Raw genomic sequence first — 56,709 nt, 5'->3', positions numbered from 1 at the left:
CGCCTCGATGCGGGCGTCGTCCGGGGACAGCGCGACGATGTCGGCGGCCTGCGACCGGGCGCGCTCCGCGTCGAGGCGGATCCCCACCCCGCCGCCCGCCGGTACGACGACGAACCCCTCCGTCGCCGCGAGGGCGGCCGCGTCGGCCGACGCGTCGAGGCGCTTCTGCGCGAGGTAGAGCGACGTGGCGTTCGCGCACACGAGGATGAGCGCCAGCGCGAGCGCGACGTAGCCGGCCACGAGCGGGAGCACGCTGCCGTCGTCGTCGCGGGCCCTCACGGCGCGGCCGCCCGCTCGACGCGGAACGCGGCCCGCGCCTCGATCGGAATCGCCGCGGCGTCCTGGAGCCCCCACACGTCCGGCACGAGCGGGAGCGCGACGTGCGTGGAGACAGTAACGACGACGATGGCGCCCGCCTCGGGGCACGCGGCGCGCGCGTTCTCGCACCGGACGCTCATGTCCACCGCCCGCGGATCCAACCCGTATGCGGCTGCCGCGTCGACGCGGACCGCCTCGGGCGCCGCGGCCGCCCCGCTCGCGACCGACCGGGCGACGAGGCGCGCCGTCGTCTCGGCGCCGAGGGCGGCGTTCTGCAGGGCCGACAGCGCGACGACGAGGTAGACGAGCGGCACGAGGAGGACGAGCCCCGCTACGAGAAACTCCAGGGACGCGCTCCCCCGCTCCGCGTCGTCATCCGAACACCTCCGCGGGAGCACGGGCGGTCACCTCCGTCCCGCGCGCGGGCCCGAGGAAGCCCACGACCGGCAGCGTCGCGCCGATGCGCACGGTGATCACGGCGACGCCGCTCGATGTGCCGCGTTCGAACGCGACGGAGTCGATGGCGTCGTGGCCTACGGCCCGCTCCACGAGCGCCCGCGCCCTGGCCTCCGCCTCGGCGGGGGTCGCGTCGGCGAGGGCGGCGTGGAAGGCGGCCTCCACCGCCGCGTCCTGCACGACGTTGCGGACGTACGCGGCGAGGCCGAGCTGCACCACGCCCAGCGTGAGCGTGGTGAGGAGGACGCTCACGAGGAGGAACTCGACCGTCGCGGATCCGCGCTCGTCCCGCATGCGTCTCACATGCCCGTGACGCGGGAGATGGCCTGCTCGAAGACGCCCGTGAGCGCCGGGCCAGCCAGGGCCCAGATCACGACGACGAGCCCCGCCGTCATGAGGGTGATGAGCACCCATCCGGGGACGTCTCCGCGCTCGTCGCCGCGCAGGGCGCCCCACGCGGTGCGGGCTCGCCGGGCCAGGTGCGCGGTGGTGTGGCGGATCGTGGTCATGATCGGAGTTCCTTTCGTGGGACGTCGGGCTCAAAACCCGACCTGCAGCATGGCGATCCCCGGAAAGATCGCGAATAGGACGGACAACGGGAGCAGGCCAAACACCAACGGAATCATCATGAGAATTTCCTTCCGGCCCGCCGATTCGATCAGCGCCCGCGCCGCGGCCTCGCGGGCGTCGGCGGCCTGGGCCTGGAGGACCTGGGCGAGCGGGGATCCGCGCTCGATGGCGGCCGCGATGTGCTCGACCGCCCGGGTGAGCGCGGGGGCGGCCACGCGTCGCGACATGCGGGTGAGCGCGTCCTGCAGTGCGGCGCCCGTTTCGACTTCGATGGACACGGCGCGAAGTTCCGCGGTGAGCTCGCCCGTCCCGACCTCCGCCACGCGGCGCACGCTGCCGTAGACCCCCTCGCCCGCCGAGAGACACAGGGCGAGAAACTCCAGCACGGTCGGAATCTCCTCCTCGATTCGCGTCACGCGCGCCCTGGCGCGCGCCGTGAGGATGGCGTCTGCGGCGTACGCCCCCGCGATGGCACCGACGAGCGGCATCACCGCGAGGGGCGCATTGCCGCGTCCGGCGACCGCGAGGAGCGCCGCGGCTCCCGCGGCCACCCCCGCGCCGAGGGCCGCCCAGGCCAGTTGCCGACCGCGGAAGGCGGGCACGTGGGAGGCGAGACCCGCCTGCGTCAGCCTGCGCGCAACGCTCTCGGATCCCCCGAGCGCGCGGTCCAGCGCTGAGGCGGCGGCGCGCCATGCTCCCGCCGCGGCCGCCGGGCCGGGCGCCTGGCGCAGGAGTTGGTCCGAAGTGCGCCCCGTGCGGTCGGTGACATCGCGCACGTACGGGGCGATCCGCCGAGTCACCGGGGCCGTGCGCCAGGACGGCAGGCCCGCCGCCATCACCCACAGGCCCGCGCCGAGGGCGCCGCCGAGCAGGAGCGCCAGCGCCACGTCGGTCGGATGGATCACGCGAACCACCGCCTCGGCTCCGGCAGACGGCCGATCCGGAGCATCGCGCGATACGCGACGATGGACACGACGACGCCGCCCAGGATGAGCGCGACGCCGGTGGGCGTCGCGAACGCCTCCGCCCCCTCGGGCCGCAGCGACAGCATGCCCAGGACCACCCAGGGCGCGACGACGCCGAGGACGGCGGCGCCCTTCGTCCACGATTGGCGGGACTCCACCTCGCCGCGCACCGCGACGTCCGCCCGCACCGACGCCGACAGCGCGCGGAGGACCGGCACGAGCTCCGTGCCGCCGACCTCGCGCGCCATTTTGAGCGTCTCGATCATCCGATCCGCCAGCGGATCGGCGAGCGCCTCCTTGAGGCGGTCCGCGGACGGCGCGAAGCGGCCGGAGGCGCGCATGTCCCGCTCGAATCGCGCGAACGGCGCGCGCAGCGGCGCCGGAGCGGATGCGCCGAGCGCCGATACCGCCTCGGGCAGGGTCAGGCCCGCGCGCACGGCGCTCACGAGGAGGTCGCACACGTCGGGCCACAGCGCCCGCCGCCGGCGAGCCAGCCGGCCCGCCCGGGCGCGCAGCCACGCCACGGGCGCCGCCGCCCCCGCCATCGCCGCAAGGCCCGCGAGCACCGGAGATCCCGTCAGGAGCCACGCGGTCGCGCCCGCCACGGCGGCCGTGCCGGCGCACGCGCCGACGAGCAGCCGGGGTGCGGCCCCGGGGTACCCGGATGCCGCGAGCAGCCGTCCGATCGCCCGCGGCGCGGGCACACGCCGCCCGGATCCGGCCTGCGCCGGCCACAGCCACGGTGAGGCCACGAGGACGAGTCCGACGCCGAGGAGGGCGCCCCAGGCGACGCTCACGCCGCGCGCTCCCCGCGCCGGCCCGCGCGCGTTCCGGCGCGGGCCGGTTCTCCCGCGGCGAGATCGGGGTGCGACGCACGATAGACCTGCCGAACGAGGGGGACCCCGTCCTCGACGGTCCCCGTCGTGGCGACGACCTCCTCCACCCACCGCGAGCCGTCGGCGCCCCGCGCGCAGTGCACGACGAGGTCGACGCCCGACGCGACGGCGGGAACGATGAAGCCGCGATCGATGTTGCGGCCCGCGAGGAGCGGGAGCGCCGCGAGCTTCGCGAGGGCGTCGGCGGCCGAGTTGGCGTGGATCGTCGCGGCCCCGGGAATGCCCGTGTTGAGCGCGAGCACGAGGTCGAGCGCCTCCGCGTCGCGCACCTCGCCGATCACGAGGCGATCGGGCCGCATGCGCAGCGCCTCCTTGACGAGGCGGCGCAGCGTGATCTCCCCCGTGCCCTCGAGGCTCGGCTGCCGCCCCTGGAGCGCGACGATATCCGGCGCGTCGATCGCGAGCTCGAAGGTCTCCTCGACGGTGACGAGGCGCTGCTGCGCTCCCGCCGCCGACGCGAGCGCGCCGAGGAGCGTCGTCTTGCCCGCGTGCGTGGCCCCCGAGACGAGCACGGACCTGCCCGCCCGCATGGCGTCCGCGAGCTCGCGCGCGACGGCCTCGGGCATCGAGCCGAGCTCCACCAGCCGATCGAGGCTCGCGGCGCCGGGGAGGAACTTGCGAATGTTGACCGCCCACGCGCCCCGCGCGATGCCGGCGAGGACGACGTGCAGGCGGGAGCCGTCGGGAAGCGACGCGTCGACGAACGGCTCGCTGATGTCGATGCGCCGCCCCGCCTGGTGGAGCATGCGCTCGACGACGTCGCGGACCTGATCTCTCGTCAGCACGAGCGAGGTGCGGCTCGCGACGCCCGCGCGCGCCACATAGACGGCGTCGGGCCGGTTGATCCAGATCTCCTCGATCTCGTCGTCGTCGAGCAGCGGCTGCAGGGGTCCGTACCCCGAGACGGCGGCGACGATCTCGCGCACCGCGGCCTCGCCGTCCTCGACCGCGCGACCGCCCGCGGCGAGGGCGCGATCGTTGTGGCGGCGCACCTCGGCCGCCGCGATTCGCGCGACGTCGGCAGGCAGCGCCTCCGCGCGCCCCAGCGCCGCGCGGTCCTCGCGCACGCGCTGCCGGACGCGGTCGGTGATCTCCTGCTGCGGTGTCGTCACGCCGCCAGCGTGACAGAGACGGCGGATGCGCCTCGAAAGTTATCCACACCTCACCGCAACGCGCCGTTGCCGGGGTGCCCCGAGAAGCCCCTCTAAACTAGAGGGCACGCGGGAGTGGTGAAATCGGTAGACACGCGGGATTTAGGTTCCCGTGCCTCACGGCGTGCGGGTTCAAGTCCCGCCTTCCGCACGGTTCCGACGCCGCGACACCGGCGCCTCGTCGGACATCTCCTCGAGCTCCTTGCCCTTCGTCTCGGCCACGCGCCACCAGACGAAGAAGAACGACAGCACGGCGAAGAACGTGTAGAACCCGTACGCGAAGGTCAGGCTGATCTCGCTGAACACGGGGAACGTCGTCGAGATGAAGAAGTTCGCGACCCACTGCGCGGCCGCCGCGACCGCGAGCGCCGAGGCGCGGATCCGGTTGGGGAACATCTCCCCCAGCAGGACCCACACCACGGGCCCCCAGGTCGCGCCGAAGCCGACGACGAACAGGTTGGCCGCGACGAGCGCGATGAACGCCCAGGGCTGGCCGAGCGAGACCTCGCCGCCGGAGGTCGTCGCGAACGAGAACGCGAGCGCCATCGTGCCGAGCGAGACGGCCATGAGTACGGACCCCGCGAGGAGCATAGCGCGCCGACCCACCTTGTCGACGAGGACGATCGCGACGATCGTCGTCACGATGTTCGTCACCGAGCTGATCACGCTCGTGAGCATGGCGCTCGACTCGTCGAAGCCCACCGACCGCCACAGCGTCGTCGAGTAGTAGAAGATCACGTTGATGCCGACGAACTGCTGGAACATGCTCAGCAGGATCCCCACCCACACGATCGGCTTAAGGCCGAACGTGCTGCCGACGAGGTCGCGCAGGCTCTCGCGCCGGTCGCTCGCGATGGAGCTGCGGATCTGATCGATGCGTCCGACGACGTCGACCTCGCCGGTGTAGGTCTCGAGGACCTCCGCCGCCTGCTCCTCGCGCTCGCGCAGGACCAGGTAGCGGGGCGATTCCGGCAGCCGGAGGGCCAGCACGCCGTACACGATCGCCGGGATGGACTCCGCCATGAACATCCACCGCCACGCGGGCAGGCCGAACCACAGGATCTCGGCGGCGCCGCCGCTCACCGCCGCGAGGACCGCGTTCGACAGCAGCGCCACGAAGATGCCGAGGACGATCGCGAGCTGCTGCAGCGATCCGAGCCGGCCGCGGATCCGCGCGGGCGCGACCTCCGCGATGTACGCCGGCGCGATGACCGAGGCCGCACCGACCCCGATGCCGCCGACGACGCGCCAGGCGATGAGGTCCACGACGCCGAAGGCGAGGCCGGATCCGATCGCCGAGATCAAGAACAGCACCGCCGAGACGAGCATGACGGGGATCCGGCCGAACCGGTTCGCGAGGGATCCCGCGAACCAGGCGCCGATGACCGAGCCCAGGAGCGCGGAGGAGACGGCGAAGCCCTTGAGCGCGGCGCCGAGGTCGAACGCGCCAGCGAGCGCGTCGACCGCCCCGTTGATCACCGAGGTGTCGAAACCGAACAGGAAGCCGCCGAGGGCTGCCGCCAGGGCGATCCCGAAGACGGGCCCGGTTCTCGGGCGAGGCACAGACTCGGCCATGATGTTCTCCTTCTCGTAGGGGCGGAGCGACCCTAACCCCGTGTCGACCGATATGGCACGACGCCTACAGCGCCGCGAGGATCGGAGCGAGCGCCTCCAGGGCCCGCGCGCGATGGGACACGCCGTTCTTCTCGGCGGCGCTGAGCTCCGCCGCCGTGCGGTCAGAACCTTCCGGCACGAACACGGGGTCGTATCCGAATCCCCCGTCGCCGCGCGGCGCGGTCGCGAGGTGCCCGGGCCAGATGCCCTCGACCGTGGTCTCCTCGCCCGTCGGACGGACCACGGCGATCACGGAGGTGTAGTGCGCGGCCCGATCGGCGGGATCCGTGAGGTCGGAGAGCTGGTCCAGCAGGAGAGCGAGGTTCGCGCCGTCGTTTTTCGCGTGCCCCGCCCAGTACGCCGAGAACACGCCGGGCGAGCCCCCGAGCACGTCGACGCAGACGCCCGAGTCGTCCGCGAGCGCCACGAGCCCGGTGTGCGCCGCCGCGGCGCGCGCCTTGATCAGCGCGTTCTGCGCGAAGGTCGTGCCGTCCTCGACCGGCTCGGGCCCGTCGTAGCCGACGACCTCGATGTCGGGGCGGACCCGCGCGACGATGCCCTGCAGCTCGGCGACCTTGTGCGCGTTGTGCGTCGCGAGCACGACGCGCGGTCCGCTCACGCCTGCCCCGCCAGGGCCTCGCGCTGGCGCACGGTGAGGTCGGCGCAGCCCTTCGCCCCGAGCTCGAGCAGACGGTCGAGCTCGGCCTTATCGAACGGCGCGCCCTCGGCGGTCCCCTGGACCTCCACGAACGACCCGGACCCGGTCATCACGATGTTCATGTCGGTCTCGGCGCGCGAGTCCTCCTCGTACGGCAGGTCGAGCATGGGCGCGCCCCCGATGATGCCGACGGAGATGGCCGCGACGCTGTCCGTCAGGGGCGTCGCCTTCTTGCCGATGAAGCCCCGCTCGCGGCCCCACTCGATCGCGTCGGACAGCGCCACGTACGCGCCCGTGATGGACGCGGTGCGGGTGCCGCCATCGGCCTGCAGTACGTCGCAGTCGACGACGAGGGTGTTCTCCCCCAGCGCCTTCGTGTCCACGACCGCGCGCAGCGCGCGGCCGATGAGCCGCGAGATCTCGTGCGTGCGGCCGCCGATCTTGCCCTTGACGCTCTCGCGCTGCGAGCGCTCGTTCGTGGCGCGCGGGAGCATCGCGTACTCGGCCGTGACCCAGCCGCGCCCCTGCCCCGCGAGCCAGCGCGGCACGCCGTTCGTAAAGCTCGCCGTGCACAGCACGCGCGTGCCGCCGAAGCTAATGAGGGCGGATCCCTCGGCCTGCGTGCTCCACCCGCGCTCAATCGTGACGGGCCGCAGCTCGTCGTTCTGCCGGCCGTCGTGGCGCATGGTCATCTCGTGTCCCTTTCGGTCGTGGGGTGAGCGGATCCGCTCACGCGCGCAGTTCGCGCAGGTCGATCTGGCCCGTGCGCAGGAGCCGCACGTCGCGCACCTCCGCGCCCAGGAGCCGGTTGGCGAGGGCGACGAACCCGCGGGAGTCCGCGCCCGTCGCCTCGTAGGTGTGCCGCGGCGAGGCGTCCACCGCCGCGAGGAGGTCGCGGCTCACGAGCTCGCGGAACACGTCCTTCGCGGTCTCGCTGTCGCTCGAGACGAGCGACACCCCGGGCCCCATGATGTAGCTGATCGCGCCCTTCAGGAAAGGGTAATGCGTGCAGCCGAGCACGACGGTGTCGACGCCCGCATCGACCAGCGGGGCGAGGTACTCCCCCGCGACGGCGAGCAGCTCGGGCGAATCGGTGATGCCGGCCTCAACGAAGTCCACGAACCGGGGGCAGGCCGCCGCGTGCACGTCGGTGCCGGGCGCGATCGCCAGCATGTCCTGGTAGGCGCCCGACGCGATCGTTCCCTCCGTGCCGATCACGCCGATGCGCCCGGAGCGGCTGGTCGCGATCGCCGTACGCACCGCGGGCCGGATCACCTCGACCACCGGCACGTCGTAGCGTTCGCGAGCGTCGTGCAGCAGCGCCGCGGACGCCGTGTTGCACGCAATCACGAGCATCTTGACGCCCTGATCCACGAGCGTGTCGAGCACCTCGAGGCCGTACTCGCGCACCTCGGCGATGGGGCGCGGCCCGTACGGCGAGTGCAGGGTGTCCCCCACATACAGAATCGACTCGCGCGGGAGCTGATCCCGCACCGCGCGTGCGACGGTGAGTCCGCCGACGCCCGAATCGAAGATACCGATCGGCGAGTTGTCCACCACCCCAGCCTACGCGGCCCGGCCCGCGCGCCGCGGATAGAGTGGCGTGCATGAGTGCCTCGACGGCCCTGCTGACGGACCGATACGAACTGACCATGCTCGACGCGGCCCTGCGCGACGGCAGCGCCGCCCGGCGCTGCGTCTTCGAGCTGTTCGCCCGGCGCCTGTCGGGGGGTCGGCGCTTCGGGGTCGTCGCGGGCACCGGACGCTTCCTGCAGCAGCTGCGGGAGTTCCGCTTTGGCGACGAGGAGCTGCGCTTTCTCCAGGACGAGCGCGTCGTCGCGGACGCCACGATCGCCTTCCTCGCGGACTATCGCTTCCGCGGATCCATCACGGGCTACCGCGAGGGCGAGTTGTTCTTCCCGGGGTCCCCGATCCTCACGGTCGAGGGCACCTTCGCCGACGCCGTGATCCTGGAGACGCTCGCGCTCAGCGTCCTCAACCACGACTCGGCGGTCGCGACGGCCGCCGCGCGGATGAGCATCGCCGCCGGCGACCGCCCGCTCGCCGAGATGGGGTCGCGCCGGGCGCACGAGCGCTCGGCGGTCGCCGCCGCGCGCGCAGCGTACATCGCCGGGTTCACCTCCACGAGCAACCTCGAGGCCGGACGGACCTGGGGCGTGCCCACAATGGGCACGGCCGCGCATGCGTGGACGCTGCTGCACGATTCGGAGGAGGACGCCTTCCGCGCGCAGGTCGCCTCCCTCGGCGCGGACACCACGCTCCTCGTCGACACCTACGACGTGGCGCGCGGCGTCGAGCGCGCCGTGAGCGTGGCGGGCCCGGCCCTGGGCGGGGTCCGGATCGACTCCGGCGACCTGCCGCTGGTCGCGGCCGACGTGCGGGCCCAGCTCGACGCCCTCGGCGCGCGCACGACGACGATCACCGTGACCAGCGACCTCGACGAGTACGCGATCGCGGCGCTCGCCGCGAGCCCCGTCGACGCGTACGGCGTGGGAACCTCGGTGGCGACGGGATCCGGCTACCCGACCGCGGGCCTCGTCTACAAGCTCGTCGCGCGCGAGGACGCCGCGGGCGGATGGGTGCCGGTCGCCAAGACCGCGGAGGGCAAGGGATCCCACGGGGGACGCAAGCACGCCTCCCGGCGGCTCCCGGACGGCGTCGCCACGCACGAGGTCGTGCGCGTCGCGGCGTCGTTCGAGACCGCGGCCGACGCGCTCCCCGACGCCGATTCTCGGGCCCTCGAGGTCCCGCTCGTGACCGCGGGCGACATCGACACTGCGCACGAGGGCGCCTCGGGCGTCGCGGCCGCGCGTGCCCACCACCGACGCGCGCGGGCCGAGCTGCCGATCCGCGCGCAGGCCCTGAGCAAGTCGGATCCGGCGATCCCGACCGTCTATCGGGACGCGTGAGTCACGACGTCAACGACGCGTAGATCTCCTTGCAGGTGGGGCACACCGGGAATTTCTCGGGGTCGCGGCCCGGCGTCCACTTCTTGCCGCAGAGCGCGCGCACGGGCTTGCCCGTGATGGCCGACTCCACGATCTTGTCCTTCTGGACGTAGTGCGAGAAGCGCTCGTGGTCGCCCGGCTCCTGCGTCTCCTCGCGAATCAGCTCCTCGAGCTCACGGTCGAGGAGGGCGGTTCCGCCCTGGTCGGGGCTGTCGAGTGGCGTGCTCATGGATATGAGTGTAGATGCCGGGCACCTGCGCGGGGCCGGAGCACGAGGTTCACGCGGCATGGAGCGCGAGCTCCATGAGACGGCGACCGCGGCGCGTGAAGCACAGGGAGCCGATCGCAATCCCCCCGGCGGCCACCGCGAGCCCCGTCACGACGCCGAGGACGAGCGCGCGGGGCGCGGATCCGCCGAAGCCGAACACGACCCGGCCGGCCTCGACGAGCGTCGGGGCGGAGACGAGAACGGTCACCGCGAGCGCGCCCGCCGGTGCGAGCACGGCGCGCGCGCCCTGACGTTGCGGCTGACGGAACGGGCTGTCGCCGGGGCGCGCGACGGGATACGGCCACGCCGCCGACGTCACGCTGGAGACACCGACCGCGGAGAGGAAGAGGGCCAGCGCGACCCCGACGAGCGCGCCGACATTGCGCCACTGGCCCGCGAGCGTCGCCGTGAGAGCGATCGTCGCGGCGAGCACGGGCAGCGCCAGGAGCGCAACCGGGACGAGGCGACCGACCCGGTCGGCCACCCCGCGCACGCCGGCGACGATGTGCATCCACAACGCCTCGGAGTCGTAGGCGAGATCGTTGTGCGCGATCCAGCCGAGGAAGCAGGCGACGATGGGGAGCGGCACGAGCGCGGCGGTCTCGGGCGGCATTCCCGCGACCATGAGCGGGATCACGGGCAGGGCGCCCGCGAGCGGCACGATGGCGAGGTTCGCGAGGTACCGCACGTCGGTTGCCCAATACAGGATCGAGCGCGCGCCGATCGCGCCCGTCGCGGTCGCCGGCAGCATGGCAAACCACCCGAGCCGACGATCGCGCCGCGACGGCGGGGTGTCGGCGCGGACGAACGCGCGGTGCACGACCAGGCCCCACACGGCGCCGCCGGCCGCCAGGGTGAGGACTGCGACGACGAGGGCGGCGACGGATCCGCCGGCGACCGCGGCCGCGGCCCCGATCGGAGTAAGCGCCACGAAGCCGGCGAAGGCCTCGAGCACCGAGGGCACCCCGGCGGCGTCGCGCAGCGCGATCGACGAGGCGACGAGGGGCACGCCGACGGCGATCGCGGCCAGGGCCACGAGCACGCGGACTTCCCGTGAGCGACCCGCCGCCCGCACCCGGTCGGCCGCGGCGAACCCGACGCGCGCGGCCACCACGCAGGTCGCCACGTGCAGGGCCGTTGCCCCGATCGCGAGGCCCGGCGGCGCGTCCCGCGCGATCGCGGCCGCGATGTCGAGCCCGAGCGCGGCCGCGACCGGCACGCTGACGAACCCCGCGAGCGCGGTCGACGCCGCGGTCGCGCCGGGCGACAGCGGAAGGTGCGCGAAGGCGCGCGCGTCAAGGGGATCCCTGCGGTCGGTCACGAACGGCCCGGCGAAGAACGCCAGCACCACCGCGGCGCCGGCGCCCACGGCGGCGACCCGCGCCAGGTCCGCGGGCGCCCCGCGCGCGCCGATGACGGCCGCGGCGACGATCGCCGCGTAAGCGACCGCGCCCGCCGCCGCGACGGCGATCCGCCTGCCCCGCGCCGGCCCGCGGAGAGGAGCGAGGATCGCGTGGGCCCTCAGGAAGACGACGTGTGCAACCACTCGAGCGCGCCCCCCTCGGCTCCCGCACCGCTCAGGTCCACGAAGCGCTGCTCGAGGGTCATCTCGCCCCGCACCTCGTCGACCGTCCCCTCCGCGAGCACCTGTCCGGTGACGAGCACCGCGACGCGCGAGCAGACGGTCTCGATGAGGCTCATGCTGTGCCCGGACAGGATGACAGTGCCGCCCCCGTCGACATAGGCGCGCAGGACGCCCATGAGTCGCGCGGCGGAGACGGGATCGACCGACTCGAAGGGCTCGTCGAGTACGAGCAGGCGGGGCGCGTGGATCATCGCGCACGCGAGGAGGATCTTCTTCGTCATCCCCGTGGAGTAGTCGGACACGGCCCGTCCCATCGCGGACCCCAGGTCGAACGACGCCGCCAGGTCATCCGCTCGCGCGCGCACCGTCGCGGCGTCCAGGCCGCGCAGGGCTCCTGTGTAGTGGAGCAGCTGTCGGCCCGTCAGCCGATCGAAGGTGCGCATGCGGTCCGGGAGCACGCCCATGACGCGCTTGGCCTCACGGGAGCGCCCCACCGCATCGACACCGAAGACCGACACCGCGCCCTTGTCCGGGCGGATCAGGCCGGCGATCATCGACAGCGTCGTCGTCTTGCCCGCGCCGTTGGGGCCGACGAGGCCGTAAAAGGAGCCGGACGGGACGGTGAGATCGATGCCGGCCACAGCCGGCTCGCCGCCGTAGGTCTTCACCAATCCGCGCAGCTCCAGCGCCGCGTCGGCGCGAGGGGCGTCCGGCGGGACGGGAGCGTCATTCGTGACGAGGGCGCTCTCCCCGTCGGGGGCCGTCGGCGCGGCGAGGCGCGCGCCCTCCTCCGCGGCCGCGAGCCGGCGCGCCGCGTCGCGCGCCGACTCTCCGGGACGCGGCGGCGCCGTCCGGTCGCCGCTCCCGCCGTTGTGCTTCTCCCCCGACGTGACCACCACGCCCCTAAACCTAACAAGGGGCGAGGGCGATCCTGCGGGCCCGCCCGCGTGCCGCGCGATCCGCGGCGGATCCTGATGATCCGCCCGAAGCTACGGAAGTTTTCGGGACCGGGCGGTAGCATCACCCTTGACCGGGGGTGAACTCCGCATGAACGCCGGGCACCACCGATGCGCTCGCGGATCCGCCTGAGGCGGCACGCCCCTAGATCAAAGGAGTCATGAGCATGAGCATCCAGACCGTCATCCTCGCCGCGGGCATGGGGACCCGTCTCGGCCGCGAGCTGCCAAAGTCGCTGACGCCGCTGTCCGACGGCCGCACGATCATGCAGCAGCAGCACGACAACATCCGCGCCGCGTTCGGCGCCGCCGCGCGCATCACGACCGTGGTGGGGTATCGCGCCGAGACCATCATCGACGCGTTTCCCGACGCCGGATATGTGCACAACGAGCGCTACGACCAGACCAACACCTCGAAGAGCCTGTTGCGCGCGCTGACGGCGACGGGGCGCGGCGGCGTGCTGTGGATGAACGGCGACGTCGTGTTCGACCCGCGGGTCCTCGGGCGCGCCATCGCGCACATCGAGGCCGAGCAGTCGTTCGTCACGGTCGACACGGCGCAGGTCAGCGATGAGGAGGTCAAGTACACCCTCGACGCCCACGGGTTCGTCGCGGAGCTGTCGAAGACCGTCGCGAACGGTGTCGGCGAGGCCGTCGGGATCAACTACATCTCGCGCCACGACAAGCGCGCTCTGATCCAGCACCTCCAGCGCGTCGACGACCAGGACTACTTCGAGCGCGGCCTCGAGCTCGCGATCGCGGAGAGCGGCGTCCGCGTCGCCGCGATGGACATCAGCGACCTCTACGCCGTCGAGGTCGACTTCGCCGAAGATCTGGAGCGGGCCAACCGCGTCCTCTCGTAACCGGCGAGGCCACAGGACCCCCGACACGCGTCGCGTGTCGGGGGTCCTGTTTACGCTCGGGCCATGAGCCCGAACCCCGTCTACGCCATTCCCTGGACCGTCGCCCGGGACGGACCGCACCCCGTTCTGCGCAACAGCTCCGACGAGCCGCTCGCCTACGTCCGCACCGTGCTCGCCAACCCCGCGGCGGGGCCGCCCGTCGGCGAGCCCTGGGGGCTCGTCCTGCCGGGCGATGAGATCGACCTGTGCCTGTGCGATCTCGACGCGGACAACGTCACCGTCAACGTGGCGTGGCAGCCCCTCGGCACGGACGCCGAGCTCGTGTGGCAGTTCGTGCCGTAGCGGCGTCAGTAGATCGCGCGCCGCCGCCGGCGCTCGGGAATCTCGGAGAAGCCGTACGGGTAGCGCCCGTTCTGGAGGTCGGCGGGGTCGAGTCCAGCCACGAGCTCCCCGACGTCCACCTCGAGCGCCACGGCGATTTGCAGCAGCGTCGAGATGGTCGGGTTTCCCTCGCCGCGCTCGATGCGTTGGAAGTTCGTCAGGTCCATGTCCGCGCACTCCGCGAGCGCACGCGCGCTCACCCCCGCGCGCGAGCGAAAGCTCGCGATCCGCCGCCCGATATCGCGGGAGACGGCGGAGTGTTTGGGGGCCATTCCCTCATCGTTCAGGAACCACCGCTCCCATATGCAGGCACAAAAGCTGTCGCTTTTACACCACGGCTCCCGCACTACGCCGACGAGCGCGCCGCCCAGTCCTCCCACCGCTCCATGAGGGTCTCGATCGCGGCGTGGAACCGCGCGGAGGGCGCGCCCGGCGTGGTGTCCCCGAAGTAGTGCCGGACCCACGACTCCAGGCGCGCGGACGCGTCCGGATCGCCGGCGAGCCGATCGACCGCGTCCACGATCCGCGCCGCCTGGGCGCCGTCCAGCCACTCGCAGTCCCCGAGGTAGCCGGCCGTGTCGACCTCCGCCTCGGCGGACACGGGGCGCGTGACGAGCATCGGCCGCCCCGTCGCGAGCCGGTCGTACACCATGGCGGAAATGTCCACGACCGCCACGTCGGCCGCCGCGAGCTGCCACCCCAGGTCCGGGCCGTCGTCGTACACGTGCCCGGCGGACGGGTCCTCGGCGTTCGCCGCCTCGATCGCGCGCACGATGCGCACGTTCGCCTCGCCGTACTCCTCGTCCACGACGCCGCTGCGCGGGTGCGGGCGGTACACGAGGCGGAAGCGCGGATCCGCCAGCAGCGCGGCGACCAGGGCCTCGCCGTGCGAGCGAATCGAGCCGTAGGCGGCCTGCGCGCGATCGCCCTCCCACGTAGGCGCGTAGAGCACGACGGTGCGGTCGTCCGCCTCGAGCGCGACGCCCTCCGCGAAGTGGTCGGCCTGCGGACGCCCGATCTCGATCGCCCGCCGATCCAGGTCGGCGTCCCAGAGCGCGCGTTCCAGGCGCCGGCGCGCAGCCTGCCCTGCGATCAGCGCGTAGTCGTACGCCTTGAACTGGTTCGTCGTCATGTACATCTTGTCCGACTCGCCGTGATTGATGAACGCGTGCCAGCGGCGCCCATAGCGGAACATCTGGAAGTTTCGGGTGTTCTGATTCACGTACAGCACGACGCGGATGTCCTGCTCGCGCAGGAAGGACTCGATCGACCGCACCTCGGGCACGAACGCCACCGGCAGGGCCCCGTCGGCGAGCAGGGCGCGCGCGCCGGTCGCCTGCCGCGAGAGCACGACGACGGGCCACGTCTCGGCGAGGCGCTGCAGCGGCCGGTACCACTGGCGCATCTGGTACATGTTGACGTCGCCGTCGGCGAAATACACCGCGACGCGGAACCTCCCCGCGGGCAGCGGACCTGCGGCGGCGAGGGTCCGGCGAACCTCGCGATGCGCCCGCCGGGCGTCGACGGCCTTTCGGACGAGAGCTACAGCCTTTTTCGCGTCGTTCAGCACTGCCACGGCCACAAGGGTAGCTGTGCGTTCTGCGCGACCCCCGTGGGATGATCGACGAATGCGTAACGATCCCCGCCCGGAGGGCACCCGGCAGCGTTCCCGCGACGCTCCGGAGGTCGCCCCGGGCTCGGGAGTGTCGTTCGTCATGCCCGTGCTCAACGAGCGCGCGTACCTCGCGCGCGCCGTCGCCTCGACCCTCGCGCAGGACGTCCCCGGCCCCCTGGAGCTCATCCTCGCCCTCGGGCCGTCCACGGACGGGACGACGGAGCTCGCGGGCGAGCTGGCGGAGCGCGACGCGCGGATCCGCCTCGTCGACAACCCCGCCGCCGACATCCCGGTCGGGCTCAACCGCGCGATCCGGGCGAGCGTGCACCCGACGATCGTGCGGGTCGACGCGCACTCCGAGCTCTCGCCCGGGTACACCCGGCGCGCGCTCGAGACGCTCGCACGCACGCGCGCGGGAAACGTGGGGGGCACGATGCGCGCGGAGGGGGACACCCCGTTCCAGCGGGCCGCGGCGCAGGCCTACAACTCCCCCATCGGACTGGGCGGCGGCGCCTATCACGCCGGCGGCGAGGAGCGCGAGGCAGAGTCGGCCTACCTCGGGGTCATGCGCCGCAGAGTGCTCGACGAGGTGGGGCTGTTTGACGAGACGATCCGTCGCGGCGAGGACTGGGAGCTGAACCTGCGGATCCGCGGCGCGGGATACCGCGTCATGTTCGACCCGGAGCTGTCCGTGACCTACCGGCCCCGCGAGAGCTGGGGCCGCCTGACGCGCCAATTCCTCGCCACGGGGCGGTGGCGCGGCGAGCTCGTACGCCGGTATGGGACCCGCAACTCCGTGCGGTTCTTCGCGCCGCCCGCCCTCGTCGTCGCGGTCGCGGGCTCCGGCGCGGTCGGCGCGCTCCAGGCCGCGCGCACGCTCCGCGGCGTCCCCGCCGTGCTGGCGGCCCTCGCACACGTGCCCGTCGCCGCCTACGCGGCCCTTGTCCTGGGCTTCGCGCTCGCGCGCGGGGCGGGCGGGATCCGGGAACGCGCCTGGCTCGTCGCGGTCCTCCCGACGATGCACCTCGCCTGGGGCGCGGGGTTCCTCGCCGGCGTCGCGCGCGGCGCGCGCGACACGGTCGACACGTCGCGCCTATCGGGCCGGAACACCCCGCTCCCCTGACGCGCTACCGCTCGAGCAGGCGCTGGTCCAGGATCCGCGCGACGACCCGCTCCGCGGAGCGCCCGTCGTCGCGGGCGTTGAAGCGCCGCCGCCACGCGCGGTAGCGGTCGGAAAATTCCGCCGGATCCGCCCGCAGCGCCTCGACGAGCGCGTCCTGCGACGCGACCAGAGGCCCGGGCGCGCGCTCGGCCAGGTCGAAGTAGAAGCCGCGCAGGTCCCCGCGGAAGTGCTCGAGGTCCGGAACGAGGAAGTACATCGGGCGGCCCGTGACGCTGAAGTCGAACATGACGGAGGAGTAGTCGGTGACGAGCGCGTCGGCCGCGAGCATGACCCGCGAGGCGTCGGCGAAGCCCGTCACGTCGATGACGCGGGGGCCCGACGCGCTCTCTCCCGGCAGGAGCGTACGGCTGTGCCCGCGGACGAGGACGACGGATCCGGTCTGCTCCGCGAGCAGCGCGGGGTCGACGAAGTCGACCATGCGCTCGCGATCGTCGCGCCAGGTCGGCGCGTAGAGCAGCACGCGCTCGTCGGCGCCGATGCCCAGGGCGCGGCGCGTGGCGCCGCCGTCGCCCGCGACGAGGCCGTCGTTGCGCGGGTAGCCCTCGACCCACACGGGCCGCCGGAAGAACGCATAGGCGCGCGTGAGGGTGCGCGCCGCGTAGGGGTTCTGCGCGAGCAGGACGTCCCACCGGCGCGACTCCTTGAGGACCGCGCCCCACCGGCGCGGCTGCCACCCCGGGCGATGCAGCGCGAGCCGCTTGAGCGGCGTCCCGTGCCACGTCTGCAGGACGCGTTGCCCCGCGCGACGGGCGTAGGTGCGGCGCAGCCAATCGTTGACGACGAGGAGCCGCGCGACGCTGCGAGCGCGCCACCAGGCCGCCGTCCCCTCGACGACGGCGATCGCTCCGTCGGGCACCTCGACCGACAGGTCCACGACGCTCCAATACCGCACGACGCCCGGCGCCACGCGGGCGAGCTCGCGGTCGATCGCGAGCGGGTTGTCGCCGGCCACGCGGCCGTAGAAGCTTTCGAAGAACGCGGCGTTCTCGAGCGGGGAGGTGTGCGCGGCGTATCTCCGCTCGAGCGCCGCGCGGGCCTCGGCGGACTCGAGTGACGGGTCGCGGGGCGGCCCCACCGTGACCGCATCGCCCGTGACCGCGACGCGCAGGTGATCGGTCAGGAGCATCGGCACGGATCCCGTGACGCGCACCCCGGGGATCCGGATCCGATACTCCCCGGACGGCAACGGCAGGAGCGCGCCGCCCCAGCGCGCGGCGCGCAACGGGAAGCGCGCCTTCCAGGTGCGGCCCCGGCCGGTCAGGCGCGCGCTGACGCTCGCGCGCGGCCCGTCGAGGATGGCGCTCTCCGGGCGTTCCCCCTCGCCGGACACGACGAGCACGGTGCCGTCCTGATCTATCTCCTCGATGGTCGCCAGCCTCACGCCCGCCCCTCCCCGACCCTCGCGAGGATCTCCGTCATAACCCGCCGGGCGTTGTTTCCGTCGCGGAACGCGTGGACCCGGGCGCTGAGGTCGCGCGCGCGATCCTGGGCGCGGGCGTACGCGTCCGCGTCTCCGAGGATCTCGTCGAGCCGGGCAACCAGCTGGGGCCACGTTCGTGGTGCGTCGGCGCCCGCCACGTCGGCGTACGCCCCGTAGAAGCCGCGCCGGGCGGCGTAGTCCTCGAGGTCCGGCGCGAGGAAGAGCGCCGGGACGTCGACGAGCGCGGCGTCGTACACGAGCGAGGAGTAGTCCGTCACGAGCGCGTCGATCGCCGGGAGCGCCGGGGTGATGTCCGCCAACACGTCGGCGCCCAGCGCGACGACGCGGTCCGTGGGCATCGGCGGGTCGTAGGTGCCCGCGCCCAGACGGTGCGACCGCACGAGAAGCGTCGCGTCGTGCCGCGCGAGCGCCGCCAGGATCGCGTCCCAGTCGGCGCGCGACGGGACGGCCGGATCCGGATCCCCGTCGCGCCACGTCGGCGCGTACAGCACAAACCGCCGCGGGCCGCTCGCCGCCGGCGCGGCGCGCGCGATGACCCGGCGCGCGCGCTCTTCCCGCTCGCCCGCCGTTCCGCGGGAGAGGACGTCGACGCGGGGTTCCCCCGTGACCGCGATGCGCGCGTAGGAGATGCCGAACGCCGACTCGAGCCGGCCGCGCACGAGGTGGCTCGCTGCGGGGAGGAGGCCAATGCGCTGCGCTGCGCCGCGATACATGCGGGCGAGAATCGCGCGCACGGCACCGGAGTGCGGGAGGAACGCGCTGCGGACGACCTCGGGCGCGTCGAGGCCGATGCGCTTGAGCGGGATCCCGTGCCAGAGCTGCGCGACGAACCCGCCGGAGACCGCGAAGGGGTTGACGTCGCCGAACCCGTGCGTGACGACGAGCACCCGCGCGCGCGCCGTCATCCAGAATCCGCGCCACGACATCTTCGCCGCGTGCGCCATGCCCCGCGCCTCCGCCTCGCGCTCCTCGGCCGCCGTCGTCGTCAGCCAGACCGCGTCGATGCCGCGCTCCCGGGCGACCTCCCACACCGCCAGCGCGCCGTCGCCGATTCCGGCCCCGCAGCCGAAGGCCCAGCGCGAGCCGCGCGGGATGACCGCCGTCGCGAGGCGGCCGAGCCCGTACAGCGGGAGCCGCGCGAGCTTCTGAGCGTTGCCCGCGCCGAAGGAAAAGGACGCCACCCTTGGAGCCTACTGGCCCCGGGCGGCGTCCCTCCTCACCGGACGCGTGTCACTCGAGCGCGCCGAGGGTGACCTCGGCCTCCTGCTCCTCGCCGTCGCGCACGTAGGTCACGGTGGCGGTGCTGCCAGCCGCGGCCGCCCGCACCTGCGCCGTCAGGTCCACCGCGTCGTTCACGCGCACGCCGTTGAATCGGGTGATCACGTCGCCCTCCGCGAGGCCCGCCGCCTCGGCCGCGCCCCCGGAGACGACCTCCGCGACGTAAGCGCCCGTCGTGGTCGTGCCCTCGACCGCCGTGGATGCCGACACGCTCGCGCCGAGCAGGCCGTGGGTGGCGGATCCGGTCTCGATGATCTCGTTCGCGACGCGCTCGGCGATGTTCGAGGGGATCGCGAAGCCGAGGCCGATCGAGCCGCCCTCCTCCGAGCTGGACGAGCTCGCAGTGGCGATCGCGACGTTGATGCCGATCAGGTTGCCCTCACTGTCAACGAGCGCGCCACCCGAGTTCCCGGGGTTGATCGCGGCGTCGGTCTGGAGCACGGCGATCTTGATCGACTCCGTCGCGCTCTGCTGCTGCTCCTCCTGGCCCGGCAGGTCGAAGAACCAGGGGCTCTCGCTGCCCTCGTCGCTGTTCTCGCCCTGCGAATCCGTGGAGTCGCCCTCGGGAGCGGCCGACGAGGCGATCTCGATCGAGCGGTTCAGGTTGCTGATGATGCCTGTCGTCACGGTGTTCGACAGGCCCATGGGCGCGCCGATCGCGACGGTCGTGTCGCCGACATTCAGCTCGGACGAATCGGCGAACTCGATGGGGTCGAGGTCGCTCGCGCCCTCGAGCTTGATGACCGCGAGATCGTACGTCGGATCGGTCCCCACGACGGTCGCGTCGTAGATCGTGCCGTCGGATCCCGTCACCTGCACCTGCGCGTCGCTCGTCGCGCCGCCGAGGGTGACGACGTGCGTGTTGGTGAGCACGTACCCGTCCTCGCTGAGGATCACCCCGGATCCGCTCCCGCTCGCGCTGCCGTCGCTGGCCGCGGCCTGGATCGTCACGACGCTCGGGAGCGCCGCGGCCGCGACCGCGGCGGTCTCGTTCACGTCGTCCGGGTTGTTGATCGTCACGCTCTGCGCCTCGGTCGACGCCGTCGAGGAGGCGCCCTGGCCGCCGCCGAACAACGAGTTGCCGAGCCACGCCCCGCCGATTCCGGCGCCACCGCCGATCAGGGCGGCGGCGAGGAACAGGGCCGTGACCTTCGTGCCCGCGCCCGACTTCGCCTTCTTCGGCGGCGTCGCGGCGGGCGGCGCCCACTCGTAGGCTTGCGTCGTCGCGGGGCTGCCGCCGTGTCCGGTCGCCTGCTCGCGGGGGGCCTCGGACGGCTGACCGCCGAAGGCCGCGTGCTGCGGTGCGGGCGACGGCTGACGAGCGGCCTCGGCCGCCGAGCGCTCGGGAAGCGGGGGAAGAGAGGGACCGCTGTCGTTGCTCATGGCTGCTCCTTTTGACTGGTTCCCCCAGCGTGCGCGGTGAACCTTTGACCGACCTATGTCCAGCGTAGGTCGTCTCTCAGAAAGCGGCCGCGCCTACGCTGGGGGCATGATGATTCCTGCCGGCGCGTGGCGCCGAACCGCCGTCGGCGCCGGGCTGCTCGGCCCGAACGGCGAGGTCTCCCCGACGATCTTCGCGGAGATGACGGCGCTCGCGGTCGCCGAGGACGCCATCAACCTCGGGCAGGGGTTCCCCGACGAGGACGGGCCGCGCGAGGTGCTCGACGAGGCGCGCCGCGCGATCGCGGACGGCGAGAATCAATACCCGCCGGGCCGGGGCATCGCGCCGCTCCGCGAGGCGATCGCCGCCCACCGCGCGCGCTTCTATGGGCTGTCGGCGGATCCGGATACCGAGATCATCGTGACCGCGGGCGCGACCGAGGCGCTCGCGGCGACGCTCCTCGCCCTGTGCGACGGCCCGGACGACGAGGTCGTCGTGTTCGACCCGTGCTACGACGCGTACGCCGCGGCCGTCGCGCTCGCCGGGGCCCGACTCCGGCGCGTTCCGATGCGGTGGCCAGATTTCGCACCCGACCTCGACGCGCTCGCCCGCGCCGTGACGGACCGCACCCGCATCATCCTCCTCACGGATCCGCACAACCCGACGGGGACGGTGCTCACGGAGGACGCCCGGCGCGAGATCGTGCGCCTCGCGGAGCGGCACAACGCGGTCATCGTGACGGACGAGGTATACGAGCACCTCTCGTTCGGGGCCCGGTTCCGCCCCATCGCCCAGATTCCGGGGGCCGCCGAGCGCACGGTCTCCATCTCGTCCGCCGGCAAAACCTTCCGGACGACGGGGTGGAAGGTGGGATGGCTCATCGCCCCCGCCCCGCTGGCGACGGCCATCCTCACCGTCAAGCAGTTCCTGACATACGCGGGCGGGACGCCGTTCCAGGCCGCCATCGCCCGCGGTCTCGCCCTGCCGGATCGCTACTTCGCCGAGCTGGCGGGGTCCATGGCGGCGGCGCAGACCGCGCTCGGCGACGCGCTCCGCGACGCGGGGTTCGAGGTCTCGGCGCCCGTGGCGACCTATTTCACCGTGGGGGATGCGGCGGGAGTGGGGGGCGCGGACGCCGCCGCGTTCTGCCGCGAGCTCCCCGCCTCCATCGGCGTCGCCGCCGTTCCCCTCGCCGCGTTCGTCGCGGACGAGCACCGCGCCGCCTACGCCTCGCTGGTGCGTTTCGCGGCGTGCAAGCGGCCCGAGGTCATCGCGGAGGCCGCCCGCCGCCTTCAGCTGCTGGGGGCGGCCACGACCCGGTAGCGCCGGAGCGCGAGCGCGGGGTTCGCGGCGCGCACGGCGGCGATCGCCTCGCGATCCGCCCACCCCATCGCGAGGCCGGGCCCGGGCCCCAGAGCGGCGATCGTGACGCCGGACGGATCCGCCAGCCGCGACGCCCCCACGCCGACCGGAGCGGGGTGGTCTGCCGCCGCGACGAACATCGTGTTCTCGATCGCGCGCGCCGCGACGAGCGTCTCCCAGTGGAACTCCTTCAGCGGCCCCCGCACCCACTCGGCGGGCACGACCGCCACGTCCACGCCCGCGTCCGCGAGGATCCGGGCCGACTCGGGGAACCGCAGGTCGTAGCAGGTCATGAGCCCGAAACGGAGGCCGCCCACGACAAAGGTCTCCGGCGCCCCGAGCGCGCCCGGCTCGATGTGGTCGCTCTCGCGCTCGCCGAAGGCGTCGTAGAGGTGCTGCTTCCGGTACGTGGCGCGGACACCGGATCCGTCGACGGCGATCACGGCGTTGCGCACCCGATCCCCGGGGGCCTCCTCCACAAGCCCCGCGACGATCGTCACGCCCGTCTCGGCGGCGATCCCCGCGAGCCGCGCCGCGAACGGACCGTCGAGCGGCTCGGCGTGCGCCGGGAGGGTGCCATCGAACGGCGTGACGAAGTAGCTGGAGTACTCGGGCGCGACGAGGACGCCCGCCCCGCGGGCTGCCGCCTCCTCCGCATACGCCGCGATGGCGGCGGCGTTTTCCTGGGGATCCGGCCCGGGGGCGAACTGCGCGAGCGCGATGCCGACGGCGGGGGTGGTCATGCGCCCATCCTCGCACGCACAGCCGGCGCTCAGACACGCCCGGACCGCGATCGGAGGCGATCGATTTGCCCTTCGTTCAGGGGCTGGTAAAGTAATGGATGTGCCGCGGGGTGGAGCAGTTCGGTAGCTCGCTGGGCTCATAACCCAGAGGTCGTAGGTTCAAATCCTGCCCCCGCAACCAAGTCAGAAGGCCCGGATCCTGATTCAGGATCCGGGCCTTTTGTGTTCCGCGCGCGAGCGGCGCCGTGCTCCATCCGGCCGCACGACAAGGGCCCTCCGCGCGCCGGTGATCGGCGCGCGGAGGGCCCTGTGGGTACGGCGGCCTACTCCGACAGCTCGAGCAGGCGCTCGATCGCGTCGGTCAGCTGCTCGTCGGCCTGCGCGTAGGCAACCATGTCGTCGTCCGCGAGCGCCTGTTGCTTGGCCGAGAGCGCCTCCTGCGCGTCGGCCAGCGCCTGGTCGTACGTGTCGGTCGACGGCGGGGCGGGTTGATCCGTGGATCCCTCGTCCGTGGATCCCTCGTCCGTGGAGCCCTCGTCCGTGGAGCCCTCGTCGGTGGTCCCCTCGTCGGTCGTCTCCTCCCCCGTCTCGGGGTCGACGGGAGTGATGTCCTCGTCGCCCGTCTCGGCGCCGGAGTCACCGCCGAAGAGCGCGTCCAGCGCCTCCGCGAGGGTGTCCTCGAACGCGAGCTCGTCGCCGAACGCCACCAGCACCTTGCGCAGCAGCGGGTAGGAGGTGTCGCGCGAGGACTGCACGTACACGGGCTGCATGTACAGCAACCCGTCGCCGACGGGGAGCGTCAGCAGGTTGCCCAGGCTGACGTTGGAGTCACCGATCTGCAGCACGTTCAGCTGCTGGGCGATCTCCTGGTTCGAGTCAAAGTTGTTCTGCACCTGGCCCGGCGCGGGAACGGTGCTGGCCGACGAGATCTCGAGCATCCGGAGCGTGCCGTAGTCGTCACGCACCGTGCCGTCCTCGTCGCCCGCGTTCGAATCGACCGAGAGGTACCCCATGAGCACCTGGCGCTCGCCACCCTCCGGGATGAAGGTGGTGAACATCGAGAACGTCGGGTCGTCCTGGCCCGGCATCTGCATCGTCAGGTAGTACGGCGGCTGGAGCTCGTCGTTGTTCGTCGGGTCCGCCGGCGTCTCCCACGCGTTGTCGCGCTGATAGAACGCGTTCGCCGTGTCGACGTGGTAGGTCCCGAGCATCGAGCGCTGCACCTTGAACAGGTCGGTCGGGTAGCGCACGTGGCTCATCAGGTCGCCCGACATCTCGCTGATGGGCTCAATCGTCGCCGGGTAGATGTTCTGCCACGTCTCGAGCACCGGGTCCTCGTCGTCCCACGCGTAGAGCGTCACGGATCCGTCGTACGCGTCGACCGTCGCCTTCACCGAGTTGCGAATGTAGTTCACGTCGTCGATGAGGAGGTTCGGCTGCGGGTTCGACGAGTCGCTGATCGCCTGCGACAGGCTCGTCTGCGTCGAGTAGGGGTAGGTCGCGCTCGTCGTGTACCCGTCGATGATCCACACGATGCGACCGTCCACGACGCTCGGATACGGGTCGCTGTCGAGCGTCAGGTACGGCGCGACCTTCTGCACGCGCTCGGCCGGGTCGCGGTCGTAGAGGATCTGCGAGTCGGCGTTGATCTGGTCCGAGAAGAGGATCTGCTCCGACTGGAACTTCAGCGCGTAGAGCAGGCGGTGGAAGTAGCTCCCGACGCTCGGGCCGCCGTCGCCCTCGAAGGTCGTGCGCGTCTGGTTCTCCTCGCCGGATCCCGTCGCGTAGTCGAGCTCCACCGGCTCAGTGCCCTCGGGCGCGCCGACGATCGAATACGTGGGCGACTGCTCGCCGAAGTAGATGCGCGGCTCGTAGTCCTCCTCCGTGAGGAAGCCCGAGGAGGGAATGTCGCCCTCGATGAAGACGGGCTCGCCCTCGCCGGTGCGCTCGTTGCCCTTGGCCGCGACCATGCCGTAGCCGTGCGTGTAGGTCATCGTCGTGTTGACCCAGCTCTGGGCGTCGGATCCGAGGCCCGACAGGTCGAGCTCGCGTAGCGAGACGACGGTGTCCTGCATCTCGCCGTCGATCTCGTAGCGGTCGACGTCGAGGGTCTCCTGGAAGCCGTAGTACGGCCGGTACTGCTGCAGCTGCTGGATCGTCGGGCTGATAATCGCCGGATCCATCAGGCGCAGCGACGCGGTCGTCGCGGCGTCGTCGCGCAGCTGTCCCTGCTCGACTGTGGTCTGCGCCGTGTAGTCGGTCGTCTCGATGCCATCGAGGTCGTACGCGGCGCGGGTCGCGTCGACGTTGCGCTGGTAGTACTCGAGCTGCAGCGCGCGCTCGTTCGGTGTGACCTGGAAGGTCTGCACGCCCCAGGGCAGGCCGACCGTGACCACGAGCGAGGTCACGATGAGCAGCCCCGTCGCCACGAGCGGGTAGCGCCACCGGCCCAGCCAGGCCGTGATGAGGAACAGCACGGCCACGAGCGCCGCGACGACCGCGAGGATCGTCTGGCCCGGGATCAGCGCGTTCGCCGCGACGTAGTCGGGGCCGGTAATGCGGCCCTGCGGCGTGACGAGCGATGCGAAGCGGTCGAGCCAGATACTCACCGCCTGCAGAAGCAGGTACAGGCCGGCCGTCACAGCGAGCTGGATCCGCGCGGGGCGCGAGATACTGAGCTCGCCCTGGCCGACGCGGACGGATCCGTAGAGGTAGCACACGAGCGCGGTCAGCAGCAGCGAAATGATCACGACGCCCGAGGCGAAGCCGACGAGCCCCTGCCAGAACGGCAGGTCGAACATGTAGAACGACGTGTCGAGCCCGAACTGGGCGTCGGTCTCGCCCGACGCCACGCCGTTGAGCCACATCCAGGTGGTCTCCCACTGCGCGGACGTGGCGAAGCCGGCGAAGAAGCCGAACAGGACGGGGATGCCCCACATGCCGAGGCGCCGGAGCGGCTCCACGACCTCCTGGTAGCGATCCAGCTGCGAGCTCAGGCGCGCGTAGACCGGCCGCATGCGGTAGGCGAGGTTGAGCGCCACCCACAGCGGCACCGCCATGCCCACGAACCCGACCACGAACATCACCACCCGGGCGATCCACTGGGTCGTCAGGACCGAGCTGAAGCCCAGCTGACGGAACCACAGCAGGTCCGTGTAGAGGTTCGCCATCCCGAACAGCACCGCGAGCAGCACGGCAATCGTGACGACCGTCGCGATGACGATGCGCCTAGTCGGGGAGGACGATGTGGCCGAGTTCTGCGTCGAGTTCGTGGTCACGCTTCCATCCTACGTGGGAGCGGGGCCCGCGGATCCGCGCCGGCTACTCCGCCGCGCAGCCCGGCAGGTCCTCCGGCGCCCCGGCGGCGATCGCCTCGACGGCCGCGAGGGCGTCGTCGAGCGTTCCGACGCTCACGACCTGTAGCCCTCCCGGCACGTGGCCGACGACCTCGTCGCAGTTCTCCTCGGGCGCGAGGAAGTACTCCGCGCCGGCGTCGCGCGCGCCGTAGAGCTTCTGCCGGATTCCGCCGATCGGGCCGACCTCGCCGGTCGCGGTGATGGTGCCGGTGCCCGCAATCGGCTGGCCGCCCGTGAGCTCCTCGGGAGTGAGGACGTCGATGATGCCCAGCGCGAACATCGTGCCGGCGCTCGGGCCGCCCACGTTGTCGAGCTGGATCGTGACGTCGACGGGCAGGTCGTAGGTCGTGCTGAGGCTCACGCCGATGATCCACGCGCCGTCGCGCTCGACGGGCGTGATCGGCTCGATCGCCCGCGCGCCGTCGCGCTCGATCGTCAGCTCGACCGGATCCCCCTCGCCCGCGCCGATGATCTCCTGCAACTCGGACACGTCGGCGAGCTCCTGGCCCTCCGCGGCGACGATCCGGTCGTCGACCGCGAGGATCCCCTCGGCGGGCGCGTCCTCCGCGAAAGCCGCGACCCGGATGTCGGCGGGGACGTCGTAGCCGAGCTGGATGAGCGCCGCCGCGGCCGCCTGGCCCTGCGAGTCCGTCATGAGGGCGGCGTTCTGCTCGTCGCGTTCCTCGGTCGTCACGCCCTCGGGATAGACCGAGTCGAGCGGGAGGATCGCGCGCGACGGGTTGCCCCACGCGAGCGCGAGCTCGACCCAGGACAGGCGGTGCTCGCGGTTGCCGACGACCTGCACCGTGGTCAGGTCGAGCGCGCCCTCGGTGGGGTAGGTCTCCGCGCCGTCGACCTCGATGAGCGGCACGGCCTCGCCGTCGCCCATGTCGACCTCGCCGATCGTGTTGTACACGGGACCCGGCTGCTGGACGACGTAGTCGGTCGGCAGGAAGCTCATGACGACAAGCGCGACCAGCGCCGCCGCGAGCCACGCTACGCCGCGCGCGAGGCGCGACGAGCCTCGGCGAGGCGAACGGGATTCGGGGGAATCGGCGTCGGTGGCGGTGTCCACCCGGTCCTCGGTCACGGAGCTCCTCTCGCGCGCCGCCCGGCCGCCCGCCGCACTCGTTCGCGGGGGGCGTAAGACGCCGGCGGCGAGAAGCCGCCTGTCGGGGGACACGTCCGATTAGCGTAGGACGTGATCGCACATGGCGCGCTGAGAGCGCGACGGAAAGGCGGCTGACGTGAGCGACGAGAACACCCCCGACGACGACTTCCAGGAGATGCTGCGGCGCCTCCTCGGCGGCGCCGACGGTGCCTCCCCCTTCGGCGCCTCCGGCATCGACCCCGAGCAGCTGAAACGCATGGGCGTCGACCCGGCGATGCTGCAGCAGATGATGGGCGCGTTACAGGGCGCCATGAGCGGCGCCTCGGAGGGCATCGACTGGGGAGCCACGCGCGTGGGCGCGCTTCACCTCGCGAATCAGTCGAGCCGCGGCATCGCCTCGACGCAGCGCGCCGATCTCGGCCAGGCGTTCCAGCTCGCCGACCTGTGGCTGACCGAGGCGACCGCGCTGGACGCCACGGGCGAGACGCCGCGCGTCTTCACCCGGGCCGAGTGGGTCGAGCAGACCCTCGCGGTGTGGCAGGAGCTCGCCGAGCCGGTCGCGACGAGCATCGCAGACGCGCTGACCGGCGCGCTGAGCGCGCAGGCGCCCGAGGAGATGCAGGGCATGATCCAGGGTGCCCAGCGCATGCTGCGCGCCGTCGGCGGATCCCTCTTCGCGACCCAGCTCGGGCAGGTCGTCGGCCGCCTGTCGCTCGAGGTCGTGTCCGGCGGCGACGTCGGCATCCCCGTCCTTCCCTCGGGCATGGCGGCGATCCTGCCGCAGAACTTCGCCGACCTCGGCGACGGCCTCGAGATCCCCGACGACCAGCTCGCCCTGTACTTCGCGGCGCGCGAGCTCGCCCACGCGCGGCTGTTCAAGCACGCGCGCTGGCTGCGCCTCGGCGTCATGAGCCAGGTGACGGATTTTGCGCGCGGGATCCACGTGGACACGGACGCGCTCGAGGACCTCGCGACCCGCTTCGACCCGTCGCACCCCGAGGAGCTGCAGGGTGCCCTGCAGTCCGGCGCGCTCCTCCCCCAGCAAACCGACGCCCAGCGCGCCGCCCTCGCGCGGTTGGAGCACATGCTCGCTCTCGTCGAGGGATGGGTCGACGTCGTCGCCGCGGACGCCACGTCGCGCGTCCCCAGCCTCGACCGCATCGCGGAGGTGACGCGGCGGCGACGCGCCGCGGGCGGTCCCGCCGAGGACGCGCTGGCCGCTCTCGTGGGCCTCGAGCTGCGACCGCGTCGCCTGCGCGAGGCCGCGGCCATGTGGCGCGCCGTCGGAGACGCGGTCGGCACGTCCGCGCGCGACGCGCTGTGGGACTACCCCGACCTCGTCCCCACCCCCGAAGACATCGACGACCCGACCGCGCTCATCGCGCGCCTTGAGGCCTCCCTCCGCGGCGACAGCGCGCCGCGCGACGAGATGGACGACGCGCTCGACAGGCTCCTCGCCGAGGCGGCCGGCTCGGACGACGGCGACGATCAGGACGAGACGGGCGAGGGCCCGCGGCCCGTATAGGGCGACTCCCCTCGCGACCATTTTCCGCGCCGGGCTCGACGAGACCGCGCTCGCGCCGGCGCGGTGCGCTGTGGATAACGCGCACGCGTCCGCCCGAGCGGGCAGAATCTCGGCATGGCGATGCTGCAGATCGACCCGGCCTTCGCGCTCCTCTGGCGCGACGAGCGCACCGTGCAGCTCGGCGCCCGGCCGGCCGTCGCCGTGCTCGTCGATCCGCCGTCCTGGCAGCTCGAGATGCTCGACGCGCTCGCCCGGGGCGTGCCGGGCGAGCGCGTGGCGGGGGTCGCGGCCGCCCTGGGCGGCGACGCGGCAGGCATCGCCGACTTCATGACGACCGTCGGCCCCGCCCTCCGCGAGGTGCGCCCGGATCCGGCCGTGCATGTTCTCGCGGCGGACTCCGTGTCGCACGATGCCGTTCTCGGCGTGTGCGGGGCCCTCGCCGACGGCGGCTACGCGCCCGTCCGCGCGACGATCGGCGCGGCGACCGCGCGGCCCGACCGCATCGCGCTGATCGTGTGCGCGGAGATCGTTCCGCCGCACCTGGCGCACGAGCTGATGGCCCACGACATCGCGCACCTGCCGGTCGCCCTCGCGCCCCGCCGCGCCGAAATCGGTCCGCTCGTCCGGCCGGGGGTCACGGCCTGCCTCTCGTGCCTGTGGGAGCACGCCCAGGGCCGCGACGCCGCGTGGCCGCGGATTGCGGCCCAGCTGCTCTCGCGCGCGCCGGGCGCGCCGCTCACGCGCACGCTCGGGGCCGTCGCGGGCTCGCACGCCGTCGCCCTGCTCCGCGACGACGCGGCCGCGCCGCCGAGATCCCGCTCCGTCAGCGTGACGGCCGAGCGCCGGACGTGGCGCTCGCACGCTCCTCACCCAGCGTGTCTCTGCCAATCTCCGCGACAAACCGCGACGGAGCCCGCCCCCCTCGCCCGCCCGCGGCCCAGGACAACGACAGCGAGCGCTCCGCCCGCGTGATGCCCACGTAGGCGAGGCGCCGCTCCTCGTCCACTGCCTCCAGGCCCTGCGCGTACGAGATCGGCATGAGCCCCTCGGCGAACCCAACGATGAAGACGTGGGGCCATTCGAGCCCCTTCGCGGCGTGCATCGTCGACAGGGTCACGGTCGCCAGCTGCGGCTCGTGCTGGTCCTTCGCGCGCGCCAGGAGATTGTCGGCGAAGGCGCGCAGGCTCGCACCGTCGCCGGCCTCTCGCGCGAGCGCGAGAATCGCCTCGCGCGCCTCCCACGCGTCACGGAGGGCCCCGCCCGCCTCGGGAGGCTCGTCGGTGTGCCCGAGGCCGCGCAGGACATCGCGCACGGTCTCCGCGAACGTGCCCGAGCTCGGCGCGACGGCCGCCGCTCGGATGGCCATGATGGCCTGACGCACCTCCGGCATGTCGAAGAACCGCCGCCCGCCGAGCACCGTCGTCGCCACCCCGGCGTGCGCTAGCGCCTGCTGCACGGCCGCCGACTGCCCGTGGGACCGGTACAGCACGGCGATCTCGCTCGCGGGAACGCCGCCCGCGACAAGGGACCGCACGCGGCCGGCGACGCCTGCGGCCTCCTCGTCGTCGCTGCCGTACGCCGCGACGCGCGGGAGGACGGGTTCCGCGGGCGCGTTCGGCCCTGGCGTCAGACGCAACGCACCCGGCCTGCCGCGCATCAGCGCGTTCGCGACGTCCAGGATCGGGGCGGCGGACCGATAGTTCGTCTCGAGCCGCACGACGGTGGCGTCGGGGAAGCGGGTGCCGAACTCGAGCAGGAAGCGAGCCTCCGCCCCCGCAAACGAGTAGATGGTCTGGCTGGCGTCGCCGACGACACAGATGTCCCGGCGTGTCCCCAGCCAGAGCTCCAGCAGCCGGTTCTGCAGCGGGGACACGTCCTGAAACTCGTCGACCGTGAAGTGCCGGTACTGTTCCCGGATCGCGAGCGCGACCCGTGGCTCCGACTCGATCATGCCCGCGCACGCGAGGAGCACGTCCTCGAAATCGAGCTGTCGCCGTTCGTCCTTGAGCTTCTCGTAGCCGGCCATCAGGTCGATCAGCGCGTCGCCCCGGACGGGGCCCACCGAACGCCCCAGCAGGCGGTACTCCTCGAGGGTCCGCATCGTTACCTTGCGCCACTCGATCTGCGCGGCGATATCGCGCAGCGTGTTCGTGTCGGGGCGGATCCGCAGCGCGTCGGCGGCGTGCGCGAGCAGGCGCACCTTATTGTCGACGATTGTCGGGGCGGTATCCCCCGCCACCGTCGGCCAGAAATAGTTCAGCTGCGCGAGCGCGGCCGCGTGGAAGGTCTTCGCCTGGACGCCCACGACGCCCATGGCGCGCAGGCGCCCGCGCAGCTCCCCCGCGGCCTTCGACGTGAACGTCAGCGCGAGGACCCGCTGGGGGGTGAAGACCCCCTCCTCCACCCCGTGCGCGATGCGATGTGTGATGACGCGCGTCTTGCCGGTCCCCGCGCCGGCCAGGACGGCAACCGGCCCGCGCACGATCTCCGCCGCCTCGCGCTGGCGTGGGTCGAGCCCCTCAAGCGCCGTCACGACGCGGACGCGGAACGATCGTGCCAGGCGCGAATCAGCCGGTGCGCGACGGAGACGCCGCCCGGCAGAGACACGTCGCCCTCGCCGCGCAGCCCTCGCGCGACCTCGTCGCGCGAGAACCACCGCAGCGCGACGATCTCCTCGCCGTCCTCGCGGGCTTCGCCCGCGTCGACCACGGTGGCGTGAAAGCCCAGCATGAGCGATCGCGGATACGGCCACGCCTGCGAGGCGACGTAGCGCACGTCGCGCACGCGGATCCCCGCCTCCTCTGCGAGCTCGCGGTGCACCGCCTGCTCCGCGGTCTCGCCCGCCTCCACGAACCCCGCGAAGCAGGAGTACATGCGACCGCCCCACGCGGCGTTCGCCCCGAGCAGCAGCGCCTCGTCGTCCGCGCGGGACACCGCGACGATGACGGCCGGATCCGTGCGCGGGAAATGCTCCCGGCCGCAGCCCGAGCAGCGCCGGGACCAGCCCGCTGTCTCGAATCGCGTGAGCGCGCCGCACGCGGGGCAAAACGGCGCCGCGACGTGCCATCGCGCGAGCGCGACGGCGGAGACGGCGAGGTCGGTCGCCCCCGGCGCGAGCCGGGCGCCCACGTCGCGGAACGCCCCCCACCTCGTGCCCGAGGGGGCATCCGCTCCGGCGGGCGCGGCCGCGAGGAGAACAGCGTTGCCGCCCTCCGCGCGCCCGAGGAACGCCCACGTGGCGCCCGCGGGCGCGCTGTCGACCGACACGAGCTCGAGCGCGTCGCGGTCTGTCGCGAGCGCGAGCGCGTCCCCCGAGACGACGACGACCCGCGCGTCGCCGCCCGCGCGCAGCCGCGCGAGCACGCCCTCGTCGGTGCGCTCCGCCGCAGAGGCATCGACGCGAACGTCCGGCATCTGAACCGTCATCGACTCCCTCTCTCTGGGGCGTGGCGTGGCGCCCGAGGCGGCCGCCGCAACCTAGTCTGGGCGGCATGGCACGCTCCCCCCTCACTCTAGCCGCGATGGCCACGACCGCCCTGCCGGACGTGGACATCAGGGGGGCTCGGGCGCTCACCGCCGGCGGATCCGGTCGCTTCGACTCGGCGGTCCTCACCCTCGCGTCCGGGTCGGAGCTCGCGGTGCGCGTCCCGACCGATGCCGCGGCCGCGCACGACGCGGAAGCCCAGCTGATCGCGCTCCGCGCCCTGACGCCAGGCGTTCGGGACCTGCTCCCGTTCGCGGCCGCGGAAATCGTCGGCACGGCGCCGCTCGAGGACGCGGGACGCGTCGTCGTGACGAGCTATCTCGACGGGTACCAGGTGGAAGCCGCGCAGGTCCCGGCGGGCCGCGGCGTCGCGGTCGAGATGGGCACCGCCCTGGCCGCGCTGCACGCACTACCGCCGTCCGTCGTGCGCGCGGCCGGGCTCCCCGAGCGCAGTCCTCGCGAGGCGCGAGACGCGCTGGAGCGCCTGCTCGACGTCGTGGGGCGCTCGGGCCGCGTGCCGGTGCGCCTCATGGTGCGCTGGCGCGAGGCCGTGGAGGACGACCGCGTGTGGGGGTACGAGAGCGCCGTCACCCTCGGTGGCGCCCACGCGACGTCCTTCGTCTTCCGCGACGACGCGCACGGCGTCCCGCGCGTCGCGGGTCTTCTCGACTGGCAGGGGCTGCAGATGGGCGACCCCGCCCTCGATCTGCACTGGACGGAGTCCGCGCCCCACGCAGCGCACGACGTGTTCGCGGCGTACCGGGCGTCCTCCGTGCGGTCCCCCGATCGCGCTCTCCGGACCCGCGCCCGGCTCCACGCCGAGCTCGAGTTCGCACGCTGGCTTGCGCACGGCATCGAGAGCCACGACGCCGCCGTCATCGACGATGCCGCCGGCCTCCTGGACGCGCTCTCGGGCGGCATCGGAGACGACCCGCTCCTCGCCGGACTGGAGGGCGCCGGCGGCGCCGACGTGAGCGAGGCGATCGCGCTCCTCGACCGCGTGCCGCGCGGCCCGCGCGACGCGGCGGACACGTCGATTCACACCGACGCATTCGATCCGGAGGAGCTGTCGCTCCACGCCGACGAGCGCTGGGACGCGGCGCCCGCGCGCGGCGCCGGATCCGACGACACGCAGCCGCTCGAGGCGGGCGCGTCGGACGAGACCCAACCGCTCGCCTCGCCCGACGACGGGTCTACCGCTCGGTAGCCTCACCCCGCGCGCTCCGCCACCGCGCGACGAGCTCCTCCTCGCCCAGCGGCTCGTCGTCGCGCAGCACCAACTCGTCGGCCACGTAAAACAGGGCCACGTCGATGTCCGCGAGCGGCACGCCGTGCCGGCGGTGGTACGCAAGCCGATAGAGCCCGAGCTGGAGCATGCGGTCCTCGCGCTCGGCGACCGTCGCGGGCGCGCGCCCCGTCTTCCAGTCGACGATCTCGATACGCCCGCCGCGATCGTCTCGCCGGTAGACCGCGTCGAGCTTGCAGATGATGACCCGCGGCCCGGTGCCCTCGAGGTCGAGCGTGAAGTCGACCTCCGTTTCCACCTCGAGCGGTTGGAGGTCCGCCCACTCGCTGCGCTCGAAGCTCGCGCGCAGGCGCGCGAGGGATCGCTCGTCCTCTGGCGACGCCGCGCGCGCGGCTCCCGGCCCACCCGCCTCGTCCTCGTCGATCTCCCACAGGGCGTCGTCCACGCCGCGCGGTGCGCCCGACACGCGCGAGCGCTCCTCGACCCACTGGTGGAACAGCGTGCCGAGCCGGGTCTGGCGGTAGGGCCGCTCGGGCATCGGCCGCAGCAGCTCGTCCAGCGTTCCCCGGAAGTCGGTCGCGAAGTCCTTGAACTTCGACGCGGCCACGCGCAGCGGCACCTCGCCCCGCGCGCCGCGGGCGGCCTCGGCCCGCTCCTCGAGCAGCGCCGCGAGCTCCGGCGACGGCGGCGCCGCGGGCGCCGCGGCGGCCTCGGCGGCGGCTCTGCGCACCCCCTCGGCGCGCGCCCCGAGGGGGTCGAGCGGCCAGGCGACGTCCTCCCCGGCGCCCTCGTACGGATTGGGCTCCTCGGGGTCGGCCGGCGGGATCTCGCCCCGCCCGAGCTCCTCCAGGATCTCGACGAGGAACCGGCTCGCCTCCCGCGGACGGGTGCCGCCCGACCAGCGAGACGCCGTCAGCAGGAGCGCGTTGCGCGCCCGCGTCACGGCGACGTAGGCCAGGCGACGCTCCTCGTCGCCCAGGTGCTCGCGGTTCGCCGCCTTGAAGTCCTCGAACGCCGCCTTTAGCTCCTTCTGCGCCGCGCGCTTGCCTGCGGCGTCCGCCGGGACGGACGGGGCGATCCACGCGAAGCGCGGGAGCGCGGCGGCGTCGCCCCGGAACGGGGTGGGGAGCTCCCCGAAGCGGAATCCCCCCAGCACCGACTGCGGGGTGCTGGGCGTCTCCCCCTCAACCAGGCGCACGACGGCCACGGCGTCCCATTCGAGACCCTTCGACCCGTGAATGGTCAGGAGCTGGACGACGCCAGGCTCGGGCGGTTCCGTGCGCGGGGCCAGATCGCCGCCCTTCTCGGCGTGCTCCAACCAGGCCAGCACGCTGCCGATCGTCCCCCGCTCGTCGACCGCGAGGAAGGCGCGCACCTCGTCCGCGAACGCGCGCAGCTGCGTGTCGGCGCCGCGGGCCGGGCCGCGCGATTCGTTCGCGGCGAGCTCGATATCGAGCAGGAGCTCCTGCTCGATCATCCGCAGGAGGTCGGGCAACGGCTGGCCGGCCGCGCGCCGCAGCCGGTCGAACATCGCCGCGGCCTCGCGCAGGCGCTCCCGGCCCTCGGGGGTGAAGCCGGCCAGCAAGCGATAGTCGTCGCGCAGCGTGCGAACCGCGTCGAGCGCGTCCACGATCGAGACCTGCTCGTCGAGGCCCGCGGATCCGCGCACCCGCTCGCGGAGTTCGGGGGGCAGCGGCGCGAGCCCCTGGTCGCGCCGCGCGAGCTCGCGCCCGAGGTCGTAGAGGGCGGCCATGTCGGCGAGCCCGACCGCGAACCGCGGCCCGACGAGAATCCGAATCAGCGCGGATCCCTGCGACGGGTCGTGCAGCACGCGGAGGGCGGCGACGACATCGGCGACCTCGGGGAGCCCCAGGAGGCCGCCCAGGCCCAGGATTCGGTGCGGCACGCCCGCCGCGCCGAGGGCGTGCGCGAAGGTCTGCATGTGGCGCTTGGTCCGGAACAGCACCGCCCCGGTGGGGGGCGTCGGCGCGGCAGCGCGCCGCTCTCGGAACCACTCGGCGACGGCGCGCGCCTCCTCGTCGACGGTCTTTTCCGCGCGGACATCGACCGCGTCGGCGTCCGCGCCCGGGCGCGGCGCAAGCTCGCCGACGGAGTCCTCCGCGAGGGGGCGCACGAGGCGATTCGCGGCGGCGAGCACGGTCGGCCCGTTGCGCCAGCTCGTCAGGAGCGCAAACCGCTGCGCGCGTCCATTCGCCGCGAAGTCCCGCGCGAACCCGTGGATGTTATCGGCGCTCGCCCCGCGCCATCCGTAGATCGCCTGGTTGGGGTCGCCGACCGCCATCACGGCGCTGTCGCGGAACAGGCTCGACAGCAGTCGCGTCTGCAGAACGGAGGTGTCCTGGTATTCGTCGAGCAGCACGACCCGGTGCTCGGCGCGTAGGCGGGCCACGACGTCGGGGGCCGCGTCGACGACGTCGAGGGCTCCCGAGACCTGATCGGAAAAGTCGAGAACGCCGCGGCGGCGCTTCTCCTCCGCGTACTCCCCGGCGAGGTCGAGCAGGACGGGCAACGTCGACAGCGCGGCGTGCGCGCGCTCCCAGTCCCGCGGGTTCGCGATCGCGGGATCCACGAACGGGGCCAGCTCCGCCGCCTGCCGCCGGGCGTGTCGCCGGACGGCCTCGGGCTCGGCACGGTTGTCGAGCAGCGCACCGGCGAGGTGCTGGATCGCGTCGGCGACTGACGGCAGCGCCGCGTCGACGTCGACGAGCGCGGCGTTCTGCGACCGGACCGCAACCTGACGGGCCAGCACCCACGCCGCCGACGCGCTCAGCATCCCCGCGTCGGGATCGCGCCCGATGCGCGCCGCGTTCTCGCGAACGATCGCGTCCGCGAAGGCGTTGTACGTGGACACGCGCGGTCGATCGAGCAGGGCGTCCAGCCCGCCGGGGCCTCCGTCCGGCGCCGTGCCGAACTCGCGCGCCAGGCGATCGAGGACCTCGCGGCGCACGGCGGGGCGCTGCGGCTCGGATGCGGCCTCGATTCTCGCGAACTCGGGGTGGGCCACCACCCGGTCCAGGTCGTCGAGAAGCCCGCGGTGCGCATACTCGTCGAGCTGATCGAGGCGGCGGGCGATCCTGTCCGCGAGCTCGCCGGCCGCCTTGCGCGTGAAGGTCAGCCCGAGGATCTCGTCGGCGCGCACGTGGCCGTTGGCGACGAGCCAGATCACGCGCGCCGACATGGTCTCGGTCTTGCCGCTCCCGGCGCCCGCAACGACGAGCGCGGGCGCGAGGTCGGCCTCGATGACCGCGCGCTGTTCCGCCGTCGGCCGGTGCAGGCCCAGGGCCAGGGCGAGCACCTCGGCCGACAGCCGGCGCGTGCCGTTCATGCGCTGACCGCCGGGATGGTGTGGATCCTGCACACGGGTTCGAGTCTCTCCTTCTGACAGTGGTCGCCGACGGCGGCCCGGAAGCTCGCCGCCGACATGCCCCGCGCGGTCTCGACGACGCGGCGGAGGAATGCGGCGCGCGCCTCGCCCGCCAGGGCGTGCTGGTGTGCCACGCGGTAGGGGCTGTCCTTCAGCGTTCGCGAGACGACGACGAGGCGCGCCCCGGCCAGGTCCTCGGGAGAGGCGCCGGGGATCAGCCCGGCCTCGACCGCGAGCTGATAGGCCGCGAGCTGCGCATCGTCCGCGACGCTCGCGTCCGACACGCGGGCCTCGCTCTTCCCGCTCTTGAGATCGGCCACGACCACCCGGCCCGCGCCCGCGCCGCCGCGGGCGCGCATCGCCTCGAACCCGCGGGCGCGCGCCGGGGCGTGTTCCCCCGCCGCGGCCGGATACTCCTCGACGCGGTCGATGACCCCGGACACCAGGGCGTGACCCGACGCCCTGGCCTCGTCTCCCGTCACGAGGTCGCCGCTCGCCAGAGCGACGCCGTACCGGAACTCGGCCTCCGCGGCGAGGGCACGTCCGCCCTCCGCTCCGGTGCGCTGGAGGTAGGCGTCGAGGCTGGCGAGGTAGGAGTCCATGCGGCGGCGCTCCGCCGCCGCGATCCACGGGGTCTCGAAGTCGAGCTCGCCCCACCTCTCCTCAACCACAGCGGTCAGCGCCTCGATGCCGCCGTCGGGCACGCGCTCGAGCGCGGCGTGCAGGATCGTCCCGAGGCCCGCGCTCGGCGACGTGACGGTGTCGCCGCCGAGCGCACGGACCGCCCACTCGAGCCCGCAGGTGTCGAAGGCATCGATCTGCGAGGGCGAGACCGGAACGGCCGCCGCCTCCGGGTCTCGGATTCCGCGCGCGGTGGTCGGCGTGCGCACCCCGTACCACCCCTCAGGATCGGCCCCGGCGACGCCGGCCCGAGCGAGGGCCGCGAGCTGCCCCGCCGCGTCCGCCCGATGAGACGCGTCGTCGGACGTCGTCAGCGTGCGACGGTGGCGCGCGACGAGGCCGCGCAGCGTGTGCGGGAACTCATCGCCGTCGCGCGCGGGCGTTGGATCCGGGAGGCCGGCGCAGAGCGGGCTGGGCGCGGCGTCCTCGTCGGAGACCGCCGTCACGATGAGGCGAGAGCGCGCGCGAGAAACGGCGCGCACGAACAACCGCATCTCGTCGTGCAGCGCCTCGCGGCGGCGTTCCCGCATGTCGTCGGCCTCCGGGAGCTCGGTGCCCGCGCGAAGCGCCGCAATACCGTCCACCAGCCGCCAGGATCCGAGCATCCCCCCGCGCGGACGGAGATTGGGCCACACGCCGTCCTGCAGCCCAGCGATCACCACGGTGTCGAACTCGGTCGACAGCGCGTTCGCGGGCGTGAGTAGCTCGACCGTCGCGCCCCGATCGGGCGCCAGGAGCGTGTCCTCGGGAACGTCGCTCTCCAGGACCTCCCGCACGAACCGCGCGGGGCGATCGTGCGGGTTGCGCTCGATCGACCGCTTGGCCGCGGCGAACAGGGCGACCAGCGCGTCCAGCCCCCGCGCCACGTCCGACGCCGTCGGCCCGGAGCCCGTCGCCTGGGCGCGCCACGACTCGCTCACGCGGCGGCCGTCGAGCCCCCGCGCGCGGTCCCACACGAGCCAGAGCAGGTCGTGAACGGTCGCACCGCGCGCGGACTGCGCCGCCACCTCCCCCAGCGTCGCCGCGAGGCGCTCGGCCGATCGGCCCTCGGCCGTGTCTACGGCCCCGAAGGCCGCCGGCCGGGCGAAGCCTTCGCGGAGCAGCTCGCGCGCGGATCGCGTGCCGCCCTGCGCGAGCTCCTGGTGCCGCAACGCGGCGCGAAGGCGTCGGAGCGCGACCCCCGAGAATCCGCCGAACGGCGACCGGAGCGCGTCGACCAGGGCCTCGTCGCCGCGTACCTCCGGCGCCGCCATTCCGAGCTGGACGATCTCGAGGATCTGCCGCACCGCGGGCTCCTCCCCGAGGGGCCTCGGGGACCCGCCGGCGCGCGTCGGCACGTCCCGCGCCGCGAGCTCGGCGTCGAGCTGGACGATCTGGCGCGTGTCGTGGGCGATGACGGCGATGCGGTCCCACGGCACGCCCTCGATCAGGTGCAGCTCGCGCAGGCGCCGGGCGATCCGGTCGGCCTCCTCGGCGCGCGATCGCGCGACGAGGACCGAGACCCGGCCGCTGTCCTCGGGCTCTGGTCCGGGAGCGACGCGATGGTCGACCGTCCCGCCGGCGCCGATCGACTGCGTCAGCCGCCGGACGTGCCACGCCAGCTCGGGGGCCTGGCGGTGGGCGTTCCGGAGCACCCGCACGTCGCCAAGATCCCGCACCAGTCCGGCGAACAGATCGGGGGTTACGCCGCGAAAGGCGCCGGACGCGATGTCCGGATCGCCCGCCGCGACGACCGCCACGCCGCGCGCGCGGAGCGCGGCGACGAGCGCCACGCCGCCCCGCGTGAGTTCTTGGGCGTCGTCGACGAGCACCGCGCGTAGCCGCGCGAGCCAGGGCAGCGGATCCGGCCCGTTGAGGACGCGCACGGCCTCGGCGAGCAGCTCGGCCGCGTCGCGCGCGTTCGTGCGCAGGGACGCGAGCGCGTCGGCGTAATCCGAGAAGAGCGCGGCCACCGGCTCCCACGCGCCGCTGGCCGCCTGCGCGAGCTCGTCGCGGGTCGCATCGAGCTCGACCGCCTGGTCGAGCATCGCCCGAAGCTCCGATCGAAACTCGCGCGAGCGGCGCACCGTGACGCCGAGGTGCTCGGGCCAGGAGATCCGCGCGTCCTCGATGTCGCCCTCGATGAGGCTCGCGAGAATGCGGTCCTGCTCGGCGCCGGTGAGGAGCTCGGGCTCCGGCTCGCCGGCCGCGACGCACGCGGACCGCACGATCTGGAAGGCGAACGAGCCGACGGAGCGCGCCAGCGGACCCGGCGTCGCGCCACGCACGGCGAGCCCCAGCCGATCCCGTAGGCGCGTGGCCGAGGCGCGCGTCGGGGTGAGCACGAGCACCTGGTCCGGCCCGACCGTCGCCGGGTCGGCGCGCAGCAGCCGGGCGACGCGTGCGACGAGCACGGCGGTCTTCCCGCTCCCCGGGGCTCCCACGACCGCGGCGCTCGCCCCGACCGGCAGGTCGATAACCGAGCGCTGCTGGCGATCCCATGCGACGTGATCCATGGCCTCCACGCTAGAACGCCCCACCGACATCGCCTCCATCCAGACGTTCGCCCACAGCGTGCGCGGGCGCCGCGGCGCCGGGCCTGCCCTAGAGTGGTCAGGCGCCCCGATCGGGGCGGGCAGGGCGACGAAAGGCACGACCCGTGGATATTCGCATCGGCATGATGAACACCGGCCGCGAGCTCTCGTTCTCGTCGAACGAGACCGCGTCGGACATCGAGAAGAAGGTCGCGGACGCGATTTCCTCCGGATCCGCCGTGTCGTTCTCGGACGTCAAGGGACGCACCTATGTGGTCCCGTCCTCCGCGCTCGCGTTCGTCGAGGTCGGCGTCGAGGAGACCCGGCGCGTCGGCTTCGTCGCCTGACGAGGCGCCGCCCTACGCGGCGAGGCCGAGGTCGCCCATCCGCCGCGAGTGCGCCTGGAGCAAGGCCGTGAACACGGGTTCGACGCGCTGCTCGTCTTCCACGTCGAGCCGCGTCGGCCGAAGCGCGCCGCGCGCCACCAGGAGCGTGTCCCCCACGAGGCGCCGCGCCCACATAGACAGCAGCCCGCGCATCTCGGAATCGGACTCGATCGTCGCGCCGAGCAGGCGCGTGAGCTGGTCGCGATCCGGGTCCGCGCGGAGGATGCGCGCCGCGCGGCGACCGGTTTCGCCGTAGCTCGACGCGAGCGCGAGATAGAAGTCGTCCAGCATGCCCGCCGTGATATGGACGGTCAGCATGGTCTCCCGCGGGCGCGCGCCGAGCGTCTTCCCGCGGAACGCGTCGAGCGGCGCCTGGAAGGGGCGCATGGTCTCGGCCGGATCGAGCCCCCGCTCGCGGACGAGGTCGACGAGCGCGCGGTGCTTGCTCAGCGCGGCTCCCGCCGCCCGCGAGAGCGCGTCCTTCTCGTCGAGGTCGGGCGTGCGCCGAATCAGGCGCGTGAGCGTCTCGAAATAGCCCAGCTGCAGGTACGCGGCCTGGCCGAGAAACACCTCGACGTCGGGCGCGAGCTCGGCGAAGTCCACGCGCACGGCGTCGCCGGCCTCGCCCCGTGCGCGCAGGCGCAGGCGCCGGACCGGGCGCGGGCGTCGCCAGAAGAACCAGTTGACCACGCGAAGGATCCTATCCTCCGGCACCGCGAGGATCCGCCCGCGAACGACCTCGCGGTAGGCTGGTCCGGACCCGGCAACGGCCCGGGGCACCGCGCCTGTGGCAGTGACGAACGGGGCGTGGACCATCACGGCGGCGGTCGCCGCGCGCGGCAGGCGCGCCGCACCGCCGAGACAGGCGACAACCGCACATGACATCGTTCTCAGACCTCGGGGTCGATCAGGACATCGTCGACGTCCTCGCGGACAAGGGAATCCAGGACGCGTTCCCCATCCAGGAGCAGACGATTCCGATCTCCCTCCCCGGCCAGGACGTCATCGGCCAGGCGAAGACGGGTACGGGCAAGACCTTCGGGTTCGGCATCCCGGTCGTCCAGCGCCTCGGCGCGGATCCGGCACCGGGCGTCAAGGCCCTCATCGTCGTCCCGACGCGCGAGCTCGCGACGCAGGTCTTCGAGGACATGGACCTGCTCACGCGGGGCAGGCCGACGAGTGTCGTGGCGATCTACGGCGGCAAGGCCTACGAGGGACAGATCGAGCAGCTGCGCGCGGGCGCCCAGATCGTCGTGGGCACGCCCGGCCGCCTGATCGACCTCGCGAACCAGCGCCTCCTCGACCTCTCGAACGCCACCGAGGTCGTGCTCGACGAGGCCGACAAGATGCTGGACCTCGGGTTCCTCGCGGACATCGAGAAGATCTTCCAGAAGGTCGCGCCGCAGCGCCACACGCAGCTGTTCAGCGCGACGATGCCCGGCCCGATCGTCGCGCTGGCGCGCCGGTTCATGTCGAGCCCCATTCACATTCGCGCCTCAGACCCCGACGAGGGCCTCACCCAGGCCAACATCCGCCACGTCATCTACCGCGCGCACCAGCTCGACAAGGACGAGGTCATCGGGCGGATCCTGCAGGCCGAGGGCCGCGGCAAGACCGTGATTTTCACGCGCACGAAGCGCGCGGCGCAGCGCCTCGTCGACGAGCTCGGCGACCGGGGCTTCAGCGTGGGCGGGGTGCACGGCGACATGGGACAGGAGCAGCGCGAGCGTTCGATGGCCGCGTTCAAGGCGGGCAAGCGGGATGTCCTCGTGGCGACCGACGTCGCCGCGCGCGGCATCGACGTCAACGACGTCACCCACGTGATCAACCACACGATCCCCGACGACGAGAAGACGTACCTCCACCGTGCGGGGCGCACCGGTCGCGCGGGCCGCGAGGGCACGGCCGTGACGTTCGTGGACTGGGACGACCTGCACAAGTGGGCGCTCATCAACCGCGCGCTGGACTTCGGTCAGCCCGAGCCGGTCGAGACGTACTCCACGAGCCCGCACCTGTACACCGATCTGAACATCCCGGAGGGGACGAAGGGCCGGATCGTCGACGCCCCGGAGAAGAAGTCCGACGAGCGTCCGCGCGGCGAGTCGCGATCGCGGCGCCGCCCGCGGTCGCCCGAGGCGGGCGACGGCGAGCGCGCGCAGAAGGGCCCGGGCGAGGGCACGCACGACGGCGAGGGCAAGGAGCACCACGACGGCAAGCCCGCCGCGGCGCGCCGCCGTCGGCGGCGCCGGCGCTCCTCGGGCCAGACCCAGCAGGGCGCGTAGCGCCGCCGGACGCCGCCGGGGGCCGGGCATGCGCCGGCCCCCGGCGGCGTTCGCGTGAGACGAGGCGGAATGCGGATATTCCCAGGCGCCGTGCGTAGTGTCGCGAGCGTGCTGCGCTGGCTGGGAATCCTCATCACGGTTCTTTTTGCGTGCGCCGTCGCCGTCGTGACGTGGCCGCACTTCTTCGAGCTGGAAAGAACCCTCCCGTTCGCGCAGCTGGCGGCGCTCCGCGGCGGGACCGTCGCCGTGCTCGCCGCCCTCTCGGTCCTCTTCCTCCTGCTTGCCGCCGCGCGGCGGCTGCGGGGGTTCGCCCTCTCGATGGCCTTCGCCTGCGTCGTCGGCGCGATCTGCGGCGGCGTGACACTCGGCCTGCGCGGCTACGGATCCGCGTCGCTGCCGGACAAGACCGAGGCGAGCATCCGGGTGATGACGTGGAACACGGCCGGCAACGCGGCCGGGGCGGACACCATCGCGCAGACCGCGGCCGCGATCGAGGCCGACATCGTCGTCCTCCCCGAGACCGCGGAGGGCGTGGGCGAGGAGGTCGCCGTCCTCATGCGCGACCTCGGACAGCCTATGTGGGTGCACAACGAGACCTACAACGAGGAGGTCGAGCTGGGGCCCCAGGCGTGGCAAACGACCATCCTCATCTCCCCGGAGCTCGGCGACTACTCGGTCATCGACGCCTCCGACGACGGGACGACGATGCTCCCGACCGCCGTCGCCATGCCCGTGTCCGGGGACGGGCCCATCATCGTCGCGGCGCACGCAGTCGCCCCGCAGCCGCAGTACATGAGCGCGTGGCGCAGCGACCTGCGATGGCTGGCCGACCAGTGCGTCGACGGCAACGTCATCCTCGCCGGCGACTTCAACGCCACGCTCGACAACATGGCCGGCCTCGGCGAGTCGGGCCACGACATGGGCTGGTGCACCGACTCCGCCGCCGCGACGGGCAACGGCGCCGTCGGCACCTGGCCCGCGAGCGTGCCCTCGATCCTCGGCGCGCCGATCGACCACGTCATGGCGTCCGACGCGTGGGAGACGACGGGATCCGTCGTGCTCACGACCCTCGACGACGCGGGTAGCGACCACCGGCCGCTCGTCGTGCAGCTCGAACCCGCGAGCTGACCGGGCGCGGGCGCTCCGGCCGGTGAGAGACTGGACAGATGACGTCCACGGATCAGAAGACCGAAGACGGCGCGGATACCAACACCAACCGCCGTCAGCCCTACCCCCAGGGATTCCTCGACACGATCGGAACCGGCTGGGCCGCGCGCGACGAGACGCTGCCCCCCGAGCGGCCCCAGGCGCCCTTCGCGCTCGCGCGGCGCGCCGCCCTCAGCGCGCAGTTCGCCGGAAAGCGCCTCGTGATCCCCGCCGGAGGGTTCGCCCAGCGCAGCAACGACACCGACTTCCCGTTCCGCGCGCACTCCGCGTTCGCCCACCTCACGGGGTGGGGATCCGACGCCGTCGCGGACTCCGTGCTCCTGTTCGAGCCGGCCGGATCCGGCCACGACGTGACGCTGTTCCTGCGGGACCGCGCGACGCGCGAGACCGAGGAGTTCTATCGCGACGCGACGATCGGCGAGTTCTGGGTCGGCCCGCGTCCCTCGCTGGCCGCCGTCGCCGCCGATCTCGGCATCGCGACCGCGCCGCTCGATACCCTCGAGCGCACGCCCGACGATCTCGTCGTCGGCGAGCACGACGGGCTCACGAGCGCGGTCTCGGAGCTGCGCCTCGTCAAGGACGCGTACGAGATCGAGCAGCTGCAGCTCGCGGTGGACACGACGGCCCGCGGCTTTGACGACATCGTGCGCGAGCTGCCGCGCATCGTCGAGCACCCGCGCGGCGAGCGGGTCGTCGAGGGGGTGTTCCACCTGCGCGCCCGCAGCGACGGCAACTGGGAGGGGTACGACACGATCGCCGCCTCCGGCCCCCACGCGTGCTACCTGCACTGGACCCGCAACGACGGCGCCGTCCTGCCGGGCGACCTCATCCTCGTTGACGCCGGCGTCGAGGTCGACAGCCTCTACACCGCCGACATCACGCGCACCCTGCCCGTCAGCGGCACGTTCACGCCGATCCAGCGCCGAATCTATGAGGCCGTCCGCGAGGCCGCCGACGCCGCGTTCGCCGCCGCCCGCCCGGGGATGCGCTTCCGCGAGCTGCACGACACGGCCATGGACGTCATCGCGCGCCGCACGGCCGAATGGGGGCTGCTGCCCGTGAGCGCCCAGGAGGCGCTCGACGCCGACCGCGGCGGCCACCAGCGCCGGTACATGGTGCACGGCACGAGCCACCACCTCGGCCTCGACGTGCACGACTGCGCGCAGGCGCGCCGCGAGATGTACTACGAGGGCGTCGTCGAGCCGGGCATGGTGTTCACGATCGAGCCGGGGCTGTACTTCCAGATCGACGACGAGACCGTACCGGCCGAGTACCGCGGCATCGGCGTGCGGATCGAGGACGACATCCTTATGACCGAGGACGGCCCCGTGAACCTCTCGGCCGGCATCCCGCGCACGGCCGACGAGATCGAGGCCTGGCTGGCTCAGTCCCGCGGCTGATCCGGCGCGCCCCGGTCTGCGCCGTCGCCGCCCGCGTCGCTCGCCGCCTGCGCCTCCGGCGCGGGCGGCGTCTCGCGTGTGGCCGGCGGGATCGCCTCGTCGGCGGCGGGCGCATGGGCCTGATCGGTCTGCTGATCGCTCAGGCGGATCCCGTAGCGCGGCGGCTCCGTGGAGCCCGGCTGCGCGACGACCGTCCGGGGGCGTTTCGTCGTGCCGAGGAGGCGCCGGGACTCGGCCACCTGCGGCGCGGACACGGCCACCTCGTAGTGGTCCGCGGCGACCGTCATGACGCTCGCGAAGTCGCGCCGGCGCCGCACGATCGAATAGCTCAGGAGCCGAAAGAGCATCCCGAGCCCCACGCCGATGAGAATGACGCCGCCCATGGTCGCGAGCGGCACGTCCGGCACCCAGATCACGGTAAACGCCGCGAACAGCAGGCCGAGCATGACGCCGTTGAGCGCGCCCTGCCACGCCGACTGCGCCCAGCCGAGGCGCCCCGTGACCTTCTCGACCGAGCGCAGTGCCGTGCCGACAATCGCGATGTCCCGCGCCGGCACGCTGTTCTCGATGAGCATCGACACGGCCTTCTGCGCACCCTCGTACGTGGTGAAGGTGGCGACTGTCTCGCCGACCTCGGGCGTGCGGCCGCGCGCGTTCATCATGGTCATGAGGCGATTGTCCCACGGCGTGCGCGGCCCACGACGCGATCGCGCTCTGGGCGAACGGCGCGGGGCGCGCGACGGGACCGGAGCGGATCCGCGGCTCACGCCGTTACGCTGGCCTGGTGAGCACGCAGAGGGTTTTCGTCGGGCGCCTGGCCGGGTGCCCCGTCTTCGACCCGGCGGGCGACCGCCTGGGCAAGGTCCGCGACGTCGTGGTCGTCTATCGCAGCGCCGGCGCGCCGCGCGTGATCGGCCTCGTCCTCGAGATCCCGGGCCGCAGACAGGTCTTCGTCTCGATCGGCCGCGTGACGTCGATCGCGCAGGGCCAGGTCATCACGACGGGGCTCATCAACGTGCGTCGCTTCCAGCCGCGGGCCGACGAACGGCGCATCATGGCCGAGATCATCGGCAGGCGGGTCGAGCTCCGCTCCGGCGAGGGATCCGCCACGATCGAGGACGTCGGAATCGAGCCGAGCCGCATCGGCGAGTGGTCCGTCTCCCAGCTCTTCCTGCGGCGGCCCCGCACGAGCGGATCCCCGTTCTCCAAGGGCCCGACGACCTTCGCGCGGTGGGCCGAGGTGATCGAGCAGAAGGCTCCCGGCGAGGCACAGTCGGCCGAGCATCTCGCGCAGAGCTTCGCGGAGCTGCGCCCCGCGGACCTCGCCAACACGCTGCTCGACCTGCCGACCGAACGCATGATCGAGGTGGTCGCGGAACTCAGCGACGCGCGTCTCGCCGACGCCCTCGAGGAAATGCCCGAGGAGGAGCAGGTGCAGATCCTGGAGGCGATCGGCGACGAGCGCGCCGCCGACGTGCTCGACGCGATGGACCCCGACGATGCCGCGGACGTCCTGGCCGAGCTGAGCGACGAGCGCAGCGAGGAGCTCCTCCAGATGATGGAGCCGGACGAGGCGGACGATGTGCGCCTCATCCTGCGATACGGATCCGACACGGCCGGCGGTCTGATGACCACGGAGCCGCTGATCCTGCCCGCCGACGCGACGATCGCCGAGGCGTTGGCCCACATCCGCCGCCACGAGCTGCACCCCGCGCTGGCCGCGAGCGTCTACGTCACGCTCCCGCCCTACGAGACCCCGACGGGCCGCTACCTCGGCGCCGTACACTTCCAGCGCATGCTGCGCTACCCGCCGCACGAGCGCATCGGCGCGATCCTCGACGACTCGCTCGAGCCCGTGCAGGCCACGGCGCCGGCGGCCGAGGTCGCGCGGCGGCTCGCGAGCTACGACCTCGTCTCGATGCCGGTCGCCGACCCCGCGCACCGCCTGCTCGGCGCCGTCACCGTCGATGACATGCTCGACTTCCTCCTCCCCGACGACTGGCGTTCGCACGACGAGGACGATCCCCTCCCGGCGACCGCCACCGGCGCGATTCGAACGGAGCGTGCGTGATGGCCGCGCCGCAGGACCGCGGATTCGCGCGCGGGCGCCGGCCGGCGCTCGGCGACGACGCGCCGCGCACCAGCGATCGTTTCGGGCGCGCGACCGAGTGGGTCGCGCGGGCGATGGGAACGCCCTGGTTCCTCGTGATCCTCACGCTGTTCTGTGCGGCGTGGATGGCCTGGAACACGATCGCGCCGCTGGAGTGGCGATTCGACTCCGCCGCGATCGGGTTCACGGCGCTCACGCTGCTGCTGTCGTTGCAGGCGTCCTACGCCGCGCCCCTGATCCTCCTGGCGCAGAACCGCCAGGACGACCGTGACCGGGTGGCCCTGGAACAGGACCGCCAGCGCGCCGAGCGCAACCTCGCCGACACGGAGTATCTCGCCCGCGAGATCGCGTCGGTGCGCCTCACGCTGGAGGCGCTCGAGAAGACGCTCCGCGAGCTCGACGCGCCGCATCGCCGCAGGAAGGACGACGCGTGACGGACTCTCCCCTCGCCGACCGCGTCCGCGCGGCCGTCGGCCGCGTCACGGATCCGGAGCTGCGCCGGCCGCTGTCCGAGCTCGACATGGTGCGCGGCGTGACCGCCGCCGGCGACGACGTGCGGGTCGAGATCGCGCTCACGATCGCGGGTTGCCCCGCCGCGGACCGGATCGAGCGGGACGTGCGCTCGGCCGCCGAGTCGGCGGCGCCCGGCGGATCCGTCACGATCGACGTCGGGGTTATGACGCCCGCCGAGCGCAAGGCGCTCACGGACCGCCTGAAGGGCCCGGGGCGCCGCAACCCCTTCGGCGAGGGCACGCTCACCCGTGTGATCGCGGTCACGAGCGGCAAGGGCGGCGTCGGCAAGTCCACGGTCACGGCGAACCTCGCGGTGGCGCTGGCCCGCCTCGGGCTGAAGGTCGGCCTGGTCGACGCCGACGTACACGGGTTCTCGATCCCACAGCTCCTCGGCCTCGTCCGGGACGGCGAGGCGCCCTCCCCCACCCAGGTCGGCGACATGATCCTGCCGCCCGTCGCGCACGACGTGAAGACGATCTCGATCGGCATGTTCCTGAAGCAGTCGGACGGATCCTCCCCGGGCGCCGTGATGTGGCGCGGGCCCATGCTGCATCGCACGCTCGAGCAGTTCCTCACCGACGTCTATTTCGGCGACCTGGACGTCCTGCTCCTCGACATGCCGCCGGGGACCGGCGACATCGCCATCTCGGCCGGGCATCTCCTCCCGGGCGCCGAGGTCCTCGTCGTCACCACGCCCCAGGCGGCGGCCAGCGACGTCGCGATCCGCTCGGGCCTCGTCGCGCGCCAGGTCGGACAGCGCGTCGTCGGGGTCGTCGAGAACATGGCGGCCATGCCGCTCCCGGACGGAACGACGCTCGACCTGTTCGGGTCCGGCGGCGGCGGCGAGGTCGCGCGCGCTCTCTCCGAGGGCGTGGAGGAGGCCGTCAAGGTCCTCGCCTCCATCCCCCTCAGCCCCGCCCTGCGTGAGGCCGGCGACGCCGGGGAGCCCGTCGTCGTGTCGCACCCGGACGACGCCGCGGCGCGAGCGATCGAGTCGCTCGCGGCGCGCATCGCGTCGGGGGGCCGCCGGCTCGCGGGGCGAAAGCTGCCCGTCGCGACCGCCTGAGGGCGCTGCGGTCAGGTCGCCTCGTCGTCGAACGGCGGGGGCTCCTCGGAAGAGAACACCGTCGCCACGAGCGGGTCGGTCCGCGGGGGCGCGATGACGGCGGCGGGACGCGCGGACGCGGGCGCGTCGTCCTCCAGGAGCGCCTCGCGAATGATCCGGCGCGGGTCGTATTGCCGCGGATCGAGCTTTTGCCAGTCGACTTCGGAGAAGTCCTCGCCCATCTCGCTCTCGACGCGGGTACGCGCGCTCTGGACGTATTCCTTCGTGCGGCGCACGGCGCGCGCCAGCCACTCCGCGGCCTGCGGGAGGCGCTCGGGTCCGATCACGATCGCGGCGATGACCGCGATGATAATGATCTTTTCGATCGCGAACCCGTTGAACATGCCCTCCAGATTACTGCCCCCGCCCGGCGCGGCCTGTGAGCGACGTTTCCCCGCAGCGTCCTAGGCTGGGGATCATGAATGACAGCGCCATCGCCCGATTCGTCCGCGAGGCCGTCATCGAGCCCGACCACATCGCCCGCGCGCGTCAGCACGCGCTCGAGCTGGGCGCGGCTCCTGTCAGCCCCGCCGTCGGCGCGCAGTGCGCCGTGATCGCCGCGGCCTCGGGCGCGTCCGCGATCATCGAGGTCGGCACGGGCGCCGGCGTGTCCGGGCTCTGGCTGCTGCACGGCGCGCCGAGCGCCGTGCTCACCACGATCGACAAGGAGCCCGAGCACCTCGCCGCGGCTCGCGATGCGTTCTCGTTCGCGGGCGTGCCCGCGGCTCGGGCGCGGACGATCTCGGGGCGATCGGCCGACGTGCTCCCCCGCATGAACGAAGGCGCATACGACATCGTGCTCGTCGACGGCGATCCCGCCACCGTCATGGACGACGTCGCGCACGCGCTCCGGCTGGCGCGGGCCGGCGGCACCGTCCTCGTGCCGCGCGCGCTCGCGGGCGGCCGGGTCGCGGATCCGGTGGCGCGCGATGCGCACACGGCCGACATGCGCGCCCTCATCGCGGAGACGCTCGGCGCGACCGGCGTCATTGCCGCGCTCTCGCCCGCCGCAGAGGGTCTGTTGCAGATCACCACCACGACCGAGACGCGTCTCGCCCGCTGACGGGCGCACAAAAGGGCCGGATCCTCGAGCAGAGGATCCGGCCCTTTCCCAGTGCGAAACAGCTCAGGCTGCGTCCACGGCGGCGCCCAGCACGCTGTGGAGCTCCTTCGCCTCCTCGTCGTTGACGGAGACGACGAGACGCCCCCCGCCCTCGAGCGGAACGCGGACGATGATGAGGCGCCCCTCCTTGACGGCCTCCATGGGCCCGTCTCCGGTGCGCGGCTTCATAGCAGCCATTGGTGGCTCCCCTTCCGTAAGTGGTCTCCCCCATCTTATCGTTCGCTGGCCGTGCCCCCGCGCGCCTGCGGGCGCCGTGTCCGGCTGGCGCGGCCGCGCATCAGGGGACGAGGTAGAACGTATTCCCCCACCCGTACATGGCGTGGATCCACCAGAATTGCGCCGCGAGGCCGGCGCACAGCGCCGCGACGCGACCCGCGCGCGGGAGCGCGGCGGGCAGCACCGCGAGCGGCGCGAGCGGGAGGAGCAGGCGGATGACGCTCGATTGCGGGAAGAGGACGAGCACGAGGTACAGGGCGTAGCTGGCGCACCACAGGCGCGCCTCCGGCCCCAGCGCGCGAGCGGGCGGGAGGAAGAGCGCGATGGCGGTCGCGGCGGCGACGGCGATCGCGAGGCCCAGGAGGAGCCAGGCGGGCACGCCCCACAGGCCCGCCCAGATCGGGGCGGCCTGCGCCCACCCCTCGCCGGGCACGAACCCGGACGCCTCCGCGCCGACCCAGCCCCGGCGCCACGCGAGCTCGGTGTCGAAGTACGCGGATCCGCTGCCCGTCGCCAGCGCGGCCACGAGCGGCCACGCGAATCCGGCGGCCGTCCCGATCGCGCCGAGCGCGAGGGTGTGCCCGACCTCCGCCGCGCGCAGGCGCCGACGACGCCGGATCGCGAACCGCCAGACGCCGTACGCGCCGAGCGTGAGCGCCAGCGCGAGCTCCCCGGGCCGCGTGAACGCCGCGGCGGGCACGAGCACATAGAGCGGGCCCCAGCGCCCCGCTCGGAGCGCCACGAGCGCCCAGACGATGAGCGCGAGGAAGAGGGACTCGGCGTAGGCCACCTGGAACAGGAAGCCGAGCGGGCCCGCCGCGACGAACGCCACGCCCCACGTCGCCCGCGTCGAGCCGACCGCGGGCGCGAACAAGTGGTACAGGCCCAGGCAGGCCGCGTAGCCCGCCACGAGCGCGACGAGGGCCGCCGCCACCGCCCACGCGTCCGCCACGGCCCACACGTCCTCGGAACCCCATCCGGCCCCCGGCACGAGGGCGGCAAGCGCCCGCGCGAGGGACGGAAAAACGGGCAGGAAGGCCCACGCGTTCTGCTGCACGACCCCGGCGTCGTCCACCGGCAGCGTCGCGGGATACCCGTTCAGCGCGATCTCCCGGTACCACGCGCCGTCCCACCCGACGATGTAGTCGAGGAGGGACGGGTCCGGGCCGTGGCGCCCGTTCGCCGGCGCGAGCGCCGCGCTCGCGAGCGCACACAGCGTCGTGACGACCCGCGCGGCCGCGTAGAGGAGGGCGATCCGGCCGGCGGCGGAGAGGGCCGCTAGGCGCGATCCGAGCCTCCGCGTCAGCGGGCGGTCAACCACGCCCTGAGGCCCCGCTCGACGGCGTCGATCTGAGCGACGGGCACGCGCTCCTCGTCGTGATGCGCGAGCTGCGCGTCTCCCGGCCCGTAGTTGACCGCGGGGATCCCGAGCTCGCTGAAGCGGGCGACGTCGGTCCAGCCGTACTTGGGCGTCGCCACGCCGCCGGTCGCCTCGACGAAGGCGCGGGCGAGCGGCGCGTCGAGCCCGGGGCGCGCCCCCGGCGACAGGTCGGTGATCTCGACCTCGAAGCCCTCGAACACGCGGCGCACGTAGGCGACCGCCTCCTCGCCGGAGGCGCTGGGCGCGAACCGATAGTTGACCTCGACCTCGCACGCGTCCGGGATGACGTTGCCGGCGACGCCGCCGGAGATCCGGACCGCGCTGAGGCCCTCGCGATAGGCGAGGCCCTCGACGTCGATCGTCCGCGCCGAATACGACTGGAGGCGCTCGAGGATGGCCGCCGCGTGATGGATGGCGTTCTCCCCCATCCACCAGCGCGCGCTGTGCGCGCGCATCCCCTCCGTGCGCACGACAGCGCGCAGCGTCCCGTTGCAGCCGCCCTCGACGGATCCGTTCGAGGGCTCGCCGAGGATGGCGAAGTCGCCCGCGAGGAGTTCGGGACGCTCGCGCGCGATGCGACCGAGGCCGTTGCGCACGGCCTCGACCTCCTCGAGGTCGTACCAGACCCACGTGATGTCGACCGCGGGGTCGGTCAGCTCCGCCGCCAGCCGCAGCTGAACCGCGACGCCCGCCTTCATGTCGACCGTGCCGCGGCCCCAGATGACGTCGTCCCCGTCCTCCTGGATGAGGCGCGTGGGCACGTTGTCGTGGATCGGCACGGTGTCGATGTGCCCGGCGATCACGACCCGCCGCTCGCGTCCGAGGCGCGTGCGCGCGATGATCGCGTTGCCGTCGCGCACGACGTCGAGGTGCGCCAGGGGCCGCACGGCGGCCTCGATGAGACCCGCGAGCTCGGCTTCTTCGCCCGACACGCTCGGGACGTCGCAGAGGGCACGGGTGATGTCGGCGGAGCTGGCGGTGAGGTCGAGCATGCCCCCAGCCTAGGCGGCGCGCGGCGGACGGCTCGACCTCGGTAGCCTGGGGGCATGACTGACACGCGCTGGGCCTCCGGCGTCGGACTCGCGACCGCGGCGTCCGACGGCACGATCCTCGACACCTGGTTCCCCTCCCCCGCCCTGTCGCGCCTGAGCGAGATCGACGTGCCCGCCGCGCGCGCGGCGCTCGAGTCCGCCACCGGCAGCGACGCCCGCCGCGACGTGACGATGTCGATCGTCGAGGTCGAGATCGACCTCGACGCGGCCGTCGCGTCGACGCCCGACGCGTACCTCCGACTGCACGTGCTCTCGCACCTGCTCGTCGAGCCCAACGCCCTCAGCCTGGACGGCCTGTTCGCGCACCTCCCGAACGTCGCGTGGACGTCCGCCGGCCCGGCGGACGCCGCCGTCGCGGCCTCCCGCCTCGCGTCGCTCCGACGCGAGGGGCTCCAGGTCTACGCGGTCGACCGCTTCCCGCGCCTGACCGACTACGTCCTCCCCGAGGGCGTGCGCATCGCCGACGCGTCGCGCGTGCGTCTCGGCGCGCACCTCGCGCCCGGCACGGTCGTCATGCACGAGGGCTTCGTGAACTTCAACGCCGGCACGCTCGGCGCGTCCATGGTCGAGGGCCGGATCTCCCAGGGCGTCGTCGTGGGGAACGGATCCGACATCGGCGGCGGGGCCTCGATCATGGGCACGCTGTCGGGCGGCGGCGCGCACCGCGTGCGCATCGGGGAGCGCACCCTCCTCGGCGCGAACGCGGGCATCGGTATCTCCCTGGGCGACGACTGCGTGGTCGAGGCCGGCCTCTACGTGACCGCCGGCACGAAGGTCGTCCTCGCCGACGCGCCGCGTACGGCCGACGGCGCGCCGCAGGTGGTCAAGGGCGCCGAGCTGTCGGGCGCGAGCGGCGTACTGTTCATCCGCAACTCCGTGTCGGGCGCGATCGAGGCGCGGCGCCGGAGCGGCGTGGGCGTGACGCTCAACGAGACGCTGCACGCGTAACGCCCCGACCCGCACAAGGCGGCGGCCGCCCCCCTCACAGGGAGCGGCCGCCGTTTCGCGCCGGGCTCAGGCGCCCGGGTAGCGGCGCTCCGGAGAGCCGATGTAGAGCTGCTGCGGGCGGCCGATCTTCGACTGGCGGTCGAGGTTCTGCTCGCGCCACTGCGCGAGCCAGCCGGGCAGGCGACCGATCGCGAACAGCACGGTGAACACGCGCGTCGGGAAGCCCATCGCCTTGTAGATCACCCCGGTGTAGAAGTCGACGTTGGGGTACAGGTTTCGCGACCGGAAGTAGTCGTCGTTGAGCGCGATCTCCTCGAGCTCCTTGGCCATGTCGAGCAGCGGGTCGCTCACGCCGAGGGAGGCGAGAACCTCGTCGGCCGACTGCTTCACGATCGTCGCGCGCGGGTCGTAGTTCTTGTAGACGCGGTGGCCGAAGCCCATGAGCTTGACCCCTTCCTCCTTGTTCTTGACCCGCTCGACGAAGCGCGCCACACCCTCGCCAGAGTCGCGAATCTGCGCGAGCATCTTGAGCACGGCCTCGTTTGCGCCGCCGTGCAGGGGGCCCGAGAGGGCCTGGATGCCCGCGGAGATGGAGGCGAACTGATCGGCGCCCGTGGATCCGACCAGGCGCACCGTCGACGTCGACGCGTTCTGCTCGTGGTCCTCGTGCAGGATGAGGAGGCGCTCGAGCGCGCGGGCCATGACGGGGTTGACCTCGTACGGCTCGCTCATGACGCCGAAGTTCAGGCGAAGGAAGTTCTCGACGTACCCGAGCGAATTGTCGGGGTACAGGAACGCCTGGCCGCTCGAGGTCTTGTGCGCGTACGCCGCGATGACGGGGAGCTTCGCGAGCAGGCGGATGATGTTCATCTCCACGTGCTCGGGATTGTTCGGATCCGACTGCGACTCGTAATAGGTCGACAGGGCCGAGGTCGCGGACGACAGCACCGCCATCGGGTGCGCGCCCGACGGGAGCGCCGAGAAGAAGCGCTTGAGGTCCTCGTGCAGGAGCGTGTGGTGCCGGATCTTGTCGTCGAACTCCGCGAGCTGATCCGCGGTCGGCAGCTCACCGTAGATCAGCAGCCAGGCGACCTCGAGGAACGTCGCGTTCTCCGCGAGCTGATCAATCGGGTAGCCGCGGTAGCGGAGGATCCCCGCCTCGCCGTCGATGTAGGTGATGTCCGACTTCGTCGAGGCGGTGTTCACGAATCCGTAGTCGAGGGCCGTGTAGCCCGTCTGCTTCGACAGCGTCGAGACGTCGATCGCGGGCTTGCCGTCGACCGCCGGAAGGACGGGAAATTCAGCGGTCTTGTCACCGACGGTCAGCGTGGCCTTTTCGGGCAGGTGTCCCGCGTCGCTCACGGCGCCTCCTCGCGTTTTGTGCTTTGTATTCGAAACCTACGGGACGTCCTGCGGGTTCCGCGGCACGTCCCGCCATAGCCTATCGGCCCGCGGCGGCAACTGTGAAAATCGGCAATCTTCCCGCGGCTGGCGCTGTGGGATCCGCCAGGCGCTACGACCGGACGGCGCGCAGGCGTTCCGCCGCGGCGCGCACCCTGTCGTCCGGCGCCGTGAGGGAGACGCGCACGTGCTGCGGGAAGAACTCGCCGTAGAAGACGCCGGGGCCCACGAGGATCCCCAGGTCGGCCAGGCGCGCCATGGAGTCCCAGGCGTCCCGGCCCTCGGTAACCCAGAGGTACAGGCCCGCCTCGCTCGCGTCAACGCGGAAGCCCGCCGCCTCCAGAGCCGGTCGCAACACGTCGCGCCGGGCGCGGTAGACCGCCTTCTGCGCCGCGACGTGCGCGTCGTCGCCGAGCGCGACCGCCATCGCGTGCTGCACGGGCGCCGGCGGCATGAGGCCGAGGTGCTTGCGGTTTTTCAGGAGCCCCGCCACGATGCGGGAGCACCCGGCGACGAACGCGGCGCGGTAGCCCGCGAGGTTCGACTGCTTACTCAGCGAGTACACGCTGAGGAGGTTCGCGCGCGAGGCGCCCGCGACCCGAGGATCCAGCACGCTCGGGATCCGCTCCGCGTCCCACGGCGCGTCCCACCCGAGCTCCGCGTAGCACTCGTCGCTCGCGAGCACGGCGCCCAGCTCGCGCGCGCGCTCGACCGCGGCGGCGAGCGACGGAACGTCCCACACCCGCCCGTCGGGGTTGCCGGGCGAGTTGATCCAGACGAGCTTCGTGCGCGCGGGCCACGCGGCCGGGTCGTCCTCGGCGACGGCCGTCGCGCCCGCGACCTGCGCGCCGACCGCGTACGTCGGGTACGCCGCGCGGGGGTGCACGACGATGTCGCCCTCGCCCAGGCCCAGGAGGGTCGGCAGCAGCGCGACGAGCTCCTTCGACCCGATGGTCGGCAGGACGTTGTCGCGGGTGAGGCCCGGCACATCGCGACGCCGCGCATACCACGACACGATCGCGTCGCGCAGCTCGGCGGATCCCATCGTCGCGGGGTACGCGTGCGCGTCCGTGGCCTCGACCAACGCGTCGCGGATGATGCGGGGCGTCGGGTCGACGGGGGAACCGATCGACAGATCGCACAGCCCGCCGGGATGCGCCGCGGCGCTCGCGCGGAACGGCTCGACGGCGTCCCAGGGGTAGTCGTCGAGGTCGTTGATCGACACCGGCTACTCGCCCTGGGGAGGAAGCGCCGCGATGACCGGGTGGTCCTTCGCGATCACGCCCACCTTGGCGGCGCCGCCCGGCGATCCCACGTCCTCGAAGAACTCGACGTTCGCCTTGTAGTAGTCCTGCCACTCGTCGGGCAGGTCGTCCTCGTAGTAGATCGCCTCGACGGGGCACACGGGCTCGCAGGCGCCGCAGTCGACGCACTCGTCGGGGTGGATATAGAGGCTGCGCTCGCCCTCGTAGATGCAGTCGACCGGACACTCATCGATGCAGGCGCGGTCTTTGACGTCCACGCACGGAAGGGCGATCACGTAAGTCACGTCGACGATTCTACGCGTCGGATGGCCCGCGCGCCCCGAAGGCACGCCTTACTGTGACGCCGTGTGACCCTCGACCCACGCGCGCGGGATCCGCGGCCACGCGACGACGGCGAGGACGATCC

Annotated in this window: 52 protein-coding genes and 2 tRNA genes (2 of these 54 only partly in view); 18 read left to right on the top strand and 36 right to left on the bottom strand. The window is 73.0% G+C overall.

Annotated elements, in window-relative coordinates:
* The 7 genes in view from GJQ66_RS01530 to GJQ66_RS01500 are tightly spaced (at most 30 nt apart) and all read right to left on the bottom strand, a layout consistent with a single transcriptional unit that may run on beyond the window.
* A protein-coding gene (locus tag GJQ66_RS01530; RefSeq protein WP_196215769.1) for a pilus assembly protein TadG-related protein crosses the window boundary here: on the bottom strand, positions 1–279 show its 5' portion. It extends 135 nt beyond the left edge of the window; only the first 279 of its 414 coding nucleotides appear in the window; it begins with the start codon at positions 277–279; its stop codon lies beyond the left edge, outside the window.
* Positions 276–716, bottom strand: a complete 441-nt coding sequence (locus GJQ66_RS01525) for a TadE family protein (RefSeq protein WP_368732536.1) — start codon at positions 714–716, stop codon at positions 276–278. The genes GJQ66_RS01530 and GJQ66_RS01525 overlap by 4 nt, the downstream gene beginning before the upstream one ends.
* On the bottom strand, positions 691–1,068 hold the full coding sequence (locus GJQ66_RS01520; protein ID WP_155047563.1) for a TadE/TadG family type IV pilus assembly protein: 378 nt from the start codon (positions 1,066–1,068) through the stop codon (positions 691–693). The genes GJQ66_RS01525 and GJQ66_RS01520 overlap by 26 nt, the downstream gene beginning before the upstream one ends.
* Before the next feature lie 5 nt (positions 1,069–1,073).
* Positions 1,074–1,283, bottom strand: coding sequence for a hypothetical protein (locus GJQ66_RS01515; protein WP_155047562.1), 210 nt, complete (start codon positions 1,281–1,283; stop codon positions 1,074–1,076).
* Between the two features lie 30 nt (positions 1,284–1,313).
* Positions 1,314–2,249 carry a type II secretion system F family protein gene (locus tag GJQ66_RS01510; RefSeq protein ID WP_368732535.1) on the bottom strand — a complete coding sequence of 312 codons (936 nt, stop codon included), beginning with the start codon at positions 2,247–2,249 and terminating at the stop codon, positions 1,314–1,316.
* On the bottom strand, positions 2,246–3,106 hold the full coding sequence (locus tag GJQ66_RS01505; protein ID WP_368732534.1) for a type II secretion system F family protein: 861 nt from the start codon (positions 3,104–3,106) through the stop codon (positions 2,246–2,248). The genes GJQ66_RS01510 and GJQ66_RS01505 overlap by 4 nt, the downstream gene beginning before the upstream one ends.
* Complete coding sequence (locus GJQ66_RS01500) at positions 3,103–4,317, bottom strand: CpaF family protein (protein WP_368732533.1); 1,215 nt, start codon at positions 4,315–4,317, stop codon at positions 3,103–3,105. The genes GJQ66_RS01505 and GJQ66_RS01500 overlap by 4 nt, the downstream gene beginning before the upstream one ends.
* A 108-nt stretch (positions 4,318–4,425) precedes the next feature.
* Here GJQ66_RS01500 and GJQ66_RS01495 point away from each other — a divergent pair.
* Positions 4,426–4,507, top strand: a tRNA-Leu gene (locus GJQ66_RS01495).
* Here the strand turns inward: GJQ66_RS01495 and GJQ66_RS01490 are convergent.
* From GJQ66_RS01490 to murI, 4 genes are all read right to left on the bottom strand, one after another.
* A complete protein-coding gene (locus tag GJQ66_RS01490) occupies positions 4,489–5,931 on the bottom strand; it encodes a sugar porter family MFS transporter (protein WP_155047561.1) in 1,443 nt (480 codons plus the stop codon). The genes GJQ66_RS01495 and GJQ66_RS01490 overlap by 19 nt on opposite strands.
* 64 nt (positions 5,932–5,995) lie before the next feature.
* Complete coding sequence (gene rdgB / locus GJQ66_RS01485) at positions 5,996–6,589, bottom strand: RdgB/HAM1 family non-canonical purine NTP pyrophosphatase (RefSeq protein ID WP_368732532.1); 594 nt, start codon at positions 6,587–6,589, stop codon at positions 5,996–5,998.
* Entirely contained in the window at positions 6,586–7,320 is a 735-nt protein-coding gene (gene rph / locus GJQ66_RS01480; protein ID WP_306461790.1) for a ribonuclease PH, read from the bottom strand. Before rph ends, rdgB begins: the two co-directional genes overlap by 4 nt.
* 37 nt (positions 7,321–7,357) lie before the next feature.
* Positions 7,358–8,185, bottom strand: a complete 828-nt coding sequence (murI, locus tag GJQ66_RS01475; protein ID WP_368732531.1) for a glutamate racemase — start codon at positions 8,183–8,185, stop codon at positions 7,358–7,360.
* 50 nt (positions 8,186–8,235) lie between these two features.
* Here murI and GJQ66_RS01470 point away from each other — a divergent pair, with 50 nt between their 5' ends.
* Entirely contained in the window at positions 8,236–9,558 is a 1,323-nt protein-coding gene (locus GJQ66_RS01470) for a nicotinate phosphoribosyltransferase (RefSeq protein WP_155047559.1), read from the top strand.
* 1 nt (position 9,559) lies between these two features.
* Here GJQ66_RS01470 and GJQ66_RS01465 read toward each other — a convergent pair whose 3' ends face one another.
* From GJQ66_RS01465 to GJQ66_RS01455, 3 genes are read right to left on the bottom strand one after another with little or no spacing between them, the layout of a single operon-like run.
* Positions 9,560–9,826, bottom strand: a complete 267-nt coding sequence (locus GJQ66_RS01465; RefSeq protein ID WP_155047558.1) for a DUF3039 domain-containing protein — start codon at positions 9,824–9,826, stop codon at positions 9,560–9,562.
* Between the two features lie 49 nt (positions 9,827–9,875).
* The gene (locus GJQ66_RS01460) at positions 9,876–11,411 is read right to left on the bottom strand and encodes a hypothetical protein (protein ID WP_155047557.1); all 1,536 of its coding nucleotides are present in this window, start codon (positions 11,409–11,411) and stop codon (positions 9,876–9,878) included.
* Positions 11,387–12,349, bottom strand: a complete 963-nt coding sequence (locus GJQ66_RS01455; protein ID WP_368732530.1) for an ABC transporter ATP-binding protein — start codon at positions 12,347–12,349, stop codon at positions 11,387–11,389. Before GJQ66_RS01455 ends, GJQ66_RS01460 begins: the two co-directional genes overlap by 25 nt.
* A 224-nt stretch (positions 12,350–12,573) precedes the next feature.
* On the opposite strand from GJQ66_RS01455, the gene GJQ66_RS01450 reads away from it, so the two are divergent.
* Entirely contained in the window at positions 12,574–13,269 is a 696-nt protein-coding gene (locus tag GJQ66_RS01450; protein WP_155047556.1) for an NTP transferase domain-containing protein, read from the top strand.
* Between the two features lie 63 nt (positions 13,270–13,332).
* Entirely contained in the window at positions 13,333–13,611 is a 279-nt protein-coding gene (locus GJQ66_RS01445) for a hypothetical protein (protein WP_155047555.1), read from the top strand.
* Between the two features lie 5 nt (positions 13,612–13,616).
* On the opposite strand, the gene GJQ66_RS01440 is transcribed toward GJQ66_RS01445, so the two are convergent.
* Together GJQ66_RS01440 and GJQ66_RS01435 are read right to left on the bottom strand one after the other, a co-directional pair.
* Positions 13,617–13,922, bottom strand: a complete 306-nt coding sequence (locus tag GJQ66_RS01440) for a helix-turn-helix domain-containing protein (RefSeq protein WP_155047554.1) — start codon at positions 13,920–13,922, stop codon at positions 13,617–13,619.
* Positions 13,923–13,996: 74 nt separating this feature from the next.
* On the bottom strand, positions 13,997–15,226 hold the full coding sequence (locus GJQ66_RS01435; protein WP_368732529.1) for a CDP-glycerol glycerophosphotransferase family protein: 1,230 nt from the start codon (positions 15,224–15,226) through the stop codon (positions 13,997–13,999).
* A 52-nt stretch (positions 15,227–15,278) separates the two neighbouring features.
* On the opposite strand from GJQ66_RS01435, the gene GJQ66_RS01430 reads away from it, so the two are divergent.
* Entirely contained in the window at positions 15,279–16,388 is a 1,110-nt protein-coding gene (locus tag GJQ66_RS01430; protein WP_155047552.1) for a glycosyltransferase family 2 protein, read from the top strand.
* Between the two features lie 4 nt (positions 16,389–16,392).
* Here GJQ66_RS01430 and GJQ66_RS01425 read toward each other — a convergent pair whose 3' ends face one another.
* From GJQ66_RS01425 to GJQ66_RS01415, 3 genes are read right to left on the bottom strand one after another with little or no spacing between them, the layout of a single operon-like run.
* The gene (locus GJQ66_RS01425) at positions 16,393–17,829 is read right to left on the bottom strand and encodes a CDP-glycerol glycerophosphotransferase family protein (protein WP_368732528.1); all 1,437 of its coding nucleotides are present in this window, start codon (positions 17,827–17,829) and stop codon (positions 16,393–16,395) included.
* Positions 17,826–19,070 carry a CDP-glycerol glycerophosphotransferase family protein gene (locus GJQ66_RS01420; RefSeq protein ID WP_368732527.1) on the bottom strand — a complete coding sequence of 415 codons (1,245 nt, stop codon included), beginning with the start codon at positions 19,068–19,070 and terminating at the stop codon, positions 17,826–17,828. Before GJQ66_RS01420 ends, GJQ66_RS01425 begins: the two co-directional genes overlap by 4 nt.
* Before the next feature lie 49 nt (positions 19,071–19,119).
* Positions 19,120–20,550: a S1C family serine protease gene (locus GJQ66_RS01415; RefSeq protein WP_155047551.1), complete on the bottom strand. Its 1,431-nt coding sequence runs from the start codon at positions 20,548–20,550 to the stop codon at positions 19,120–19,122.
* A 106-nt stretch (positions 20,551–20,656) separates the two neighbouring features.
* On the opposite strand from GJQ66_RS01415, the gene GJQ66_RS01410 reads away from it, so the two are divergent.
* Positions 20,657–21,871 (top strand): aminotransferase class I/II-fold pyridoxal phosphate-dependent enzyme, encoded by a 1,215-nt coding sequence (locus GJQ66_RS01410; RefSeq protein WP_155047550.1) that lies wholly within the window; start codon positions 20,657–20,659, stop codon positions 21,869–21,871.
* On the opposite strand, the gene GJQ66_RS01405 is transcribed toward GJQ66_RS01410, so the two are convergent.
* Complete coding sequence (locus GJQ66_RS01405; RefSeq protein ID WP_155047549.1) at positions 21,841–22,653, bottom strand: carbon-nitrogen hydrolase family protein; 813 nt, start codon at positions 22,651–22,653, stop codon at positions 21,841–21,843. The two genes, GJQ66_RS01410 and GJQ66_RS01405, sit on opposite strands and share 31 nt — an antisense overlap.
* A gap of 104 nt (positions 22,654–22,757) precedes the next feature.
* Here GJQ66_RS01405 and GJQ66_RS01400 point away from each other — a divergent pair.
* Positions 22,758–22,834: transfer RNA gene (locus GJQ66_RS01400), tRNA-Met, on the top strand.
* Positions 22,835–22,976: 142 nt separating this feature from the next.
* Here GJQ66_RS01400 and GJQ66_RS01395 read toward each other — a convergent pair.
* The gene (locus GJQ66_RS01395) at positions 22,977–25,931 is read right to left on the bottom strand and encodes a UPF0182 family protein (protein WP_368732526.1); all 2,955 of its coding nucleotides are present in this window, start codon (positions 25,929–25,931) and stop codon (positions 22,977–22,979) included.
* A 43-nt stretch (positions 25,932–25,974) separates the two neighbouring features.
* The gene (locus tag GJQ66_RS01390; protein WP_368732525.1) at positions 25,975–27,099 is read right to left on the bottom strand and encodes a PDZ domain-containing protein; all 1,125 of its coding nucleotides are present in this window, start codon (positions 27,097–27,099) and stop codon (positions 25,975–25,977) included.
* A 157-nt stretch (positions 27,100–27,256) separates the two neighbouring features.
* On the opposite strand from GJQ66_RS01390, the gene GJQ66_RS01385 reads away from it, so the two are divergent.
* The gene (locus GJQ66_RS01385; protein WP_368732524.1) at positions 27,257–28,645 is read left to right on the top strand and encodes a zinc-dependent metalloprotease; all 1,389 of its coding nucleotides are present in this window, start codon (positions 27,257–27,259) and stop codon (positions 28,643–28,645) included.
* A gap of 823 nt (positions 28,646–29,468) precedes the next feature.
* Here the strand turns inward: GJQ66_RS01385 and GJQ66_RS01380 are convergent.
* Together GJQ66_RS01380 and nudC are read right to left on the bottom strand one after the other, a co-directional pair.
* Positions 29,469–31,178, bottom strand: a complete 1,710-nt coding sequence (locus GJQ66_RS01380) for an ATP-dependent helicase (RefSeq protein ID WP_368732523.1) — start codon at positions 31,176–31,178, stop codon at positions 29,469–29,471.
* The gene (gene nudC, locus GJQ66_RS01375) at positions 31,175–32,071 is read right to left on the bottom strand and encodes an NAD(+) diphosphatase (protein ID WP_155047548.1); all 897 of its coding nucleotides are present in this window, start codon (positions 32,069–32,071) and stop codon (positions 31,175–31,177) included. Before nudC ends, GJQ66_RS01380 begins: the two co-directional genes overlap by 4 nt.
* 65 nt (positions 32,072–32,136) lie before the next feature.
* On the opposite strand from nudC, the gene GJQ66_RS01370 reads away from it, so the two are divergent.
* The gene (locus GJQ66_RS01370) at positions 32,137–33,336 is read left to right on the top strand and encodes a phosphotransferase (protein ID WP_155047547.1); all 1,200 of its coding nucleotides are present in this window, start codon (positions 32,137–32,139) and stop codon (positions 33,334–33,336) included.
* Here the strand turns inward: GJQ66_RS01370 and GJQ66_RS01365 are convergent.
* Positions 33,323–36,754, bottom strand: a complete 3,432-nt coding sequence (locus tag GJQ66_RS01365; RefSeq protein ID WP_368732522.1) for an ATP-dependent DNA helicase — start codon at positions 36,752–36,754, stop codon at positions 33,323–33,325. The two genes, GJQ66_RS01370 and GJQ66_RS01365, sit on opposite strands and share 14 nt — an antisense overlap.
* Positions 36,718–39,936, bottom strand: coding sequence for an ATP-dependent DNA helicase (locus GJQ66_RS01360; RefSeq protein ID WP_155047545.1), 3,219 nt, complete (start codon positions 39,934–39,936; stop codon positions 36,718–36,720). Before GJQ66_RS01360 ends, GJQ66_RS01365 begins: the two co-directional genes overlap by 37 nt.
* Positions 39,937–40,079: 143 nt before the next feature.
* Here GJQ66_RS01360 and GJQ66_RS01355 point away from each other — a divergent pair, with 143 nt between their 5' ends.
* Positions 40,080–40,301 carry a DUF3107 domain-containing protein gene (locus GJQ66_RS01355; RefSeq protein WP_338100775.1) on the top strand — a complete coding sequence of 74 codons (222 nt, stop codon included), beginning with the start codon at positions 40,080–40,082 and terminating at the stop codon, positions 40,299–40,301.
* A 12-nt stretch (positions 40,302–40,313) separates the two neighbouring features.
* On the opposite strand, the gene GJQ66_RS01350 is transcribed toward GJQ66_RS01355, so the two are convergent.
* Positions 40,314–41,225 (bottom strand): ferritin-like fold-containing protein, encoded by a 912-nt coding sequence (locus GJQ66_RS01350; protein WP_230379190.1) that lies wholly within the window; start codon positions 41,223–41,225, stop codon positions 40,314–40,316.
* On the opposite strand from GJQ66_RS01350, the gene GJQ66_RS01345 reads away from it, so the two are divergent.
* The 3 genes from GJQ66_RS01345 (at position 41,219) to GJQ66_RS01335 (ending at position 45,189) form a co-directional block, all read left to right on the top strand.
* Positions 41,219–42,622, top strand: a complete 1,404-nt coding sequence (locus GJQ66_RS01345) for a DEAD/DEAH box helicase (RefSeq protein WP_155047544.1) — start codon at positions 41,219–41,221, stop codon at positions 42,620–42,622. The genes GJQ66_RS01350 and GJQ66_RS01345 overlap by 7 nt on opposite strands.
* Positions 42,623–42,691: 69 nt before the next feature.
* The gene (locus GJQ66_RS01340; RefSeq protein ID WP_155047543.1) at positions 42,692–43,750 is read left to right on the top strand and encodes an endonuclease/exonuclease/phosphatase family protein; all 1,059 of its coding nucleotides are present in this window, start codon (positions 42,692–42,694) and stop codon (positions 43,748–43,750) included.
* 38 nt (positions 43,751–43,788) lie between these two features.
* The gene (locus GJQ66_RS01335) at positions 43,789–45,189 is read left to right on the top strand and encodes an aminopeptidase P family protein (RefSeq protein ID WP_155047542.1); all 1,401 of its coding nucleotides are present in this window, start codon (positions 43,789–43,791) and stop codon (positions 45,187–45,189) included.
* Here the strand turns inward: GJQ66_RS01335 and GJQ66_RS01330 are convergent.
* Positions 45,174–45,857, bottom strand: a complete 684-nt coding sequence (locus tag GJQ66_RS01330) for a general stress protein (RefSeq protein WP_155047541.1) — start codon at positions 45,855–45,857, stop codon at positions 45,174–45,176. The two genes, GJQ66_RS01335 and GJQ66_RS01330, sit on opposite strands and share 16 nt — an antisense overlap.
* A gap of 116 nt (positions 45,858–45,973) precedes the next feature.
* On the opposite strand from GJQ66_RS01330, the gene GJQ66_RS01325 reads away from it, so the two are divergent.
* Genes GJQ66_RS01325 through GJQ66_RS01315 form a run of 3 tightly spaced genes read left to right on the top strand, consistent with a single transcriptional unit; the run spans position 45,974 to position 48,878 of the window.
* A complete protein-coding gene (locus GJQ66_RS01325; protein ID WP_368732521.1) occupies positions 45,974–47,260 on the top strand; it encodes a CBS domain-containing protein in 1,287 nt (428 codons plus the stop codon).
* On the top strand, positions 47,260–47,733 hold the full coding sequence (locus GJQ66_RS01320; RefSeq protein WP_155047539.1) for a DUF1003 domain-containing protein: 474 nt from the start codon (positions 47,260–47,262) through the stop codon (positions 47,731–47,733). Before GJQ66_RS01325 ends, GJQ66_RS01320 begins: the two co-directional genes overlap by 1 nt.
* Entirely contained in the window at positions 47,730–48,878 is a 1,149-nt protein-coding gene (locus tag GJQ66_RS01315) for an Mrp/NBP35 family ATP-binding protein (RefSeq protein WP_368732520.1), read from the top strand. The genes GJQ66_RS01320 and GJQ66_RS01315 overlap by 4 nt, the downstream gene beginning before the upstream one ends.
* Positions 48,879–48,889: 11 nt before the next feature.
* Here GJQ66_RS01315 and GJQ66_RS01310 read toward each other — a convergent pair whose 3' ends face one another.
* Positions 48,890–49,261, bottom strand: coding sequence for a twin-arginine translocase TatA/TatE family subunit (locus GJQ66_RS01310; RefSeq protein ID WP_155047538.1), 372 nt, complete (start codon positions 49,259–49,261; stop codon positions 48,890–48,892).
* Positions 49,262–49,335: 74 nt separating this feature from the next.
* Between GJQ66_RS01310 and GJQ66_RS01305 the strand changes: the two genes are divergently transcribed.
* On the top strand, positions 49,336–49,980 hold the full coding sequence (locus GJQ66_RS01305; protein WP_155047537.1) for an O-methyltransferase: 645 nt from the start codon (positions 49,336–49,338) through the stop codon (positions 49,978–49,980).
* 63 nt (positions 49,981–50,043) lie between these two features.
* Here GJQ66_RS01305 and GJQ66_RS01300 read toward each other — a convergent pair whose 3' ends face one another.
* From GJQ66_RS01300 to dapE, 3 genes are all read right to left on the bottom strand, one after another.
* Positions 50,044–50,217 (bottom strand): DUF3117 domain-containing protein, encoded by a 174-nt coding sequence (locus tag GJQ66_RS01300; RefSeq protein WP_155047536.1) that lies wholly within the window; start codon positions 50,215–50,217, stop codon positions 50,044–50,046.
* 100 nt (positions 50,218–50,317) lie between these two features.
* A complete protein-coding gene (locus GJQ66_RS01295; protein WP_368732519.1) occupies positions 50,318–51,577 on the bottom strand; it encodes a hypothetical protein in 1,260 nt (419 codons plus the stop codon).
* Positions 51,559–52,629, bottom strand: coding sequence for a succinyl-diaminopimelate desuccinylase (gene dapE / locus GJQ66_RS01290; protein ID WP_155047535.1), 1,071 nt, complete (start codon positions 52,627–52,629; stop codon positions 51,559–51,561). Before dapE ends, GJQ66_RS01295 begins: the two co-directional genes overlap by 19 nt.
* A 54-nt stretch (positions 52,630–52,683) precedes the next feature.
* Between dapE and dapD the strand changes: the two genes are divergently transcribed.
* Positions 52,684–53,637, top strand: a complete 954-nt coding sequence (gene dapD, locus GJQ66_RS01285; protein ID WP_155047534.1) for a 2,3,4,5-tetrahydropyridine-2,6-dicarboxylate N-succinyltransferase — start codon at positions 52,684–52,686, stop codon at positions 53,635–53,637.
* Positions 53,638–53,703: 66 nt separating this feature from the next.
* Here dapD and GJQ66_RS01280 read toward each other — a convergent pair whose 3' ends face one another.
* The 4 genes from GJQ66_RS01280 to GJQ66_RS01265 all read right to left on the bottom strand — a co-directional run.
* A complete protein-coding gene (locus tag GJQ66_RS01280) occupies positions 53,704–54,999 on the bottom strand; it encodes a citrate synthase (protein ID WP_368732518.1) in 1,296 nt (431 codons plus the stop codon).
* Positions 55,000–55,150: 151 nt separating this feature from the next.
* Positions 55,151–56,263 carry a succinyldiaminopimelate transaminase gene (gene dapC / locus GJQ66_RS01275; RefSeq protein WP_368732517.1) on the bottom strand — a complete coding sequence of 371 codons (1,113 nt, stop codon included), beginning with the start codon at positions 56,261–56,263 and terminating at the stop codon, positions 55,151–55,153.
* 3 nt (positions 56,264–56,266) lie between these two features.
* On the bottom strand, positions 56,267–56,587 hold the full coding sequence (gene fdxA, locus GJQ66_RS01270) for a ferredoxin (protein ID WP_166318734.1): 321 nt from the start codon (positions 56,585–56,587) through the stop codon (positions 56,267–56,269).
* 48 nt (positions 56,588–56,635) lie between these two features.
* A protein-coding gene (locus GJQ66_RS01265; protein WP_155047533.1) for a histidinol dehydrogenase crosses the window boundary here: on the bottom strand, positions 56,636–56,709 show its 3' end. The gene runs 331 nt beyond the window's last position; 74 of the gene's 405 nt are visible here — the last part of the coding sequence; its start codon lies beyond the right edge, outside the window — the gene reads right to left on this strand; it ends in the stop codon at positions 56,636–56,638.

Source organism: Microbacterium sp. ZXX196 (genome assembly GCF_009709595.1).
GTDB lineage: Bacteria > Actinomycetota > Actinomycetes > Actinomycetales > Microbacteriaceae > Microbacterium > Microbacterium excoecariae.
Note: the sequence above shows the minus strand (reverse complement) of the source record. Positions and strands in the feature narration are given on the sequence as shown.

Bases quoted from the DNA above. Each gene is read 5' to 3' on its own strand.
- GJQ66_RS01300 (WP_155047536.1), bottom strand. From the start codon at position 50,217: ATGGCTGCTATGAAGCCGCGCACCGGAGACGGGCCCATGGAGGCCGTC.
- GJQ66_RS01415 (WP_155047551.1), bottom strand. From the start codon at position 20,550: ATGAGCAACGACAGCGGTCCCTCTCTTCCCCCGCTTCCCGAGCGCTCG.
- GJQ66_RS01330 (WP_155047541.1), bottom strand. From the start codon at position 45,857: ATGACCATGATGAACGCGCGCGGCCGCACGCCCGAGGTCGGCGAGACA.
- GJQ66_RS01370 (WP_155047547.1), top strand. From the start codon at position 32,137: ATGGCACGCTCCCCCCTCACTCTAGCCGCGATGGCCACGACCGCCCTG.
- GJQ66_RS01345 (WP_155047544.1), top strand. From the start codon at position 41,219: ATGACATCGTTCTCAGACCTCGGGGTCGATCAGGACATCGTCGACGTC.
- GJQ66_RS01310 (WP_155047538.1), bottom strand. From the start codon at position 49,261: ATGTTCAACGGGTTCGCGATCGAAAAGATCATTATCATCGCGGTCATC.
- GJQ66_RS01445 (WP_155047555.1), top strand. From the start codon at position 13,333: ATGAGCCCGAACCCCGTCTACGCCATTCCCTGGACCGTCGCCCGGGAC.
- GJQ66_RS01465 (WP_155047558.1), bottom strand. From the start codon at position 9,826: ATGAGCACGCCACTCGACAGCCCCGACCAGGGCGGAACCGCCCTCCTC.
- GJQ66_RS01405 (WP_155047549.1), bottom strand. From the start codon at position 22,653: ATGACCACCCCCGCCGTCGGCATCGCGCTCGCGCAGTTCGCCCCCGGG.
- dapE (WP_155047535.1), bottom strand. From the start codon at position 52,629: ATGCTCGACCTCACCGCCAGCTCCGCCGACATCACCCGTGCCCTCTGC.
- GJQ66_RS01470 (WP_155047559.1), top strand. From the start codon at position 8,236: ATGAGTGCCTCGACGGCCCTGCTGACGGACCGATACGAACTGACCATG.
- GJQ66_RS01490 (WP_155047561.1), bottom strand. From the start codon at position 5,931: ATGGCCGAGTCTGTGCCTCGCCCGAGAACCGGGCCCGTCTTCGGGATC.
- GJQ66_RS01350 (WP_230379190.1), bottom strand. From the start codon at position 41,225: ATGTCATGTGCGGTTGTCGCCTGTCTCGGCGGTGCGGCGCGCCTGCCG.
- GJQ66_RS01320 (WP_155047539.1), top strand. From the start codon at position 47,260: ATGGCCGCGCCGCAGGACCGCGGATTCGCGCGCGGGCGCCGGCCGGCG.
- GJQ66_RS01520 (WP_155047563.1), bottom strand. From the start codon at position 1,068: ATGCGGGACGAGCGCGGATCCGCGACGGTCGAGTTCCTCCTCGTGAGC.
- GJQ66_RS01515 (WP_155047562.1), bottom strand. From the start codon at position 1,283: ATGACCACGATCCGCCACACCACCGCGCACCTGGCCCGGCGAGCCCGC.
- GJQ66_RS01335 (WP_155047542.1), top strand. From the start codon at position 43,789: ATGACGTCCACGGATCAGAAGACCGAAGACGGCGCGGATACCAACACC.
- rph (WP_306461790.1), bottom strand. From the start codon at position 7,320: ATGACCATGCGCCACGACGGCCGGCAGAACGACGAGCTGCGGCCCGTC.
- dapD (WP_155047534.1), top strand. From the start codon at position 52,684: ATGACTGACACGCGCTGGGCCTCCGGCGTCGGACTCGCGACCGCGGCG.
- GJQ66_RS01430 (WP_155047552.1), top strand. From the start codon at position 15,279: ATGCGTAACGATCCCCGCCCGGAGGGCACCCGGCAGCGTTCCCGCGAC.
- GJQ66_RS01305 (WP_155047537.1), top strand. From the start codon at position 49,336: ATGAATGACAGCGCCATCGCCCGATTCGTCCGCGAGGCCGTCATCGAG.
- GJQ66_RS01410 (WP_155047550.1), top strand. From the start codon at position 20,657: ATGATGATTCCTGCCGGCGCGTGGCGCCGAACCGCCGTCGGCGCCGGG.
- GJQ66_RS01360 (WP_155047545.1), bottom strand. From the start codon at position 39,936: ATGGATCACGTCGCATGGGATCGCCAGCAGCGCTCGGTTATCGACCTG.
- GJQ66_RS01340 (WP_155047543.1), top strand. From the start codon at position 42,692: ATGCGGATATTCCCAGGCGCCGTGCGTAGTGTCGCGAGCGTGCTGCGC.
- nudC (WP_155047548.1), bottom strand. From the start codon at position 32,071: ATGACGGTTCAGATGCCGGACGTTCGCGTCGATGCCTCTGCGGCGGAG.
- GJQ66_RS01450 (WP_155047556.1), top strand. From the start codon at position 12,574: ATGAGCATCCAGACCGTCATCCTCGCCGCGGGCATGGGGACCCGTCTC.
- GJQ66_RS01440 (WP_155047554.1), bottom strand. From the start codon at position 13,922: ATGGCCCCCAAACACTCCGCCGTCTCCCGCGATATCGGGCGGCGGATC.